This is a genomic window from Vogesella sp. EB, assembly GCF_001037925.1.
Classification (GTDB): Bacteria; Pseudomonadota; Gammaproteobacteria; order Burkholderiales; family Chromobacteriaceae; genus Vogesella; species Vogesella indigofera.
Window position 1 is genome coordinate 1 of sequence record NZ_LFDT01000017.1, and the last position, 55,770, is coordinate 55,770.

The 55,770-nt window shown below is 62.9% G+C and carries 53 protein-coding genes and 3 tRNA genes (1 of these 56 only partly in view); 36 read left to right on the top strand and 20 right to left on the bottom strand.

The features are described 5' to 3' along the window. A partial coding sequence (locus tag ACG97_RS10855) for a type I secretion C-terminal target domain-containing protein (RefSeq protein WP_047967387.1) occupies positions 1-2,696 on the top strand: 2,696 nt, incomplete at its 5' end. Between the two features lie 459 nt (positions 2,697-3,155). On the opposite strand, the gene ACG97_RS10860 is transcribed toward ACG97_RS10855, so the two are convergent. The 4 genes from ACG97_RS10860 to ACG97_RS10875 form a co-directional block, all read right to left on the bottom strand. Continuing rightward, positions 3,156-4,823 (bottom strand): L-lactate permease, encoded by a 1,668-nt coding sequence (locus tag ACG97_RS10860; protein WP_047967388.1) that lies wholly within the window; start codon positions 4,821-4,823, stop codon positions 3,156-3,158. Between the two features lie 243 nt (positions 4,824-5,066). After that, positions 5,067-5,789 carry a UDP-2,3-diacylglucosamine diphosphatase gene (locus tag ACG97_RS10865; RefSeq protein ID WP_047967389.1) on the bottom strand — a complete coding sequence of 241 codons (723 nt, stop codon included), beginning with the start codon at positions 5,787-5,789 and terminating at the stop codon, positions 5,067-5,069. Between the two features lie 58 nt (positions 5,790-5,847). After that, on the bottom strand, positions 5,848-6,348 hold the full coding sequence (locus ACG97_RS10870; protein ID WP_047967390.1) for a peptidylprolyl isomerase: 501 nt from the start codon (positions 6,346-6,348) through the stop codon (positions 5,848-5,850). An 18-nt stretch (positions 6,349-6,366) separates the two neighbouring features. Next, positions 6,367-6,930, bottom strand: a complete 564-nt coding sequence (locus ACG97_RS10875; protein ID WP_047967444.1) for a peptidylprolyl isomerase — start codon at positions 6,928-6,930, stop codon at positions 6,367-6,369. A 168-nt stretch (positions 6,931-7,098) separates the two neighbouring features. Here ACG97_RS10875 and ACG97_RS10880 point away from each other — a divergent pair, with 168 nt between their 5' ends. The 5 genes from ACG97_RS10880 (at position 7,099) to ACG97_RS10900 (ending at position 13,066) form a co-directional block, all read left to right on the top strand. Continuing rightward, complete coding sequence (locus tag ACG97_RS10880; protein WP_053068143.1) at positions 7,099-7,797, top strand: LPP20 family lipoprotein; 699 nt, start codon at positions 7,099-7,101, stop codon at positions 7,795-7,797. A gap of 8 nt (positions 7,798-7,805) precedes the next feature. Continuing rightward, positions 7,806-9,092, top strand: coding sequence for a flagellar assembly protein T N-terminal domain-containing protein (locus tag ACG97_RS10885; RefSeq protein ID WP_047967446.1), 1,287 nt, complete (start codon positions 7,806-7,808; stop codon positions 9,090-9,092). A gap of 167 nt (positions 9,093-9,259) precedes the next feature. Next, the gene (locus ACG97_RS10890) at positions 9,260-10,285 is read left to right on the top strand and encodes an extracellular solute-binding protein (RefSeq protein ID WP_202902753.1); all 1,026 of its coding nucleotides are present in this window, start codon (positions 9,260-9,262) and stop codon (positions 10,283-10,285) included. A gap of 127 nt (positions 10,286-10,412) precedes the next feature. After that, positions 10,413-12,023: an iron ABC transporter permease gene (locus ACG97_RS10895; protein ID WP_047967392.1), complete on the top strand. Its 1,611-nt coding sequence runs from the start codon at positions 10,413-10,415 to the stop codon at positions 12,021-12,023. Continuing rightward, a complete protein-coding gene (locus ACG97_RS10900) occupies positions 12,023-13,066 on the top strand; it encodes an ABC transporter ATP-binding protein (RefSeq protein ID WP_047967393.1) in 1,044 nt (347 codons plus the stop codon). Before ACG97_RS10895 ends, ACG97_RS10900 begins: the two co-directional genes overlap by 1 nt. A gap of 64 nt (positions 13,067-13,130) precedes the next feature. Here the strand turns inward: ACG97_RS10900 and ACG97_RS10905 are convergent, their stop codons facing one another. Beyond that, positions 13,131-13,985: a serine hydrolase gene (locus ACG97_RS10905; RefSeq protein ID WP_047967394.1), complete on the bottom strand. Its 855-nt coding sequence runs from the start codon at positions 13,983-13,985 to the stop codon at positions 13,131-13,133. Between the two features lie 150 nt (positions 13,986-14,135). On the opposite strand from ACG97_RS10905, the gene uvrB reads away from it, so the two are divergent. From uvrB to ACG97_RS11005, 20 genes are all read left to right on the top strand, one after another. Next, positions 14,136-16,148, top strand: a complete 2,013-nt coding sequence (gene uvrB / locus ACG97_RS10910) for an excinuclease ABC subunit UvrB (protein WP_047967395.1) — start codon at positions 14,136-14,138, stop codon at positions 16,146-16,148. A 2-nt stretch (positions 16,149-16,150) separates the two neighbouring features. Then, a complete protein-coding gene (locus ACG97_RS10915; RefSeq protein WP_047967396.1) occupies positions 16,151-16,639 on the top strand; it encodes a low molecular weight protein-tyrosine-phosphatase in 489 nt (162 codons plus the stop codon). Positions 16,640-16,688: 49 nt separating this feature from the next. Beyond that, a complete protein-coding gene (locus tag ACG97_RS10920; RefSeq protein ID WP_238377319.1) occupies positions 16,689-17,378 on the top strand; it encodes a chemotaxis protein CheB in 690 nt (229 codons plus the stop codon). A gap of 51 nt (positions 17,379-17,429) precedes the next feature. Beyond that, a complete protein-coding gene (locus ACG97_RS10925) occupies positions 17,430-18,758 on the top strand; it encodes a sigma-54 dependent transcriptional regulator (RefSeq protein ID WP_047967398.1) in 1,329 nt (442 codons plus the stop codon). A gap of 29 nt (positions 18,759-18,787) precedes the next feature. Next, positions 18,788-19,108, top strand: a complete 321-nt coding sequence (gene fliE / locus ACG97_RS10930; protein ID WP_047967399.1) for a flagellar hook-basal body complex protein FliE — start codon at positions 18,788-18,790, stop codon at positions 19,106-19,108. Between the two features lie 60 nt (positions 19,109-19,168). After that, the gene (gene fliF / locus ACG97_RS10935; protein ID WP_047967400.1) at positions 19,169-20,887 is read left to right on the top strand and encodes a flagellar basal-body MS-ring/collar protein FliF; all 1,719 of its coding nucleotides are present in this window, start codon (positions 19,169-19,171) and stop codon (positions 20,885-20,887) included. After that, entirely contained in the window at positions 20,880-21,878 is a 999-nt protein-coding gene (gene fliG / locus ACG97_RS10940; protein ID WP_047967401.1) for a flagellar motor switch protein FliG, read from the top strand. The genes fliF and fliG overlap by 8 nt, the downstream gene beginning before the upstream one ends. After that, on the top strand, positions 21,868-22,659 hold the full coding sequence (locus ACG97_RS10945; RefSeq protein WP_082133738.1) for a FliH/SctL family protein: 792 nt from the start codon (positions 21,868-21,870) through the stop codon (positions 22,657-22,659). Before fliG ends, ACG97_RS10945 begins: the two co-directional genes overlap by 11 nt. After that, positions 22,643-24,037: a flagellar protein export ATPase FliI gene (gene fliI / locus ACG97_RS10950; protein WP_053068145.1), complete on the top strand. Its 1,395-nt coding sequence runs from the start codon at positions 22,643-22,645 to the stop codon at positions 24,035-24,037. Before ACG97_RS10945 ends, fliI begins: the two co-directional genes overlap by 17 nt. A gap of 9 nt (positions 24,038-24,046) precedes the next feature. Then, positions 24,047-24,484, top strand: coding sequence for a flagellar export protein FliJ (gene fliJ / locus ACG97_RS10955; RefSeq protein ID WP_047967403.1), 438 nt, complete (start codon positions 24,047-24,049; stop codon positions 24,482-24,484). Between the two features lie 65 nt (positions 24,485-24,549). After that, a complete protein-coding gene (locus ACG97_RS10960; protein ID WP_082133739.1) occupies positions 24,550-25,668 on the top strand; it encodes a flagellar hook-length control protein FliK in 1,119 nt (372 codons plus the stop codon). A 153-nt stretch (positions 25,669-25,821) separates the two neighbouring features. Beyond that, complete coding sequence (gene fliL, locus ACG97_RS10965; RefSeq protein ID WP_047967405.1) at positions 25,822-26,355, top strand: flagellar basal body-associated protein FliL; 534 nt, start codon at positions 25,822-25,824, stop codon at positions 26,353-26,355. Positions 26,356-26,357: 2 nt separating this feature from the next. Beyond that, positions 26,358-27,371 (top strand): flagellar motor switch protein FliM, encoded by a 1,014-nt coding sequence (fliM, locus tag ACG97_RS10970; protein WP_047967406.1) that lies wholly within the window; start codon positions 26,358-26,360, stop codon positions 27,369-27,371. Beyond that, positions 27,364-27,810, top strand: a complete 447-nt coding sequence (gene fliN / locus ACG97_RS10975; protein WP_047967407.1) for a flagellar motor switch protein FliN — start codon at positions 27,364-27,366, stop codon at positions 27,808-27,810. Before fliM ends, fliN begins: the two co-directional genes overlap by 8 nt. Further along, positions 27,807-28,247, top strand: a complete 441-nt coding sequence (fliO, locus tag ACG97_RS10980) for a flagellar biosynthetic protein FliO (protein WP_047967408.1) — start codon at positions 27,807-27,809, stop codon at positions 28,245-28,247. Before fliN ends, fliO begins: the two co-directional genes overlap by 4 nt. Continuing rightward, positions 28,244-28,987, top strand: coding sequence for a flagellar type III secretion system pore protein FliP (gene fliP, locus ACG97_RS10985; protein ID WP_047967409.1), 744 nt, complete (start codon positions 28,244-28,246; stop codon positions 28,985-28,987). Before fliO ends, fliP begins: the two co-directional genes overlap by 4 nt. A gap of 3 nt (positions 28,988-28,990) precedes the next feature. Continuing rightward, positions 28,991-29,260, top strand: coding sequence for a flagellar biosynthesis protein FliQ (gene fliQ / locus ACG97_RS10990; RefSeq protein ID WP_047967410.1), 270 nt, complete (start codon positions 28,991-28,993; stop codon positions 29,258-29,260). Between the two features lies 1 nt (position 29,261). Beyond that, complete coding sequence (fliR, locus tag ACG97_RS10995) at positions 29,262-30,038, top strand: flagellar biosynthetic protein FliR (RefSeq protein ID WP_047967411.1); 777 nt, start codon at positions 29,262-29,264, stop codon at positions 30,036-30,038. 92 nt (positions 30,039-30,130) lie between these two features. Beyond that, positions 30,131-30,856, top strand: coding sequence for a YebC/PmpR family DNA-binding transcriptional regulator (locus ACG97_RS11000; RefSeq protein WP_047967412.1), 726 nt, complete (start codon positions 30,131-30,133; stop codon positions 30,854-30,856). A gap of 30 nt (positions 30,857-30,886) precedes the next feature. Next, complete coding sequence (locus ACG97_RS11005; protein ID WP_156168016.1) at positions 30,887-31,636, top strand: ABC transporter substrate-binding protein; 750 nt, start codon at positions 30,887-30,889, stop codon at positions 31,634-31,636. A 62-nt stretch (positions 31,637-31,698) separates the two neighbouring features. On the opposite strand, the gene ACG97_RS11010 is transcribed toward ACG97_RS11005, so the two are convergent. From ACG97_RS11010 to arfB, 3 genes are all read right to left on the bottom strand, one after another. Beyond that, complete coding sequence (locus ACG97_RS11010) at positions 31,699-32,613, bottom strand: glutaminase (RefSeq protein WP_047967414.1); 915 nt, start codon at positions 32,611-32,613, stop codon at positions 31,699-31,701. A 134-nt stretch (positions 32,614-32,747) separates the two neighbouring features. Then, on the bottom strand, positions 32,748-33,404 hold the full coding sequence (locus ACG97_RS11015; protein WP_047967415.1) for an HD domain-containing protein: 657 nt from the start codon (positions 33,402-33,404) through the stop codon (positions 32,748-32,750). A 138-nt stretch (positions 33,405-33,542) separates the two neighbouring features. After that, complete coding sequence (gene arfB, locus ACG97_RS11020) at positions 33,543-33,944, bottom strand: alternative ribosome rescue aminoacyl-tRNA hydrolase ArfB (RefSeq protein WP_047967416.1); 402 nt, start codon at positions 33,942-33,944, stop codon at positions 33,543-33,545. A gap of 202 nt (positions 33,945-34,146) precedes the next feature. Here arfB and ACG97_RS11025 point away from each other — a divergent pair, with 202 nt between their 5' ends. The 3 genes from ACG97_RS11025 to ACG97_RS11035 all read left to right on the top strand — a co-directional run bounded on the left by ACG97_RS11025 (position 34,147) and on the right by ACG97_RS11035 (position 36,089). Then, positions 34,147-34,851, top strand: a complete 705-nt coding sequence (locus tag ACG97_RS11025; protein WP_047967417.1) for a GAF domain-containing protein — start codon at positions 34,147-34,149, stop codon at positions 34,849-34,851. A gap of 31 nt (positions 34,852-34,882) precedes the next feature. Next, complete coding sequence (gene ribA / locus ACG97_RS11030) at positions 34,883-35,515, top strand: GTP cyclohydrolase II (RefSeq protein WP_202902754.1); 633 nt, start codon at positions 34,883-34,885, stop codon at positions 35,513-35,515. Between the two features lie 64 nt (positions 35,516-35,579). Further along, complete coding sequence (locus ACG97_RS11035) at positions 35,580-36,089, top strand: hypothetical protein (RefSeq protein ID WP_156168017.1); 510 nt, start codon at positions 35,580-35,582, stop codon at positions 36,087-36,089. Positions 36,090-36,157: 68 nt separating this feature from the next. On the opposite strand, the gene ACG97_RS11040 is transcribed toward ACG97_RS11035, so the two are convergent. The 4 genes from ACG97_RS11040 to ACG97_RS11055 form a co-directional block, all read right to left on the bottom strand. Next, positions 36,158-36,233, bottom strand: a tRNA-Ala gene (locus ACG97_RS11040). 7 nt (positions 36,234-36,240) lie between these two features. Next, positions 36,241-36,316, bottom strand: a tRNA-Glu gene (locus ACG97_RS11045). A gap of 6 nt (positions 36,317-36,322) precedes the next feature. Further along, positions 36,323-36,398 (bottom strand) — tRNA-Ala (locus tag ACG97_RS11050). Between the two features lie 67 nt (positions 36,399-36,465). Beyond that, positions 36,466-37,344: a L,D-transpeptidase gene (locus ACG97_RS11055; RefSeq protein WP_082133741.1), complete on the bottom strand. Its 879-nt coding sequence runs from the start codon at positions 37,342-37,344 to the stop codon at positions 36,466-36,468. Between the two features lie 150 nt (positions 37,345-37,494). On the opposite strand from ACG97_RS11055, the gene rlmD reads away from it, so the two are divergent. Beyond that, complete coding sequence (gene rlmD, locus ACG97_RS11060; RefSeq protein WP_047967419.1) at positions 37,495-39,033, top strand: 23S rRNA (uracil(1939)-C(5))-methyltransferase RlmD; 1,539 nt, start codon at positions 37,495-37,497, stop codon at positions 39,031-39,033. A gap of 143 nt (positions 39,034-39,176) precedes the next feature. On the opposite strand, the gene dsbD is transcribed toward rlmD, so the two are convergent. Then, positions 39,177-40,931, bottom strand: coding sequence for a protein-disulfide reductase DsbD (gene dsbD, locus ACG97_RS11065; RefSeq protein WP_047967420.1), 1,755 nt, complete (start codon positions 40,929-40,931; stop codon positions 39,177-39,179). Positions 40,932-41,059: 128 nt separating this feature from the next. Here dsbD and ACG97_RS11070 point away from each other — a divergent pair, with 128 nt between their 5' ends. Further along, positions 41,060-41,845 carry an alpha/beta fold hydrolase gene (locus ACG97_RS11070; RefSeq protein ID WP_047967421.1) on the top strand — a complete coding sequence of 262 codons (786 nt, stop codon included), beginning with the start codon at positions 41,060-41,062 and terminating at the stop codon, positions 41,843-41,845. 1 nt (position 41,846) lies between these two features. On the opposite strand, the gene mnmC is transcribed toward ACG97_RS11070, so the two are convergent. The 4 genes from mnmC to ACG97_RS11090 all read right to left on the bottom strand — a co-directional run bounded on the left by mnmC (position 41,847) and on the right by ACG97_RS11090 (position 48,076). Beyond that, positions 41,847-43,835: a bifunctional tRNA (5-methylaminomethyl-2-thiouridine)(34)-methyltransferase MnmD/FAD-dependent 5-carboxymethylaminomethyl-2-thiouridine(34) oxidoreductase MnmC gene (mnmC, locus tag ACG97_RS11075; protein WP_047967422.1), complete on the bottom strand. Its 1,989-nt coding sequence runs from the start codon at positions 43,833-43,835 to the stop codon at positions 41,847-41,849. 206 nt (positions 43,836-44,041) lie between these two features. Continuing rightward, positions 44,042-46,012, bottom strand: coding sequence for an acetate--CoA ligase (acs, locus tag ACG97_RS11080; protein WP_047967423.1), 1,971 nt, complete (start codon positions 46,010-46,012; stop codon positions 44,042-44,044). A gap of 79 nt (positions 46,013-46,091) precedes the next feature. Continuing rightward, positions 46,092-47,771, bottom strand: coding sequence for a cation acetate symporter (locus ACG97_RS11085; RefSeq protein WP_047967424.1), 1,680 nt, complete (start codon positions 47,769-47,771; stop codon positions 46,092-46,094). After that, positions 47,768-48,076 (bottom strand): DUF485 domain-containing protein, encoded by a 309-nt coding sequence (locus ACG97_RS11090; protein ID WP_047967425.1) that lies wholly within the window; start codon positions 48,074-48,076, stop codon positions 47,768-47,770. The genes ACG97_RS11085 and ACG97_RS11090 overlap by 4 nt, the downstream gene beginning before the upstream one ends. A 318-nt stretch (positions 48,077-48,394) precedes the next feature. Between ACG97_RS11090 and ACG97_RS11095 the strand changes: the two genes are divergently transcribed. Together ACG97_RS11095 and ACG97_RS11100 are read left to right on the top strand one after the other, a co-directional pair. After that, positions 48,395-49,291 (top strand): LysR family transcriptional regulator, encoded by an 897-nt coding sequence (locus tag ACG97_RS11095; protein WP_047967426.1) that lies wholly within the window; start codon positions 48,395-48,397, stop codon positions 49,289-49,291. A gap of 29 nt (positions 49,292-49,320) precedes the next feature. Then, the gene (locus ACG97_RS11100) at positions 49,321-49,797 is read left to right on the top strand and encodes a hypothetical protein (RefSeq protein WP_047967427.1); all 477 of its coding nucleotides are present in this window, start codon (positions 49,321-49,323) and stop codon (positions 49,795-49,797) included. Positions 49,798-50,051: 254 nt separating this feature from the next. Here ACG97_RS11100 and ACG97_RS11105 read toward each other — a convergent pair whose 3' ends face one another. Then, positions 50,052-50,885, bottom strand: a complete 834-nt coding sequence (locus tag ACG97_RS11105) for a DMT family transporter (RefSeq protein WP_047967428.1) — start codon at positions 50,883-50,885, stop codon at positions 50,052-50,054. A 93-nt stretch (positions 50,886-50,978) separates the two neighbouring features. Here ACG97_RS11105 and ACG97_RS11110 point away from each other — a divergent pair, with 93 nt between their 5' ends. The 3 genes from ACG97_RS11110 to ACG97_RS11120 all read left to right on the top strand — a co-directional run bounded on the left by ACG97_RS11110 (position 50,979) and on the right by ACG97_RS11120 (position 54,216). Then, complete coding sequence (locus tag ACG97_RS11110) at positions 50,979-51,986, top strand: folate-binding protein YgfZ (protein WP_047967429.1); 1,008 nt, start codon at positions 50,979-50,981, stop codon at positions 51,984-51,986. 92 nt (positions 51,987-52,078) lie between these two features. Next, positions 52,079-52,396 (top strand): H-NS family nucleoid-associated regulatory protein, encoded by a 318-nt coding sequence (locus tag ACG97_RS11115; RefSeq protein ID WP_047967430.1) that lies wholly within the window; start codon positions 52,079-52,081, stop codon positions 52,394-52,396. 143 nt (positions 52,397-52,539) lie between these two features. After that, a complete protein-coding gene (locus tag ACG97_RS11120; RefSeq protein WP_047967431.1) occupies positions 52,540-54,216 on the top strand; it encodes a hypothetical protein in 1,677 nt (558 codons plus the stop codon). 67 nt (positions 54,217-54,283) lie between these two features. Here ACG97_RS11120 and ACG97_RS11125 read toward each other — a convergent pair whose 3' ends face one another. Continuing rightward, the gene (locus ACG97_RS11125) at positions 54,284-55,411 is read right to left on the bottom strand and encodes a M14-type cytosolic carboxypeptidase (RefSeq protein ID WP_047967432.1); all 1,128 of its coding nucleotides are present in this window, start codon (positions 55,409-55,411) and stop codon (positions 54,284-54,286) included. Positions 55,412-55,565: 154 nt separating this feature from the next. Further along, positions 55,566-55,770, bottom strand: the 3' portion of a protein-coding gene (locus ACG97_RS11130; RefSeq protein ID WP_047967433.1) for a phasin family protein. 350 nt of this gene lie beyond the right edge of the window; 205 of the gene's 555 nt are visible here — the last part of the coding sequence; its start codon lies beyond the right edge, outside the window — the gene reads right to left on this strand; its stop codon occupies positions 55,566-55,568.

A 55,770-nucleotide genomic window follows, 5' to 3' on the forward strand; every position in this document is an offset into this window, starting at 1 on the left:
ACGATAAAGGTGTGGCAGGCATCGACAGCAACACTACGCTGGAAGATACGGCGGTGAGTGGCAATGTGCTGGACAACGACCGTGATATTGATAGCAACCTGACAGTGGCTGGCTTCTCCGTGGACATCAATGGTGATGGCACTACAGAAAGTTTCACTGCTGGCCAGACGGCAACGATCAACGGTGTCGGGACGCTGACCTTGGGTAGCGATGGCGGCTACACCTTCGCACCGGCCGGCAACTGGAGTGGTACCGTTCCAGCGGTGACTTACACCACGAATACCGGTACCAGCGCTACCTTGAATATTGATGTAACACCGGTGGCAGACAAACCGGCACTGACGATCAACAATTATCAGACCGTGGCTTCAATGAACTTTGAAGATGTGGCACTGCCTTCCCAAGGTTATTCCGAGACGATCCAGATCAACACGATTTCGGGTACCAGCACGGTGGGCACTTGGAGCACCTGGAACGGCAGTGGTTATGTCGAGGTAGGCAAGGAAGGCATCTACCAGGGCGGTAGCTCCAGTAACAAAGTCATGGAGATTGAAGCCGCCACCGGCGACAAGACCCTGTATGCGGATATCCAGGTTGAAGCTGGCCGCTTCTACGAGCTGGATTTCGATGTTGCGGCACGTAATGGCCATATTGCCAGTTCCGGCATGTCGGTATCGCTGGTCAAGCTGGATGCCTCCGGTAACCCGGTTACCGGTTCGTCTGTCGTGCTGTACACCTTCTCGCCGACGGACAGCAGCTGGCACAACGTGACCGAGAACTGGACGGCAGAAGCATCCGGGACTTACCGTTTGATCTTCACGTCTACGGACTCAGGTAACAGCTACGGCGCCCTGCTGGACAACATCACTTTCTCGGCGGTTGAGAACAAGGGCTACGAGAACAGTTTCTTCAGCCTGGGGGATATCAATACCGCGCTGACCGATACCGATGGTTCCGAAGAACTGGCTGTCGAGATTTCCGGTCTGCCGGTTGGGGCGGTGTTGAAGGATGGCGCTGGTCATGAGCTGACGGTTGGTGCCAACGGCAAGCTGGATGTGACAGGCTGGAGTCTGACCACCCTGCAGATTCAGGTGGACCAGCCTGGCAACTACACCCTGACGGTGACTTCGACTTCCAGCGAAGTGGTTAATGGCAGCGTGGTGGATAGCGACAGCAGCCAAGCCAACTTTACTATCACCGTACTGGATGTAGCCAACTTCACCGATGCCAACGAGGTGGTGACCATGGCGGAGGATGGCGTGCTGAGCGGTTCGGTGCTGACCGGTACCAGCAGCATCGAAGGCGCCGTAACGGTAAGCAGCTTCTCCATCGGCGGCAGCAGCTACACCGCGGGTCAGACTGCCACGGTTGCCAATATCGGTGCGCTGAAGGTCAATGCCGATGGCAGTTATGTCTTCACGCCGGTGAAAGACTTCAACGGCCCGGTGCCGACCGTGAATTACGTCGTGACCGATGGCAAGACCACCGATGCGTCCACGCTGAATATTTCGGTGACCGCGGTGGAAGATACTCCGGTGTCGTATAGCAGCGGCAACAGTGGTGCCTACTGGCTGATGAACTACACGTCGAATGCTAACGAATTCGACATGAAGGTGAAGAACGGCACGATGACGTTGGCGGTGGGCGAATCGCTGCACTGGGACATCCTGGTGACCGACAGTGACCAGAATGCCACGCTGACGCTGATCAACAAGAGCCTGCCAAGCGGTGCGACGCTATCGTATGAGCGCTTGTATGCCGAGAACGGCGAGGTGATGTTGCGGGTTTACCTCACCGTGACTGGCAACTCGGCGATTACCCTGTCCCAAGACAATCAGTTCACGATTGACGTGAATGGCGCCAGCGGCAAGGCCCTGCTGATCAACTCGGACGAGTATGTTGGCGTACACCCCAACAACGAGTATGACTACAGCACACAGTTCGATAATGGCAATGCATCACAGTGGGACGACACTGACTGGCTGAGCAGCAACGTTAGAGGTGGTGAGCTCGCTACCTCGAGCTCAAGCCAGACCGGCCAGACTGTCAGCTACGGCAACGGCGAAGATATCGCCTACGGTACCATCGGTGGCGATACCCTGAGTGGCGGTGCCGACAATGACTTCATCGATGGCCGGGCTGGCAACGATACTCTGTATGGTGATGCAGGTAACGATGTGGTGCTGGGTGGTCATGGCAACGACACGCTTTACGGTGATACCGGTAACGACTACCTGGATGGTGGCCGCGGTAGTGACGCGCTGTATGGCGGTAGCGGCAACGATGTGCTGAAAGGCGGCACAGACAGCGATACATTGGTTGGTGGTGCTGGTAATGACACGCTGACCGGTGGCACAGGTATCGACACCTTCAAGTGGGCGCTGGGTGATGCGGGTGCCGTGGGCTCGGCTGCGAGGGATAGCATCACTGACTTCAAGGCCGGCGTCGGTGGTGACGTGCTGGATCTGAAAGACCTGCTGCAGGGTGAGAACAGCAGTAACCTGAGCAATTACCTGCATTTCGACAAGGATGCCGCCGGTAACGCCGTTGTGCAGATCAGTTCCAGCGGTAATGTTGTGGGTGGCTTCGATCAGGCCATCACGCTGGAAGGCGTGAAACTGTCTGACCTTGGGGCTGGCGATGCGAATATCATCAACAACCTGCTGGCCAATGGCAATCTGAAGGTGGATCTGTAAGCAGCGCAGGCTGTCAGTGCAAAAGGGCCGGGTTTCCGGCCCTTTTTTTGTTGCCGTGAGATCGGTAAACAGTCATGGCATGGCGGGGGCAGTATGGCGTAACGTGATCGCTTGTGTTTACTGGCCTGATACAGAAGGTTGCAGGGGGAAGTCCTGCTCGCGCGCCTAAGCTCGAGAAAAAAGCCAATCCGAACACGGATTGGCTTTTGTGCGATGGTTTTCCTGAAACAAGGCGCCTGGCAGACTACGCTTGTCGGGTGCGCGCGGAGGTGGTGTTTTGCTATAACAGACACCCATGACGACAACCAGCCTCATCGCCTGAGGAGTCCCCAAATATGAAAAGCTGCTTGGGACCGTAGTTCTTTAGGGCTGTCAGGCGTGTGTCACATCCGTGTCGATCGGTATGCTGGGCCCGGGCATAGCTTGGGCCCAGCATGCGTTTTGTTGTCACCACGACGCTTACGGGTGGATGACCAGGGCCGTGAATGGCGGCAGGTAGGCCATGGCCGAGACGACCAGGCCGACCAGGCAGGCCAGTGCCAGCGAGTGGAAGAACACGAAGCGCAGGATCACGCCTTCCTTGCCGTAGTACTGGGTGGCGGTGGAGGCGACCACGATGGACTGCGCGTCGATCATCTTGCCCATCACGCCGCCGGAGGAGTTGGCCGCCGTCATTAGGATCGGCGACAGGCCCAGCTGCTGCGCCGAGGCTTTTTGCAGGCCGCCAAACAGCACGTTGGCCGCCGTGTCGGAGCCGGTCAGCGCCACGCCCAGCCAGCCGAGCAGGGTGCCGAAGAACGGGTAGAACACGCCGGTATGCGAGAACGCGAGGCCGAGGGTGATGTCGACGCCGGAGAAGCGGGTGACATAGCCCAGTGCCAGCATCGCCACGATGGTGGTGAGCGAGTAGCGCAGCGACCAGAAGGTCTCCTTGTACACCTTCAGCATTTCGGACGGACGGTAGCCCATGATCAGCGCCGAGATCAGCGCGGCGACCAGGATGCCGGTGCCGGTGGTGGACAGCAGGTTGAACTTGTAGATGGCGGCTTCCAGGTGCGGCTCGGTCACCACGGGCGGCATCTTGTAGATCAGGTTGTGCAGGCCCGGCCACTGGATTTCCAGCGTGAAGATGCTGTCCAGCAGCTTCTTGATGGTGGGCGAGCCGAAGGCGAATACCGCCACCGACAGGATCAGCCACGGCAGCCAGGCGCGGATCACTTCGCCAGTGCTGTAGCCGTGATGCTTGTCGGCGATGATGGCCTTGGCGCCGTTGGCGGCTTCACCACCCATGGTGCCGGCGGTGGAGGTGTAGATTTCTTTCGGTTTCCATACTTTCAGGAAGCCGACCAAGGCGGCGATGGAACACACCGAGGCGATCACCGCCACCAGTTCCGGCCCCATGGTGTTGGACACGATCAGCTGCGGAATGGCAAACGACAGGCCAGCCACCAGTACCGCCGGCCAGATGCGCATGGTGTTGCGCCAGCCGCAGAACGCGATCAGCAGCCAGAACGGCACGATGATGGCGAAGAGGGTCATCTGACGGCCCACCATCGACGAAATCTGCAGCACGTCCAGGCCGGTGACCTTGGCCAGGGTGGTGATCGGGGTGCCCAGCGCGCCGTAGGCCACCGGCGCGGTATTGGCGATCAGCGACAGGCCGGAGGCGGCTAGCGGCGAGAAGCCGAGGCCGATCAGCATGGCGCCGGTGACGGCCACCGGGGTGCCGAAGCCGCCGGCACCTTCAAAGAAAGCGCCAAAGCAGAACGCGATCAGCAATAGCTGCAGACGGCGGTCGGTGGTGATGCCGGAAATCGATTCGCGCAGGATGGCGAACTGGCCTTTGCGCTCGGTGAGCTGGTACAGGAAGATCACGTTGAGGATGATCCAGCCGATCGGCAGCAGACCATTGGCGGCGCCCAGCAGCGTGGCGCTGGCGGCCAGTTCGGCCGGCATGCCGAACACGCCGATGGCGACCAGCAGCGAGGTCGCCAGGCCCAGCAGCGCGGCCTTGTGCGCCTTGACGTGGAACAGGCCCAGTGCGCCCAGCAGGACGATGACCGGGATGCTGGCGGCCAGCGTGGATAGCCACGGGCTGCCGAGCGGGTCGTAAACGTGTGACCACATGATGTAACTCTCCTTATTGTGATGCGCGATCTCGGTGCTGCTGCCTGACGGCAGGCGGTTGCGCGAGGCGTTATGTGCCGTGCGCGAACTTTAGCGACAGACGGTGGTCGGCGTCATTTGGGGCTTGCCCTTGCGGGTAAACCCTGGGTAATCAAGGCAAGTTGCTGAAAACAAACAAGAAGACGAAAAAATGGCCGCAACGCCGGACAGGCGTTGCGGCCAACCTTGTGGCAGGCAGGGGGCTTACGGCAGCGGGTGGGCGGAGACGCCGCTGTCGTCCAGGCACAGGTAACCGGCGTGGCCGTCGTGCCAGTCCTGGATCACCCAGCGTGTACGCTCGCCGTCGGCCAGCGCATGGTGGTGTACGGCCGGACGGTGGGTGTGACCGTGAATCAGCGTGCAGCCAGGGTTGGCCGCAAGCAGGGCGACAACGGCGTCTTCGGTCACGTCGCTGATTTCGCTCGGCCCGTCCTGCTGCTTGCGCGATTCGCTCTGCTCGCGGATGTGGCGGGCGATGGCGTGGCGTTCCGCCAGCGGCTTCTGCAAAAAGGCTTGCTGCCAGGCCGGCTGCCGCACCATGGCGCGGAACTGCTGGTAGGCGCTGTCGTCGCCGCACAGTGCGTCACCGTGGCTGAGCAGGTAGCGGCGGCCGCAGGCCTGCAGCGGGTGTGGATCGGGCAGCAGCGTGGCGCCGCTGGCGGCGGCAAAGCCGGCACCGAGCAGAAAGTCGCGGTTGCCGTGCATCACGAACAGCGGTGTGTGGCGGCTGAAGTCGCGCATCGCCGCGACCATGCTGCGGGCGAAGGTGTCATCGTCGTCGTCGCCGACCCAGTACTCGAACAGGTCGCCGAGGATGTACAGCGCGTCGATGTGGCCGGCCCACTGCCGCAGCGTGCGCCGGAACAGCTCGCCCAGCCACGGTGCGTCGGCGTGCAGGTGCAGATCGGAGATCAGGTGAATGGCCATCGTGCGGCACCATGAATAAGGGCCGCACGCAGCGGCCCCGGGTCTTGCGTGAACGGGATCAGGCGGCAGCCACGATCTCGGCTTTTTCGACGATGACCGGCTCGACCGGTACGTCCTGGTGACCACCGGTGCGGCCGGTTTTCACGCCCTTGATACGGTCAACCACGTCCTGGCCGGCAACCACCTGGCCGAACACGGCGTAGCCCCAGCCCTGCATGGTTTCGCTGCGGAAATCGAGGAAGTCGTTGTCCGACACGTTGATGAAGAACTGGGCGCTGGCGGAGTGCGGATCCGGCGTGCGTGCCATGGCCACGGTGTAAGTCTTGTTGGACAGACCGTTGTTGGCTTCGTTCTCGATGGTGTCGCGGGTGTCCTTCTGCTTCATGTCGGCAGTGAAACCGCCGCCCTGGATCATGAAACCGTTGATCACGCGGTGGAAGATGGTGCCGTCGTAGTGGCCGTCCAGCACGTACTGCTCAAAGTTGGCGACGGTTTTCGGTGCCTTGTCGGCAAACAGTTCCAGCGTGATGTCGCCGAAGTTGGTAGTCAGTTTGATCATGATGGGAGTCCTTGGGGATCAGGGTTTGTAAGTGGCTTTCTGGATGACGATGGGCTCCATCGGCACATCCTGCATGCCGCCAATGTAGCCGGTGCGCGACTTGGCAATGCGGTTGACGACGTCCATGCCGGCGGTCACCTTGCCAAACACGGTGTAGCCCCAGCCTGGCGGCGTCTTGCTGCGGAAATCCAGAAAATCGTTGTTGACCAGGTTGATGAAGAACTGCGAGGTCGCCGAGTGCGGGTCGTTGGTGCGTGCCATGGCGATGCTGCCGATCACGTTCTTCAGGCCGTTGTCGGCCTCGTTGGCGATCGGCGCGCGTGTCGGTTTTTGTGACAGCGCACCGCCGTCGATGGTAAAACCGCCACCCTGGATCATGAAGCCGTCAATCACGCGGTGGAACACGGTGTTGTCGTAATGGCCGGCCTTGACGTAGCGGGTGAAATTGTCGACGGTCTTGGGCGCGCTTTGTGGCGCCAGCTCGACGGTGATCAGCCCCTTGTTGGTCTGCAGCTCCACTTTGGGCGCGGCGGTCGCCAGCAAGGGCAGCAACAGCAAGGCGAGGGCGGCAATCTTCTTCATGGCCATGGTTTCCGGAGAGTCGAGGCGCGCAGTTTACCATGAGGCCGGCGGCGATGTGCCAGCCGGCGCGGGCGGCGGCGCGTCCGTCGGCGGTTAAAGATTGGGCGGCAACGGCCGATAAAGCGATGAAGCAATAACACGACATGTAATCAGTAGGCGGAGAACGCAATGAAAAAAACGGTTTTGGCAACAAGTCTGCTGGCACTGGTGTCGGTAACAGCCTGCGCCTCGTCCGCGGCGCCGGTGGCGCAGGAAGCGGCCGGCGAAGGCTGGATGGTGGTTGCCGATGCGCCTGCCGTGGCGGGAAGCCATGAGCAGCCGGGGATCTCCCGGCAGCCGGTGATGACCCAGGGCGGCGTGATGATGGGCGGCGGCTATGTCGGCCCCTTGTCCGAGCCGGCAGCCAAGGAAGTGGAAAAGTACAACGCACTGCGCATCCGCGTGGTCGGCTACGGCGCGCCGCCGGCCAACCGCAGCCTGTCGCCGGTGCAGCGCCGCCTGCTGGCGATGCGTGCCTCGCAGCTGGATGCCTATCGCGCGATGGCGGAACAGGTGCAGGGCTTCAAGCTGTCCGGCAGCAGTACCGTCGGCAACATGATTGCGGCCAACGATAGCTACCGCGTGTTCGTCGATGCCTACCTGCGCGGCGTGCGACTGCTGTCCACCGAGTTCAAGGCCGACGGCAGCAGCGAGACCATCGGCGAAGTGGTATTGGACGAAGGCTTCTTCAAGGCTTATCGTAGCGCGCTGGTGACCACCGGCAACGTGGCGACCGCGGCACGGGTGCTGCCTGCCGCCGACGGCAGCAAGCTGGGATGTACCGACAGCGGTTGTGTCTATGGTGGCGACTACTATGTTTCGCAATGACGGCGCAGATGAAGACTAAACCATTCTGGTACGCCGCCCTGTGGGCGGCGTTTTTGTTGGCAGGACCGGCGACGGCCGAGGTATATCGTGCAGAAGGCATGGCCTCGCTGGAGTCCGGCCTTGTCGCGGCGCGGCAGCAGGCGATCGAGGACGCGGTGCGGCAGATGGCGATGACCCACGCCGGCACGCTGCAGGCCACGTCGCGGCTCGATAACGGCGAACTGACCGAATCGAGCATGACCGGGCCGCTGACGCTGCCCGGCACGCCGCGCGTGCTGCAGGAAAGCCAACGTGACGGGCTGCTGTTCGTCACGGTGGAAGTCGATACCGCCGAGCCGGTGTCCGCCGCGGAAGCGGCCGGTGCGTCTGCCAGCCAGGCTTGCGCCCGTCCTGCGACACCGGCGGGACGTTTCCTGACCCGGCGGCTGGTCAGCACCTATTTCGAGGTAGCACAACCGCAGGATGCCGGCGACCTCGGCAATCTGGCGACCTGGTTGCCGTCCGAACTGTCACGACGGCTGAATGCGCTGCGCGACGTGCGTGCGCTGGATGCCGGCAACGTGTCGCTGTTCCCCGGCGGCAAGGTGCAGGAGCCGTGGCAGGCCAGCGATGCCGTGCGCGACATCGGCCGCCGCGAGGAGGTGCAGTTCGTGCTCGCCGGACGGGTGCTGGACACCGGCGTCACCCGCAAGGAGCCGCGGCTGGGCGCGTTTGGTGGCGCCAGCGGCAGCGAGGCCGGGCTGTATTACACTGGGCCGCTGGCCGGCCTGTTCGGCGCCTCGGCACGGGTGGTGCCGGTGGAGCGCCGCTTCGCCGTTGAATACTGGCTGTACGACGCGTTGACCGGCGGCGTGCTGGCCACTGCCACAGTGGCAACGACTGCGCGCGGCGCGGTGCACGACAGCTCGCTGCGTATCTTCGATCTGAGCCGCTTCCAGCAAAACGACTATGGACGCAGCGTGGCGACACTGCTGGATGGCGTTGCCGGCAAGCTGGCGAATACCATGCACTGCCTGCCGTTCGCGGCGCGGGTGGTGCGGGTGGACGGCGACCGCGTCTACCTGGGCGCCGGCACGCTGGACGGACTGGCCAGTGCCGACCGCCTCATCGTCTACAAGCAGCAGCCACAGACCGAGATCCGTCGCGGCGACGGCGTGGTGCTGGGGCTGCCGGAGCGGGTGATCGGCGATGTCGAGCTGCTGCAGGTGCAGCCGCGGCTGGCGGTGGCGATGCTGCGCAATGCCCGCGGCAAGGTGGATGTCGGCGACTGGGTGCGCTTTCCGGTACGGCGCTGAGGTTATTTGAATGTTGGCAAGGTTGGCCGCAAGCGTCGTTTTGCGGCCAACCTTTGCTTTAGGTGATGGCGCTTTCACGCGCGGCCGGGGCTGATGCAGATCAGTTTTGTTGCAAATTGCTGTTGATAACGATTCTTGTCTTTATTACAATCGCTGCCATTGATGCTATGCCTGACAACGGGCTTTTAAGGAGTGTGACTGTGAACAAAAAGGTATTGCTTGCCTCGCTGCTGGCTGTCTTCGCAGGATCCGCTGCTGCGGAAGAAATCGTGGTGTACAGCTCCCGTGCCGAACAGCTGATCAAGCCGCTGTTTGACGCGTACAGCAAGGAAACCGGTGTTGCCATCAAGGTCATTTCCGACAAGGAAGGCCCGCTGATGGAGCGCCTGAAGGCAGAAGGCAGCAACTCCCCGGCCGACATCTTCCTGACTGTGGACGCCGGCAACCTGTGGAAGGCCGAAGACATGGGCCTGTTCCAGCCGATCAAGTCGGCCGTGCTGAACGGCAACATCCCGGCCAACCTGCGCGATCCGGACAACAACTGGTACGGCCTGTCGGTCCGCGCCCGTACCATTTTCTACAACAAGAACACCGTCAAACCGGCGCAGCTGGCTTCCTACGAAGACCTGGCCAGCCCGAAGTGGAAGGGCAAGCTGTGCCTGCGTAGCTCGAAGAACGTCTACAACCAGTCGCTGGTTGCCACCATGATCGCCGATATCGGCCCGGTGGCCACCGAGCGCATGGTCAAGGGCTGGGTCAACAACCTGGCGACCGCACCGTTCGGCAACGACAACGCGGTGCTGGAGGCGATTGCCGCCGGCCAGTGTGATGTCGGCATGGCCAACACCTACTACTACGGCCGTATCGTCGCCAAGAACCCGGCCTTCCCGGTCAGCCCATTCTGGGCCAACCAGGCTGGCAAGGGCACCCACGTCAACGTGTCCGGCGCCGGTATCGTGCGCTACGCCAAGAACGTGAAGGGCGCGGTGAAACTGCTGGAGTGGCTGTCGTCCGACAAGGCACAGAACATGTTCGCCGACGTCAACTTCGAGTATCCGGCCAACCCGAAAGTGAAGGCCGATGCGCTGGTGGCGTCGTGGGGCAACTTCAAGCACAACCTGATCAACGTCAAAGTGGCCGGCTCGAAACAGGCCGAAGCTGTGATGCTGATGGACCGCGTCGGCTACAAGTAATCCCGCAGTGGTTTCAACCCGAGGGCGCCGTGGCGCCCTTTTTCGTTTGCGAGGCCCGTGAATGTCGTTTGAGCCGCAAGGGCTAAAGGCGGATAATCCGCCTTTTGATTTTCGCCTTCATTTTTCTATGCCATCCGTTTTCCGACGCTGGCGCTGGCCGCTTGTCGCCTTGTTGATCAGCCTGCTGACGCTGATCCCTCTTTCCGTGATCGTGTTGTCGTCGCTGACGCCGGACCCGGTGATCTGGCAGCACCTGCTCGACTACGCGTTGCCGGAGCTGCTGAACAACACGCTGTGGCTGGTGCTGGGCGTGGCCACCGGCGTGCTGTTGCTGGGCGTGCCGCTGGCCTGGCTGGTGGCGGTGTACGATTTTCCGGGACGCAAGCACTTCAACTGGGCGCTGATGCTGCCGCTGGCGATGCCGGCCTACGTGATGGCGTTCACCCAGGTCGGGCTGTTCGATTTTCCCGGCCCGGTGCAGACCCTGCTGCGCGCGCATTTCGACAATACGCGCTGGTTTCCGCCGATCCGCTCCACCGGCGGCCTGGTGCTGGTGATGAGCCTGGCGTTCTATCCCTATGTCTACCTGCTGGCGCGGAATGCCTTCTCCACCATGGGCCGCCGCGCGCTGGAGGTGGGGCAGACGCTGGGCCTGTCGCGCAGTGCCGGCTTCTGGCATATCGCGCTGCCGATGGCGCGACCGTGGATCATGGGCGGCCTGATCCTGGCGCTGATGGAAACGCTGGCCGATTTCGGCACCGTGTCGATCTTCAACTTCGATGCCTTCACTACCGCCATCTACAAGGCGTGGTTCTCGCTATTCTCGCTGGATACCGCCAAGCAGCTGGCGTCGCTGCTGGTGGCGCTGATCTTCGTGATGGTGGTGCTGGAGCAGTATGCGCGCGGCCGTCGCGCCTATGTGCAGGCCGGTCGCGCCGCACCGCTGCCGCGCTTGCGGCTGGCCGGCGCGCGTGCCTGGCTGGCCAGCGGCTACGCGCTGCTGGTGCTGGTCTTGGCCTTCGTGCTGCCGTTCGGCCAGCTGCTGGTCTGGTCGTGGGGCGCGCTGGAGCAGGAGTGGAACGAGGCGCTGTTCGGCTATGCGCTGCGCTCGGTGACGCTGTCGATGATGGCGGCGCTGATGATCGTCTGCGTCGCCTTGCTGCTGTCCTATGCCCGCCGCCGTGACGGTGGTGCGCTGGTGCGGCTGCTGGCGCGGGTGGCGACGCTGGGCTATGCGGTCCCGGGTACCGTGCTGGCGGTCGGCATCTTCGTGCCGATTGCCTGGCTGGACAATGTGCTGATCGGGCATTTCTTTGCCGGCCAGGATGTCACCGCGGTGCTGAAGGGCACGCTGGCGGTGATGCTGCTGGCCTACGTGTCGCGCTTTCTCGCCGTCGGTTACTCGGCGGTGGACGCGGCGATGAACCGCATCACGCGCAGCCAGGAAGAAGCGGCGCGCAACCTCGGCTATTCCGGCTTTGCGCTGCTGCGCCATGTGCACCTGCCGTTGCTGCAGGGCGGCCTGCTGACCGGGGTGCTGATGGTGTTTGTCGATGTGATGAAAGAGATGCCGATCACGATGATGACGCGCCCGTTCGGCTGGGACACGCTGGCGGTCAGGATTTACGGTTTGACGTCGGAAGGGGTGTTTGACCAGGCGGCGTTGCCGGCAGTGGTGCTGGTGCTGGTCGGTCTGATTCCCACCTTGCTGCTGTCACGTCAAAAGGATGTTGCTTGATGGATGCTTTGCTTCAGTTGAATGCGGTCAGCCAGGCCTACGCCGGCAAGCCGGTGATCGATAACATGTCGTTCCAGCTGGCGGAGGGCGAGATTGCCTGCCTGCTGGGCAGCTCCGGCTGCGGCAAGACCACGGTGCTGCGCTGCATTGCCGGCTTCGAGCCGCTGCGCGGTGGCGACATCCGGCTCAACGGCGAGCGTATCGCCGCTCCCGGCTACAACAAGCCGGCGCATCTGCGCGCGGTAGGGATGGTGTTCCAGGATTACGCGCTGTTCCCGCACCTGGACGTGGCGGCCAACGTTGGCTTCGGCCTGCGCGGTCTTGGCGACGGCGAGCGCAAGGCGCGCATCGGGCTGATGCTGGAAGTGGTCGGCCTGTCGGCGCTGGCCGGCGCCTATCCGCACGAGCTGTCCGGCGGCCAGCAGCAGCGGGTGGCGCTGGCGCGCGCACTGGCGCCGCGGCCGCGGCTGCTGTTGCTGGACGAGCCTTTTTCCAATCTCGACGTCGACCTGCGCCAGCGCCTGTCGCACGAGGTGCGCGGCATCCTGAAAGAGCAGGGCATGACCGCGATCATGGTTACCCACGACCAGCAGGAGGCGTTCGCCATGGCCGACAAGGTCGGCGTGATGCACCACGGCCACCTGCAACAGTGGGCATCGCCGTACCAGCTGTACCACGAGCCGGCCAGCCGCTATGTCGCCGATTTCATCGGTCAGGGCGCGTTCGTGCCGGCGGTGATCAGCGGGCCACAGTGCGTGACGCTGGAAGTGGGCGAGTATTGCAGCCTGACGCCGCTGGCCTATCAGGTCGGCGCGCAGGTGGACGTGCTGCTGCGTCCGGACGACGTGGTGCACGACGACCACAGCGAGCTGACCGCCGTCGTCAAGGGCAAGGTGTTCATGGGCTCCGAGTTCATGTACACGCTGCAGTTGCCGTCCGGCCAGCAGGTGCTGGCGCAGGTGCCCAGCCATCACAACCACGCCATCGGCGAGGCGATCGGCATCCGCCTGGAGCTGGATCACCTGATTGCCTTTGCGCGCTGAGCGGCCATGAAAAAACCCGGTGCCAGGCACCGGGTTTTTTGCTTGCGGCCAACCTTGGCGCGGTTCAGCCCGCCAGCCAGGTGTGCGGAATGGACTCCAGCCAGGTCTTGATCGAGCGGGCGTCCCGTACCCGCGCTGCCGAGCTGTTGGCGGCCAGCAGCACGAATACCAGCTTCTGGCTGCCGACTTCGGCTTCCATCACCAGGCAGCCGCCGGCTTCGTTGATAAAGCCGGTCTTGGACAGTTCGATCGCCCACTGGCCTTCACGCACCAGCGCATTGCTGTTCTTGTAGTGCAGCGTGCGGGTGGCGGTCGGCTGTGCCGTGTACTCGGTCATGGTGGTGAACTGGCGGATCAGCGGATACTGGTTGGCGGCCTTGACCAGGCGTACCAGATCCATCGCCGTGGCGCTGTTGCGCACGTCCAGCCCGGTCGAATCGTAGAAGCTGGCGTTCTGCATGCCGATGGCGCGCGCCTTCTGGTTCATGCGCTCGATGAACGCCGGGCGGCCGCCGGGGTAGTAGCGCGACAGTACCGCCGCGGCACGGTTTTCCGACGACATCAGCGCCAGCAGCAGCATCTCGCGGCGGGTCAGCGTGGAGCCGACGGACAGGCGCGAGCCGGTGTTCTTCAGGCGGTCGAGTTCCTCGTCGCTGATGGTCATCGGGCTGTCCAGCGGCAAGCCGGCGTCCAGGACCACCATCGCGGTCATCAGCTTGGTGATGGAGGCGATCGGCAGCTTTTGCCTGGCATTCTTTTCGAATACCATCTGCCCGGTGCGGCCGTCGACGATGGCGACCGAGTGCGAGCTTAATTGCGGCTGGGCGGCTTCCGACGGATGATAGCTTGTCGGCTGGGCGGCCATAATGGCGCCGCTGCTAAGCGCCAGCACGCAAGCAACAAATAAATTCTTTAGCATCTTTTTGTGGCTCCGATGCGTGGTGAGTTACGTGATAAAACAGATTTTATTTTAAATCGCCAGAATGGATTTGTCCGGATTGATTTTCTATTTATGCCATGAAAAACAATTGGACCAGCTATCCCTGGCGTGACGAATGGGTGAATGTCGATGAATATTGTTTTTCCGGAGAGTCCGTTCCATTTGCACCAGCCGTTTCCGCCGGCCGGTGACCAGCCGACGGCGATTGCCTCGCTGGTGGAGGGGCTGGATGACGGCCTGTCATTCCAGACCTTGCTGGGGGTGACGGGTTCCGGCAAGACCTTCACCATGGCCAATGTCATCGCCCGCACCGGCCGTCCGGCCATCATCATGGCGCACAACAAAACGTTGGCCGCACAGCTGTACGCGGAAATGCGCGAGTTCTTTCCGGAGAATGCGGTCGAGTATTTCGTGTCCTACTACGATTACTACCAGCCGGAAGCCTATGTGCCGAGCCGGGACCTGTTCATCGAAAAGGATTCCAGCATCAACGAGCACATCGAGCAGATGCGGCTGTCGGCGACCAAGTCCATTCTCGAGCGGCCGGACTGCATCATCGTCGCCACCGTGTCGGCGATCTACGGTATCGGCGATCCGGCCGAATACCACCAGATGATCCTGCACCTGAAGGAGGGCGAGACCATCGCGCAGCGCGACATCATCGCGCGGCTGGTGACCATGCAGTACGACCGTGCCGACGTCGATTTCTCCCGCGGCGGCTTCCGCGTGCGTGGCGACGTGATCGACATCTTCCCGGCGGAAAGTGCCGAGCTGGCGGTGCGCGTCAGCATGTTCGACGACGAGATCGAGACGCTGACCCTGTTCGATCCGCTGACCGGCGCCACCAAGCAGCGCGTTGGCCGCTTTACCGTCTATCCCGGCAGCCACTACGTGACGCCGCGCGACACAGTGCTGCGCGCCTGCGAGCAGATCAAGCTGGAGCTGCGCCAGCGCATCGAGTGGTACCAGAAGGAAGGCAAGCTGGTGGAGGCGCAGCGCATCGAGCAGCGCACCCGCTTCGACCTGGAAATGTTGTACGAGATGGGCTTCTGCAAGGGCATCGAGAACTACTCGCGCCATTTTTCCGGCCGTGCGCCGGGCGATGCGCCGCCGACGCTGATCGATTACCTGCCGAAGAACGCGCTGATGTTCATCGACGAGAGCCACGTCACGGTGTCGCAGGTCGGCGCGATGTACAAGGGCGATGCCGCGCGCAAGCAGAACCTGGTCGAGTACGGCTTCCGCCTGCCGTCGGCGGCGGACAACCGGCCGCTGAAATTCCACGAGTTCGAACGCCTGCTGCCGCAGACCATCTTCGTTTCCGCCACCCCGGCGGACTACGAGACCACGTATGCCGGCCAGGTGGTGGAACAGGTGGTGCGGCCAACCGGGCTGGTGGATCCGGAGATCGAGATCCGGCCGGTGGCGACGCAGGTCGATGATTTGCTGTCGGAAATCCGCCTGCGCATGGAGCGCAACGAGCGGGTGCTGGTGACCACGCTGACCAAGCGCATGGCGGAGCAGCTGGCCGACTACTACACCGAGCACGGGCTGAAGGTACGCTACCTGCACTCCGATATCGACACCGTGGAGCGGGTGGAAATCATCCGCGACCTGCGCCTGGGCATGTTCGACGTGCTGATCGGCATCAACCTGCTGCGCGAGGGGCTGGATATTCCGGAGGTATCGCTGGTGGCGATTCTGGATGCCGACAAGGAGGGGTTTTTGCGCAGTGAGCGCAGCCTGATTCAAACCATCGGCCGTGCCGCGCGTAATTTGCAGGGTCGCGCCATTCTTTATGCTGATAAAATCACCAATAGCATGAAACGGGCCATTGATGAAACCGAGCGCCGCCGAAATAAACAATTGGCATTTAATGAAGCCAACGGTATTGTGCCGCAGGGCATCAACAAAAAAGTACGTGATCTGATCGACGGCGTTTACGGTGATAATGCCGGTATCGCGAAGCGCAAGAGCGCGTTGTCGACGGTGGTGCTCGATGAAAAAGCCCTGGCCAAGGAAATCAAGCGCATCGAAAAGGAAATGCTGGAAGCGGCACGCAATCTCGAATTCGAAAAAGCCGCCAACCTGCGTGACCAATTGAAAGTGTTAAAAGAACAAGCCTGGATCAATCCGCTGTAATCATGACAAACACAGTCTTGCCGTCTGCCCGCTTTCGGGTGCTGTTCGTGTGTACCGGCAACATCTGCCGCTCGCCGACCGCGCACGCCATCTTTGCGCGTGACGTTGGCCGCGCCGGTCTGGCGGCGCAGATCGATGTCGATTCCGCCGGCACCTCGGCCTGGCACGCCGGAGAAGCGGCGGACCCGCGCACGGTGGCGGCCGCGCTGCGCCACGGCGTCGACATGAGCGCGTTGCGGGCACGGCCGTTCCGGCCGCAAGACTGGCAGCAGTTTGATCTGATCCTGGTTGCCGGTTACGATCATTTGGCACAATTGCGGCGGCAGATGCCGGCGAACTGGCCGGGAGAGTTGGCGCTGATGCTGGCGGATGCCGAAGTGCCGGATCCCTACTATGGTGGGGAGGCCGGTTTTGAAGCGGTGTTTGCCTTGCTGGAGCAGGCGTCGCGCCACTGGCTGGACAAGGCCAGGGCGCAGTTGCCTGCAATATAACAAAACCTGACGCGGCGCCCGGGCGCCGCCGAAAGGGGGAGACATGGTCATGCCGCGTAAAGAAGGGCTGGATTTCAAGCCGCTGGAAGTCGCGCCCAGTCACACTGCCGACGCCATCCTGCCGCGCCAGCCTGGCCGGCTGGCACTAGGGCGCCAGACGGTCATCGCCATCGGTTCATCCACCGGTGGCACCGAAGCGCTACGGGTATTGCTGACCGCGCTGCCGGAGCGGATGCCACCGATCATCATCACCCAGCACATGCCGGAAATGTTCACCAAGTCCTTTGCCGCGCGCCTGGATTCGCTGTGCAAGCTGCGGGTCAAGGAGGCCGAAGATGGCGAGCGCTTGCAGCCGGGCGTGGTCTATATCGCGCCGGGCCATTCCCATCTGCTGATCAAGCCGGCCAGCACCATCGGTTACGCCATCAGCCTGCACCAGGGGCCGCCGGTCAACCGCCACAAGCCGTCGGTGGACGTGATGTTCCGCGCTGCGGCCAACGTCATCGGGCGCAATGCCATCGGCGTGATCCTGACCGGCATGGGGCGCGATGGCGCCTCCGGCATGGGCGAGCTGAAAGAGGCGGGCGCCCATAATATCGCGCAGGACGAGGCGTCCTGCGTGGTGTTCGGCATGCCGAAGGAGGCCATTGCCCTCGGCGTCGCCCATGAAGTGTTGCCACTCAATAATATTGCCGCGCGCCTGATCGCGCTGTGCAGCCAGCGCCAGCATCAGGACTAAGCTGTTGTCCGGCGACTGACCCTGTCCTGTCATGAATTACATCGGTTACCCATGAAATATTTGCCTGTCCTGGTTGTGGAAGATGATGCCGACCTGCGCGAAGCGCTGGTCGATACCCTGGTGCTGTCCGGTTACGCGGTGCTGGAGGCGGCGGACGGCCAGTCGGCCTTGCAGGTGTTGCGCGACAACGCGGTCGGGCTGGTGGTGTCGGACGCCCAGATGCAGCCGATGGACGGCTATACCCTGTTCCAGCAGGTCAAGGCCACCTATCCGGCCTTGCCCTTCGTGCTGATGACCGCCCATGGCGTGATCGAGCGCGCGATCGACCTGCTGCGCGCCGGCGCCAGCCACTATCTGCTGAAACCGTTTGAACCGCAGCAGCTGATTGCCGAAGTGGAGAAATACCTGCTGCCGGAGCCGGAAGGCGACGCGGAACTGCTGGCCTATTCCGCACCGATGAAACGGCTGCTGGCCATCGCGCGGCAGGTGGCGCCCAGCGACGCCAGCGTGCTGATCAGCGGCCCCAGCGGTGCCGGCAAAGAGGTGCTGGCGCGCTTCATCCACCGCCACTCGCGGCGCAGTGCGGCGCCGTTTGTCGCCGTCAACTGCGCGGCGATTCCCGACAACCTGCTGGAGTCGACCCTGTTCGGCCACGAGAAAGGCGCCTTCACCGGTGCGGCCAACGTGCTACCCGGCAAGTTCGAACAGGCGCAGGGCGGTACCATCCTGCTCGACGAAATCACCGAAATGCCGCTGTCCCTGCAGGCCAAGCTGTTACGCGTGCTGCAGGAGCGGGAGGTGGAGCGGGTCGGCGGCACGCGCACCATCAAGCTGGACATCCGTGTGCTGGCCACCAGCAACCGTGAGGTGCAGGAAGAAGTCGCGGCCGGCCGCTTCCGCGAGGACCTGTTTTTCCGCCTCAACGTGTTTCCGCTGGCGGTACCGGCGCTGGGCGAGCGTACCGAGGATATTTTGCCGCTGGCGCGAAAATTGCTGGATAAGCACGCTAATGCCGTTTCCAAGTCGCGTCTGACCCTGGGCAAGGACGCGGAGCGTGAATTGACGGCCTATAGTTGGGAAGGTAACATCCGCGAGCTGGATAATGTGATGCAGCGGGCGGCAATTCTTGCCGCCGGGCCGGAAGTTTCTGCCGTTGATCTGATGCTGTCGCCATCGGCGATGGTGTTGCCGGTGACAGTGGACCGCGCCGTCGAAGAGTCCGATCTGGGCATGAAGGCGGTGGAAAAGCGTCACATTCTTGATGCGCTGCAGGCGTGCGGTGGCGTCAAAAAACTGGCTGCAGAGCGCCTTGGCATTAGCGAAAGGACGTTGCGCTACAAGTTGCAGCGTTATCGTGAAGAAGACGCCGGTCCGGCTTGACGCCGCCGGTCTCACTGCAAGAGGTTACTATGTCCACGCAGGGTATCAATCAGCTATTGGGTGAACTGCGCGCCATGTCGTCGCTGGCCGCGGGTCAGGCGCCTGCGGTAGACAAGACCGCTCCCGAAGTCGATTTTTCTGATGTACTCAAGAGCACGCTGGAGCAGGTCAACCAGGTGCAGAACACTTCGCTCGAGCTGCAAAAGCAGTTTGAACTGGGTGAGGAAGGCGTTAACATCCAGGACGTCATGGTGTCGATGCAAAAAGCAAGTCTGAGCTTCCAGACCATGGTTCAGGCCCGCAACAAGCTGGTTTCGGCCTATCAGGAAATCATGAATACGCAAGTGTAGCGCCGTCTGTTTCGAGTTTCGGGCCTGCGGCGGTAAGATCAATAATGAAATAACCACTGTATGGCTGAATTGGTCGATAATACTGCGCCTGCCTGGAAGGGGCGTGCCAACGAAGTGTTGACACGTTTCAATGCCCTTCCCAATAACAAGAAAATCCTGTTCTTCACTGCCATCGCCGCAGTGTTGTCCATCGCGCTTGCCTTGCTGGTATTCAATCGCGAACCTTCCTACAAAGTACTGTTTACCGGTCTGGCCGATAGTGACGGTGGCCAGGTCACCGCCGCGCTGCAGCAGATGAACGTGCCGTACCAGATTGGTGATGGTGGCGTGATCTCGGTGCCGAGCGAGCGCGTCTACGACACTCGGCTGAAGCTGGCGACGCAAGGTCTGCCCAAGGCCGGCGGTGTCGGTTTCGAACTGATGGACAAGCAGAAGTTCGGTATCAGCCAGTTTGCCGAGCAGGTCAATTACCAGCGCTCGATCGAGGGTGAACTGGCCCGCACCATCGAGGCGGTTGCCGTGGTCGATAGTGCGCGCGTGCATCTGGCGATGCCGAAACAGACGGTATTCGTGCGTGACCAGCAGCAGCCGACGGCATCGGTGATGCTGACCCTGCGTCCGGGACGGATTCTGGATGGTGGGCAGATTGCCGGCATCATGCACCTGGTGTCCAGCTCGGTGCCCAACCTGCCGCTGCGCAATGTGTCGATCGTCGATCAGGACGGCAATCTGTTGTCCACGGTGCCGGACCAGAACAACGGCTCGCTTGATCGCCGGCAGCTGGATTATGTGCGCCAGATCGAGGCCGACTACACCAAGCGTGTCGAAACCATTCTCGAACCGATTTTCGGCAAGGGCAATGCCCGTGCCCAGGTGACGGCCAACGTGGATTTTTCCGAGTCGGAGCAGACCTCGGAGAGCTTCCGCCCCAATTCAACACCCAATCCCTCCGCGACCCGCAGCCAGCAGATCAGCGAAACACTGGGGCGCGACGCCAACCTGCCGTCCGGCGTGCCCGGGGCACTGACCAATCAGCCACCGTCGCCGGCGTCGGCGCCGCTGACGCTGCCGCCGGGCGCCGCGCCCGGTACTGCCACCTTGTCGGGCTTGCCGATGGGCACCGCCTCCGGTTCGTTGAGCCGCGAAATCACCACCAACTACGAAGTCGACAAGACCATCCAGCACACAAAGTCGCAGAAGGGCGTCATCAAGCGCCTGACCGCGGCGGTGGTGGTGAACTACAAGATGGTGCCCGACAACCAGGGGGTGTTGAAGGCGACGCCGCTGACGGAAAAGGAATTCGGCCAGATCAATAATCTGGTCAAGGAGGCGGTCGGCTTCAATGCCGAGCGCGGCGATTCGGTGAACGTGGTCAACGCCAGCTTTGCCGATGCGGTACCGGTGCTGACGGTGCAGGACAAGGTGCTGGATTTTGCCAGCAACAATGCCTCCGATTTGCTGAAGTACGGTCTGTTGCTGCTGGCCATCCTCTATCTGCTGTTCGGGGTGGTACGGCCGATCATGCGCGACGTGGTGAATCCGCCACCGCCGCCGCCGGTGGATGACCTTGAGGCTGCGGCCAGTAGTGGCCGCCTGCTGGCGGTCGCCGGAGAAGAGAGTGAAGAGGGTGAGTCGGAAGAGGATAGCGACAATCCGTCACCGAAAGAGCTCCAGCGCCGCGTGTTCGAGGCTAATATGCAAAATGTTCGCGAGCTGGTGAAGTCCGACCCTCGCATGGCCGCACAGATTATCAAGGAATGGATCAGCTCTGATGAGTGACGTCGGTGTTCGCCGCAGTTCTGTACTGCTGTTCAGTCTTGGCCAGTCGGAAGCGATCGAGGTCTTCAAGTACCTTGGACCCAAGGAAGTGCAGAAGCTCAGTCTGGCCATGGCCGGGCTCAATAACCTGAGCCACGAGGAAGTGGAGAAGGTGGTGTCGCAATTCCAGGAGGAGTGCGCGGCCCGCGCCAACTTCGGTGCGACCGACGAGTACCTGCGCAACGTGCTGGTGGAAGCGCTGGGTCCAGACAAGGCGGCCAACCTGCTGGACAAGATCCTGCAGGGCAACGACCACAGCGGCATCGAAAGCCTGAAGTGGATGGACCCGTCCTCCGCCGCCGACCTGATCCGCAACGAACACCCGCAAATCATCGCCACCATCATGGTGCACCTGGACCCGGACCTGTCCAGCGCCATCCTGGCTTACTTCCCGGAGCGGGTGCGCAACGAAGTGCTGATCCGTACCGCGACGCTGGAAGGCGTGCAGCCGCAGGCATTGCGCGAGCTGAACGACGTGCTGACGCAGCTGCTGTCCGGCGCCGATCGCGTCAAGAAGAGCGCGGCCGGTGGTGTCGGCATGACGGCCGAAATCCTCAACTTCCTCGGCTCCAACGTCGAAGCCTCGGCGCTGTCCTATATCCGCGAGTACGATCCGGAGTTGGCGCAGCGCATTCAGGACAAGATGTTCGTGTTCGAGAACATTCTGGAAATCGACGACCGCTCGATCCAGACCATCCTGCGCGAAGTGCAGTCCAATTCGCTGGTGGTGGCGCTGAAAGGCACCAGCCAGGAGCTGAAAGACAAGATTTTCCGCAATATGTCGTCGCGCGCCGCCGAGATGTTGCGGGATGACCTGGAGTCGAAAGGCCCGGTCAAGTTGTCCGAGGTCGAGGCCGAGCAGAAGGAAATCCTCAAGATCGTGCGCAAGCTGGCCGACGAAGGCCAGATCGTGATTGCAAGCAAAGGTGGAGACGAAGGCCTTGTCGAATAACAACGTCATCCCTGCCGAATCGCTGGGGCAGTGGCGCAGCTGGACCATGGGTGAGCTGGGTAGCGCTGCCGCGGTGCCGGAGACGGCGCCGCCCGAGCTGGCGGCGCCAGCGCCACAGCCGGAGGAGCCCCCTGTCGAGGGGGCTTCGCTCATTATGGCGGAGGATGGGCAGGATACGGCGTCGCTCGATGCCGTGGCTGCTGCCGCCTACCCGACCGCGGCCGAGCTGGAGGCGATTCATCAGGAGGCGTGGCAGACCGGCTACGACGCCGGCTTGCAGGCTGGCATGCAGGCCGGGGAGGAGCGTGGTCGTGCCGAAGGTGCCGAGCGGGCGCTGCTCGAGGCGCAGCAGCAGTTCCAGCAGTACTGGCAGCCGCTGTCCACGTTGCAGCAGTCGTTCGAGCAGGAGTTGTCGCTGCTGGGCGCGCAGCTGTCGCAGGAGGTGTTGGCGCTGGCCGTCAGCTTTGCCGAGAAGATGATCGGCGAAGTGGTGCGGCATGACCCCGCGGTGCTGCGCTCGCTGCTGACCGAGGCGCTGGATTCGCTGGCCGACAGCGTGGTGCAGGTGAAAGTGCAGGCGCACCCGGACGAGCTGGCAACCTTGCAGGCGTTCCTGGGGGAGCAGTATCCGCAGTGGCGCATGCAGTGGCAGGCCGATGCCACCCTCACGCGCGGCGGCTGCCGCATTGAAACACCGTCCGCGTCCATCGACCTGACGCTGGAAAGCCGCCTGCAGCTGTTACGCAAGGGGCTGGGGCTGACGGATGAGCATGCTGATTGAGCGGCAGCGCGACTTCTTGCGCCGTTGCGAACAGGCGCTGCGCCCGCTGCCGGCGTGGCAGGCGGAAGGGCGCCTGACGCGAGTAACCGGGCTGGTGATGGAGGCGGTCGGCCTGCGCTTGCCGGTCGGTAGTGCCTGCCAGATCGTGGTGTCGGCTGATTATCAGGCCGAGGCGGAAGTGGTCGGCTTTGCCGGTGACCGCCTGTACCTGATGCCGCTCAGCAATGTGCATGGTCTGCAGCCGGGGCTGGCCGTGTGTGCGGTGCCGGAGATCCGGCCGCCGCTGTATGAGGAGCCGGCCGATAGTAGCGGCACCGTGCGCATGCTGGGGCGCAAGGTGCCGGTGGGCATGTCGCTGCTGGGGCGGGTGGTGGATTCGCTGGGCCGGCCGCTGGACGGTGGTGCCGAGCCGATGGCCGAGGCGCTGTACCCGCTGTACAGCCAGCCGCTGAACCCGCTGCGCCGCTCGCCGGTGCGCGATGTGCTGGATGTCGGCGTGCGCGCGATCAACGGTCTGCTGACGGTGGGGCGCGGCCAACGTTTGGGCCTGTTCGCCGGCTCCGGTGTCGGCAAATCGGTGCTGCTGGGCATGATGGCGCGCTTTACCCGTGCCGATGTGGTGGTGGTCGGCCTGATCGGCGAGCGGGGGCGCGAGGTGAAGGATTTCATCGAGCACATCCTCGGTGCGGAAGGTCTGGCGCGCTCGGTGGTGGTGGCGGCACCGGCGGACTCGCCGCCGCTGATGCGCCTGCATGGCGCCGCCTACGCGACCGCGCTGGCCGAGTACTACCGCGACCAGGGTCTCGACGTGTTGCTGCTGATGGACTCGGTGACCCGTTACGCGATGGCGCAGCGCGAAATCGCCCTCGCCATCGGCGAGCCGCCGGTCAGCAAGGGCTATCCGCCGTCGGTGTTCGCCAAGCTGCCGCAGCTGATCGAGCGGGCCGGCAATGCCGAGGCCGGCGCCGGCTCCATCACCGCGTTCTATACCGTGCTGTCCGAGGGTGACGACCAGCAGGATCCGGTGGCCGATTCGGCGCGAGCCATTCTCGATGGCCACTTCGTGCTGACCCGCGAGCTGGCCGAGTCCGGTCACTATCCGGCGATCGATATCGAGCAGTCCATTTCGCGGGTGATGGTCGACGTCACCACCCCGCATCACGTCAATCTGGCGCGCCGCTTCAAGCAGCTGTTTTCGCGTTACCAGCGCAGTCGCGACCTGATCAACGTCGGCGCCTATGTGCCCGGCTCCGATCCGCTGCTGGACGAGGCGATGCGCCGTCACTTGCAGTTGGTCGGCTTCCTGACCCAGCCGATGAACGAATACCACGACTTTGCCTCCTGCCTGACGCAGCTTGAGCAAGTGCTGACCGCCTAAGGCTAGGTCATGAGCAAATTCGACCTGTTGATTCGGCTGGCACAAGACAAGCTGGACGAGGCTGCCAAACGCATGAAGCAGGCGCAGCAGGCGCAAACGCAGGCGGAGGCGACGCTGCGGCAGGTGGATGCCTTTCTGGCCGACTACCAGCAGCGGGTGCTGCACATGGCGCAGCGTGGCCTCGGTGTCGGGCAATGGCGGGACGCGCGCCTGTTCCTGCTCAAGCTGGAAGAGGCGCGGCAACAGCAGCAGCACGAGCTGGATCGTTGCGTGCAGCGTTTCCTGCTGGAGAAGCAGGCTTGGCTTGGCCTGCGCAAGCAGCTGAAGTCCTACCAGGTGCTGCAGGAGCGCGAGGCAGAGCGTCTGAGCGTGCGACAGCGCAAGGCCGAGCAGAAGCAGATGGACGAATTTGCCGCCCGCATCAGCTCCCAGGACAAGGCTGAGTAGCACGCACTGCTGCTTGGCACAATTCATGCTTTTGTCGGGGTGATGACAATAAGGAGCATGTCTAAATGGCCATTACCGTCCAGTCCGTTTTAAACCTGAGCGACAGCTCGGCCACCCCGAGCCAAAGCTATGTCAGCACGCCGGACTCCCCTTTTGCCATGTTCTTTGCCAACCAGTTGCAGGCGTTCACCCTCGGGCAGCCGGGCGTGGCGGCGGCCGGCGACAGTGCGCTGCTGGATGGCATCGGCCAGCAGCCGCGTGCTGCCGCGGTGCAAGACGCTTCCTTGCTGCTGGGCGGCCTGTTCATGCCCGGCAATGCCGCGGCCAACCCGCTGACCACCTCTGCCGGCAAGGATGCCGCGGCGCTCTCCGCCCTGTCGGATCCCGCGGCGCTCGGCGAAGCGCTGACGGCGGAGGAGTTGGCCGCACTGGCCGGTGCCAAAACCAAGGCCGCCAAAGGTGGCGAGACGACCGGCGCATTGTCGGAACTGGCAGCGCTGACTGGTGACGCCGCCGCTGACGAAGCGCCGGTACTGCCGGGGCTGCTGGCCGCTGCCAGCAGTGACAAACGGGCGCTGCGCGCGTTGAAGGATGATGGCCTGTCCGCCGCGGTGGCGGTGCGGCTGGCCATGCGCGAGGCGGAAGCGGCCGAGGCTGCTTCCGAAGTGAAAACCTTGCCGCCGGCGCTTGCCGCCGGGCGGCAGGAATTGCCGACCGACTTGTCCGCTAGCGGCGCCGGCAAGGAGCTGAAAGAAGTGCTGCTGGGCGGCACCATGGATCGCAGCAAGCAGTGGGGCGAAGCCTTTGGCCAGCAAGTGGTGAAGGCGGTTGAGCGGCAGCTGGACTCCGCACGCTTCCATGTCACCCCGGAAAAACTGGGGCCGATTGAAGTCCAGATCTCCATGAACAAGGAGCAGGCGCAAATCGTGGTGACCACCTCCAACCTGATGGCCAAGGAAATCGTCGAGAGCCATCTGCCGGCGCTGTCGCGGATGATGGAGCAGGCCGGCCTGCAGCTGGCCGATGCCCAGGTCTCCTCGCAGCAGCAGGGCCAGCAACAGCACGGCCAGCAGGCGCAGCAGCAGCGCGGCCGCGCCCAGTCCGAGGCGATGTCGCCGCTAGCTGAGCTGGAGTCCACCGCACCGGCGGCGACCGTCTCTTCCGGCCTGAGCGTGACCGCCTGATTGGCCAGCCGTGTCGCAGGCTGAAGCAAGGTTGGCCGCAAGCTGGAAACGGCTTGCTGTTTCCCCGGAAATCTACTAAATGGCTGTTCAACTCGACAAGAAATGGAGAAAATAGGGGTTAAGCATTTCTTTTAAACGAGAGCAGGTATTGTCATGGCCGAAAAAGATAAAAAAGAAGACGTTAAAGAAGCCAAGCCCGCGGCAGGAGGCAATAACAAACTACTCTTGGTTGTCATCGTGTTACTGGTGCTGGTACTGGCCGCGGTGGGCGGTCTGGCCGCCTATGTGTTCCTGAGCAACAAGTCGGCCGCCGGTGCCGATGCCAGTCATGCCACCACCGAGCATGCGCCGGAAAAGAAAGAGAAAAAAGAAGGCCCGCCGGTGTTCGAGAAGCTGGAACCGTTTGTCGTCAATCTGAGCGGTGGCTCGTCGATGCTGCAAATCGAGCTGCAGGCCGAGTTGTACGACGAAGCCGCCAAAAACAATATGAAAGCCTATCTGCCGAAAATCCGCAGTGCCCTGATCCTGTTGCTGTCGGCCAAGACCGAAGAGGAACTGCAGTCGGCGGACGGCAAGATCAAGCTGAAGGCGCAGATCAAGAAAATCATCAATGAGTCGATGGATGCCGGTGAAGAAGAACCGGTTGAAAACGTGCTCTTCACATCCTTCATCATTCAGTTGCAGTAATCATGGCTGATGAAATCCTGTCCCAGGAAGAGGTCGACGCGCTATTACGCGGCGTGACCGGGGAAGAGGACAACGACGGCGCGGACAGCGACAACGGTGGCGTACGGGCCTATGACATCGGCCGCCAGGAGCGCATTGTCCGCGGCCGGATGCCGACGCTCGAGATTATCAACGAGCGTTTCGCGCGTAATCTGCGTATCGGTTTTTTCAACTTCCTGCGCCGCAATGCCGAGATCTCGGTCGGGCCGGTGCGGGTGCTGAAGTACAGCGAGTTCATCCGTAACCTGGTGGTGCCGACCAACCTCAACCTGGTGCACGTCAAACCGTTGCGCGGCACCGGGCTGCTGATTTTCGACCCGGACCTGGTGTTCCTGGTGGTCGACAACCTGTTTGGCAGCGATGGCCGCTTCCACGTGCGGGTGGAAGGCCGCGACTTTACCCCGACCGAACAGCGCATCATCCGCAAGATGCTGGAAGTGGTGTTTGCCGAGTACCAGAAGGCGTGGGAGCCGGTGTACCCGATCGAGTTTGTCTATCTGCGCTCGGAGATGAATACCCAGTTTGCCAACATTGCCACCCCGACCGAGGTGGTGGTGGCGGCGACCTTCCATATCGAGCTGGGTGCCGGTGGCGGCGACTTCCACGTCTGTCTGCCGTACTCGATGATCGAGCCGCTGCGCGATCTGCTGGCCAGCAGCATGCAGGCTGACCGTACCGAGGTCGACAACCGCTGGGTCAACCTGATGCAGTACCAGGTGCAGGCCGCCGAGGTGGAACTGGTCGCCACCCTGGCGCAGACCAAGGTGACACTGGGCGACATCCTCAATCTCAAGGTCGGTGACGTGGTGATGGTGGACGTGGCGGAGAAGGTGGTGGCTGACGTGTCGGGCATCCCGGTGCTGGAGTGCAGCTACGGCACGGTCTCCGGCAATTACGCATTGAAAGTGGAAACGATACTGTCTGGGGCGCAGGAGCTGTTTGAGCCGCCACCGAGTGGAGAGCAAGAAGATGAGTGACGAGCAGGGCTTTGATCCGGATTCGGTTGCCGGAGCAGTTGACGAAGAAGTGTCCATGGACGACTGGGCAGCGGCGATGGCCGAACAGGAAGTGGCGGACACCGCCGCCGCCGAGGTAAAACCGGCGACCAACCTGTTCCAGGACCTGTCCGGCAGCAGCCAGAGCCAGGCGGTGCCGCAGAATCTGGACATGATTCTGGATATCCCGGTACAGCTGACCGTCGAGCTAGGGCGTACCAAGATCGCGATCCGCAACCTGCTGCAGCTGGCACAGGGCTCGGTGGTGGAGCTGGATGGCCTGGCCGGCGAGCCGATGGACGTGCTGGTCAACGGCTGCCTGATCGCGCAGGGCGAGGTGGTGGTGGTCAACGACCGTTTCGGTATCCGCCTGACTGACATCATTACGCCCGTCGAGCGTATTCGCCGACTACAGAAATGAACCGATTGCTGATTGTGTTGCTGTTGCTGCCGCTGTCGGTCAGCGCCGCCGTGCCCGCCGCCGATGCGGGCACTTCGCCGTTGTGGGGGCTGGTACAGGTGATGCTGGCGCTGGGACTGGTGCTGGCGGTGATCGTCGGTGCCGCGTGGCTGTTCCGCCGCGTCAGCATGGGCGGCATGCTCGGGCGCTGGCAGCCGGCCAAGGTGGTCAGCGGCGTGATGGTCGGCCCGCATGAGCGGGTGGTGATCGTCGAGCTGGACGGGCAGTGGCTGGTGCTTGGCGTGACGGCGAAACAGGTCAACCTGCTGACCAGCATGGCCAGGCCGGAAGGCGCCGCCAATGCCGCCACCGTGCCGGCGGCCACGCCACCCTTTGCCGAATGGTTGGCCGCAGCGCTGGCCAAACACCGCCGACCCTCCTCCAACGATACGCCATGAGTACACTCCAACGATTGGGCGTGCTGGCGCTGTTGCTGCTGCCGCTGGGCAGCCAAGCTGCCGGCTTGCCGATGATGACCAGCGCGCCGGATGCGGCCGGCGGGCAAAGCTACTCGCTGAGCCTGCAGATGCTGCTGTTCATGACCTCGCTGAGCTTCATCCCGGCGATGATGCTGATGATGACCTCGTTCACGCGCATCATCATCGTGCTGTCGCTGCTGCGCCAGGCGATGGGCACCATGCAGTCGCCGCCGAACCAGGTGCTGATCGGGCTCAGCCTGTTCCTCTCCATTTTCATCATGTCGCCGACGCTGGACCAGGTGTACGCCAATGCCTGGCTGCCGCTGTCGGAGAACAAGATATCGTTCGAGCAGGCCGCCGGCGAGGCGGCCAAGCCGATGAAGGCGTTCATGCTGACGCAGACGCGGGAAAAGGATCTGGCCTTCTTCATCGAGATCTCGCGCTCGCCGGCACCGGCGACCCCGGCCGAGGTGTCGCTGAAGACGCTGATTCCGGCCTTCGTGATCAGCGAACTGAAAACCGCGTTCCAGATCGGCTTCATGATCTTCATCCCGTTTCTGATCATCGACCTGGTGGTGGCCAGCATCCTGATGGCGATGGGGATGATGATGGTGTCGCCGGTGATCATTTCCTTGCCGTTCAAGATCATGCTGTTCGTGCTGGTCGACGGCTGGACGCTGCTGCTCGGCTCGCTGGTGCAGAGCTTCGGCGGGAGGTAGACCATGACGCCAGAATCGGTCATCACCCTGATCCAGAATGCGCTGTTCATCCTGATCATCGTCGCCGCGCCGCCGCTGGCGGTGTCGCTGCTGGTCGGCCTGCTGGTCAGCATCCTGCAGGCGGCGACCCAGATCAACGAGATGACGCTGACCTTCATCCCCAAGCTGATCGCCATGTTCCTGGTGCTGGTGCTGGCCGGGCCGTGGATGCTGACCACGCTGATGGACTACACCACGCGGCTGTTCCAGAGCATTCCGCTGGCCATCGGCTGACATGTTTGCCATCAGCGATGCCCAGATCAACCTGCTGGTTGCCTACTTCGTGTGGCCGTTCTCGCGCATTCTCGGCGTGCTACTGGCCGATCCGCTGTTTGCCTCGCGCAGCATCCCGCGTCGCTTCAAGGCCGGTTTTGCGCTGCTGCTGACGCTGCTGGTGGCGCCGCTGCTGCCACCGCTGCCGACCGTGCCACTGGTGTCGGCCGCCGGTTTGCTGATCGTGCTGCAGCAGCTGATGATCGGCATCATCATCGGCTTCGTGATGCGCATCGTGATCACCGCGGTGGAGCTGGCCGGCTTCATCATGGCGACACAGATGGGTCTTGGCTTCGCGATGTTCTTCGATCCGCAGCACGCGGCGCAGGTGCCGGCGGTATCGCGGGTGCTGACCATCCTCACTACGCTGCTGTTCCTGGCCTTTGATGGCCACCACATCCTGCTCACCGCGCTGATGGACAGTTTTGACAAGATGCCGATCGGCGTCAGCGTGCCGGCACTGTCGCTGCGGCTGCTGGCGGAGTGGGGCGGTCATCTGTTCCTGTGGGGGCTGTGGCTGTCGTTGCCGGTGGTCGGCAGCCTGCTGGTGACCAACTTGGCCATCGGCGTGATGACGCGCGCGGCGCCGCAGTTCAACGTGTTTTCCTTCGGTTTTCCGCTGACGCTGATGATCGGCTTCATCGCGCTGTACCTGGTGCTGCCCTTGCTGGAGCCGGCGATCGCACAAATTTACCGTGATGGTTTCGGCTTTATCAGCAAGCTGCTGATAGCCCCCTAGCTTTTTGCTAAAATCGGCACCCTGCGTTACCCAATTCATTCTTGCGGCGTGCACACGGTACGCCGCCGACTTTTTACTCGATTGAGGCTGCTATGGCTGGTCACAGCAAATGGGCGAACATCAAGCACAAGAAAGAACGCGCTGACGCCAAGCGCGGCAAAATTTTTACCCGCCTGATCAAGGAGATCACGGTCGCGGCCAGAATGGGTGGCCCGGACCTGGATTCCAACCCGCGCCTGCGCCTGGCGGTGGACAAGGCCTGGGACGCCAACATGCCGAAGGACAACGTGCAGCGCGCGATTGACCGTGGCGCCGGCACGCTGGAAGGCGTCGACTACATCGAGTGCCGCTACGAGGGCTACGGCATCGGCGGCGCCGCGGTGATGGTGGACTGCCTGACCGACAACAAGACCCGTACCGTGGCCGACGTGCGCCATGCCTTCTCCAAGTACGGCGGCAACATGGGCACCGACGGCTGCGTGGCGTTCCAGTTCAGCCACTGCGGCTACCTGGTGTTTGCGCCGGGCGTGGACGAGGACGGCCTGATGGAGGCAGCGCTGGAAGCCGGCGCCGACGACGTGATCACCAACGACGACGGTTCGCTGGAAGTGATTACCGGCCCCTACGAGTTCAGCGCCATCAAGGCGGCGCTGGAAAAGGCCGGCTACAAGTCGGAAATGGGCGAAGTGACCATGCGGCCACAGAACGAGACCGAGCTGACCGGCGACGACGCGCTGCGCATGCAGAAGCTGCTCGACGCGCTGGAAGACCTCGACGACGTGCAGGATGTCTACACCTCCGCGGTGATGGACGAATAAGTGTCGCCGCCTGCTCTGCCGGCAAGGCCCGTGTTGTCACGGGCCTTTTTGCTGGCCGCGTTGCTGTTGCTCGCGGTGGCGGCGCGTGCGCAGTCGCTGGTGATGTACAGCAGTGCACATACCGCGCCCAAGCAGTTTGCCGACGGCGGGCGCGCTAGCGGCTACGCGGTCAACCTTGGCGTGGCGATCCTGCGCCGCGCCGGCTTCGAGCCGGAAACGCGTGCGCTGCGGTGGGCGCGGGCGATCAAGGAAGTCGAGGCCGGTCGCGGCGTGCTGGCGCCGGTGTTTTCGCGGACGCCGGAGCGCGAACAGCTGTTCCTGTTCTCGCTGCCGGTGCTGGAGGATGCGGTAGTGCTGGTGCAGGACGCCGCGCGGCCGTTCCCGTTTGCCACGCAGCGTGACCTGATCGGCAAGCGCGTCGGCACCACCCGTGCCGCCCGCTTTGGCGCCGAGCTCAACGCGGTGCTGCCGCAGCTGCGCATCAACGAGGATGGCGAGCCGCCGCAACGGCTGGCGATGCTGCTGGCCGGCCGGCTGGACGCGGCGGTGATTGCCGGCGGCGAGCAGGCGGTGCGCTACAACGCGCAGCGCGCCGGCATCGCGCTGTCGCGCCTGCGCATCGTCGGCAATCCGCTGTTGCTGGACAGCAATCACTTTGCCATCGCCAGGGCCCATCCCGAGGCCGAGGCGATCATGGCGCGCATCAATGCCGCCATCAGCCGCATGAAGGCGGAGCGCAGCCTGCAGCGGCGGCTGGACGACTACCGCGCCCGCTACTAACGCACAAGGTTGGCCGCAAGGCTTGCGGCCAACCTTGTGTCGGCGTGGTGGTGTCTAGTGGCTCAGAACACCGACTCGCCGCTGCGGGTGGTGAAGCGGTCCAGCGCCTCCAGTCCGGCCAGCGAATTGCCGCGCGCATCCAGCCCCGGGCTCCACACCGCGATGCTCATCTTGCCGGGCAGCACCGCCAGGATGCCGCCGCCGACGCCGCTCTTGCACGGCAGGCCGACGCGGTAGGCGAATTCGCCGGCGGCATCATAGGTGCCGCAGGTCAGCATGATGGCGTTGACCTGCTTGGCCTGGCTGCGCGTCAGCCGTTGCGCGCCGCTGACCGGCGAGGCGCCGTGGTTGGCGAGGAACAGGCCGGCGCGCGCCAGCTCGGCCACATTCATGCGCAGGCTGCAGGCGCGGAAGTAGTGCGCCAGCACCTGCTCGACATTGTTGTGCAGGTTGCCGCAGCTCTTCATGAAGTGCGCCAGCGCCGCATTGCGGTGACCATGTTCCGATTCCGACGCCGCGATCACGTAGTCGAAATCCAGCGCCGGCTGCGCGCTCTCCTCGCGCAGGAAGTCGCGCAGCGCGCTGCTGGAATCGCCGAGCTGGCTCAGCGCGATGTCGGTGACCACCAGTGCGCCGGCGTTGATGAACGGGTTGCGTGGCACGCCCTGTTCGTACTCCAGCTGCACCAGCGAGTTGAACGGGTTGCCAGACGGCTCCTTGCCGACGCGCTGCCACAGCGCGTCGCCGTACACCGCCAGCACCCGCGCCAGCATGAAGGCCTTGGAGATGCTCTGGATGGAGAAGCGCTTGTCGCTGTGGCCGGTGGCGTACAGCTGGCCGTCCAGCGTCGCCACCGCCATCGCGAATTGTTGCGGGTCTTCGCCGGCCAGTGCCGGGATGTAGTCGGCGGGCGCGGCCTGCGCGAGGTAGGGGCGGACATCGGCGGCGATGTCGTCGATCAGTTGTTGGATGTTCATGGTTTGCTATCGGTCAGGTGTTGTTATCGGTACTACCCTGGCCGGCCGGGCGGTCTGTGCCGCCTCGTACTGGCCAGTCATTTCCACCGGCAGCCGCTGGCTGCCGGCCGGATCCGTTGTGGAGCGGCTGCCGTTCAGGACGGCAGCGTCTCGAGCGCCCATTCCGCGACAAACACGTCACGGAACTGGTACAGCCACTGCAGTCGCGTCTCGGCCAGCGCGCGGCCGGCGGCGGTCTGCATGGTGGCCGGCAGCGTCGCCAGCTTCACCGCGATGTGGTCCAGCGCGTAGGCGCGGTCATCCAGCGGTCGCTGCACGGCGAGCACGTCATCGCTGGCGGCCAGTGCGCTGTTCATGCGGCCGGCGGTGTAGAACAGTCGCGCCAGGCCGACGGCGCCGAGCGCGTCCAGCCGGTCGGCGTCCTGCACGATCTGCGCTTCCAGCGTCTGCGGTGCGATATTGGCGGAAAAGCTGTGTGCCTCGATGGCGTGCGCCACCGCCGGCAGCCGTGCCGCGTCGAAGCCGGCGGCGGCCAGCCTGGCGCTGGCCAGCGCCGCCGCCTGGCGCGAGGCGAGGTGGCGCTCGGGGTGGTTCTTCGGCAGGTTGACCAGGTCGTGCAGGTAGCAGGCCACCATCACCACCAGCGTGTCGGCCTGCGGGTAGCTGGCCAGCAGCTGTCGCGCCGCATGCCAGACGCGGCCGAGGTGATTCAGGTCGTGGGCGCCGTCGTCACCGGCCTGTTCGCGTGCCAGCGAGAGGCAGAAGGCTTGCCAGTGGTGCAGGTCTTGCATCGTCGATTCCTTGCAGAGGGGGCGGTATTAGAGGGCGCGGCGGTCGGGCTTGTCAATGCGCGTTGCAGCATGTGGGGCTGGTCATTGCCGCGGGCGCAAGGTTGGCCGCAACGACGGCTGGCTGCGGAGTGTGGCGGCTCAGTCGCGCACCGGGCCGCGCAGCGACTTGACCTTGCCGCGCAGGCTCTTGCTGTCCATGCGCCGCTGCCGTGCGCCGTAACTCGGCTTGCTGGCACGGCGGGCCTTCTGCTCGTGGCTGACGCTGTCGACCAGCTGCTGCAGCCGCTGCAGCGCATCCTGCCGGTTCTGCTCCTGGGTGCGGTATTGCTGCGCCTTGATGATCAGCACGCCGTCCTTGCTTAGGCGCTGGTCCTGCAGTGCCAGCAGGCGTTCCTTGATGTGCTCCGGCAGGGTCGAATCGCGGATCACGAAGCGCAGGTGGATGGCGGAGGACACTTTGTTGACGTTCTGTCCACCGGCGCCCTGCGCACGCACGGCGCTGATGTCGACCTCCTGCGGCGAAACCGGATACTTGCTCATGCGGCCAACCTGTGGCCGCGGGCAGCGCCGGCGGGCGGGCTTGCGGCAGGCGCGTGGGTGATATCGATAGCAGCAGTCATGATTTCGGCTTTGTACGGGGATTGGGCATAATGCGGCGATGGCCGCAGGGTGCGGGATGACTGGATTCTAGCGCCTTTGCGATGATTGCGTATGGAGCCGGCGGCGCCGGCGAGGAGGGTTGATGACTGATTATCTGCAGCAGGCCGGACTGGCACTGACCGCGACACAACTGTCCGCCGCACAGCAGGCGCTGGCGGTGGCGCTGACGGTGCCCACGGCAGCGGACTATCCCGACTTGTACCGTTACCCGGTACCCAAGCTGGGCGAGGGCGGCAGTTGCTCGCTGATCGACGAGCTGGAGGCCGAGCCGTGGGACATCGCGCCGCAGTTTGGCGGCGAATCGCTGCCGCTGGCGCAACAGCTGCTGGCGTTACAGGCCTTGCTGGATGCGGTGCTGGCGCAGGTGCCGGCCGACTGGCTGGGGGTGTATTGCCGGGTGCCGCGACCCGAGGCCGACGTGCTGCTGAAGCTGGCCTACCGCGGCCTGCCCAGCCGCGCCGAATTCCCGCTGACCGAGGCGTTTGCCGCCGCCAGCAACAACAGCAAGGTTGGCCGCAGCGGTCGCGGCGTGGTGATCGACGATGTGCGGCAATGGCAGAGCGAGGGCGGCGCCTATTACGAGTGCGACCCCAAGGTGCGCAGCGAGGTGTGCCTGCCGGTGTTTGACGCGGCCGGCGAGGTGATCGGCATTCTCGATGCCGAGTCGGCGCAGCCGGGGTTTTTCCACGCCGGGCACCAGGCCACGCTGGCAGCACTGGCCTGCGCGCTGTCGGCGCACTTCGTCAGCCTGCGGGCGCTGGCCAAATCGGCGGCGACGGTACTTTAAACTGCAAGCTTTTGCCCCCATTATCTTCCAGATGAATGCACAACAAGTGGAAGCCAACGTGACTCAGCCTGATTCTCCGGTGCGCGTCGATTATGTCGCAACCTGCCAGTTACCCACGCAGTGGGGTGTTTTCGACATGCACGGCTTTGAAGAAGTCGGAGGGCGCGAGCACGTGGTGCTGACGCTGGGCGAGGTGACTGACGGTGCGCCGCTGACCCGCATCCACTCCGAATGCCTGACCGGTGATGCGCTGTTTTCTTTGCGCTGTGACTGCGGTTTCCAGCTGGCGGCCGCGCTGGAAGCAATCGCCGCCGAGGGGCGGGGCGTGCTGGTGTATCTGCGCCAGGAAGGGCGCGGCATCGGCCTGATCAACAAGATCCGCGCCTACAAGCTGCAGGATGGTGGCGCCGATACCGTTGAGGCCAACGAACGGCTGGGTTTCCCCGCCGACATGCGCGACTTTCGCATCGCGCGCGAGATGCTGGCGCATCTGGGAGTGACGGCGGTGCGCATCATGACCAACAATCCGCGCAAGATCGACACCCTGCAACAGGCCGGCATTGAGGTGGCCGAGCGCGTGGCGCTGCAGGTTGGCCGCAATGCCTACAACGACCACTATCTCGACACCAAGAAAGCCAAGCTGGGTCATTTGTTCGGTCTTTGACTTCATGATCCGGCAAGCTGGCCGATAAGGTCAGTGTCGGGCATGACAGGAAAGGGCGTGTGCCATGGTCAAGGTAACGGCAGTAGGGCCGGCGTTGCCGGTGGGTGAGCAGTTGCCGCGCACCCCGGAGTTGCGCCATGCGACGGGCGCCGGGCCGGCGGTGCCGCAGGATGCCTTCCAGCTCAGTCTGCTGGCACAGCATGCACAGCAGCTGGATCCGGACGAGCATCCGGCGGCGCTGGAGCTACCGCAACTGGAGGCGGAGCTGGCGCACCTGTTGCAGTTGCTGGAAGAGCGGCTGTACAGCATGCGCGAGCGTGCCCTGCTCGGCGGCGGTCATCCTTCCTACGGCCTGCTGCAGGAGTTGCAGCAGGTAAGCCAGGTGTTGCAGCGACTGGTGCCGTTATGGCCGCAGTGTGCGCGGCCGGCGTGGCGCGCAGCGGTGGCGCCGCGACTTGCGGGGATATTCAATATCTGCCACTTCGTGTCGCGGGCGGTGACACGGGCCGGCGAGCGCAGCGAGGTGCAGCACCTGCAGCAGGCGCTGCAGCAGAGCGAGCAGGCATTGCGCTAGGATGGGCTTGATCTGAAAGTGGATCGGAAAAACAAAAAACCGGCTCGTGAGCCGGTTTTTTGTTTATTTGGTGGAGATAAGCGGGATCGAACCGCTGACCTCTTGCATGCCATGCAAGCGCTCTCCCAGCTGAGCTATACCCCCGAAATGCTGGCGTCCCCACGGGGATTCGAACCCCGGTTATCGCCGTGAAAGGGCGACGTCCTAGGCCTCTAGACGATAGGGACAAATTGTGGTGGAGATAAGCGGGATCGAACCGCTGACCTCTTGCATGCCATGCAAGCGCTCTCCCAGCTGAGCTATACCCCCACGGGACGCTGAAGAACCGGTTGATTCGTCAGCGAGGTGCGCACTATAGCCCGAGGCTTTTATGGCGTCAAGCGCTTTTCTGCTTGAGCTGCGCGTTGCGTGGCGCACGGGCGCTGTTGCTGTCCAGCTGCGGCAGTTCGGCCGGCTGCTCGTCGGTGGTTTCCGGTGGCGGGCTCAGCCAGCGTACGGTGTTGAGGGTGCCGGTGATGCGGTTGTTTTGCGTGTTGCTGCAGCTGAGGCACACCGGCTTGCCGTTGCGCTCGCGGAAGGCCTGGTCGACGCGCTTGCCGTGGATCGGGCGCTGGTTCTCCTGCTGCCAGTTGAGCAGGGTCTCCGCCAGCAGTTGCGGCACGATGTCGTCCTTCTTGTAGCTGTCGCGATAGGCGTGCAGCCACAGTTCACCGGCGCTGTCCTCGCTCAGCAGCGTGGTCTGGTAGCTGATGGTGACCGCGGCGCCGATATCTACCCAGTCGGCCAGTGCCAGCGCGTTCTCGCTGCGCAGGCGCACGCAGCCGTGGCTGCGAAAGCCGGGCACGCTGGCGGGCTGGTTGGTGCCGTGAAAGCCGAGGCCGAGCTTGGTTTCGCCAAAGCGGATGAACACGGGCCCCAGCGGATTGTCCGGCCCGGCGGCAACGGTGGTCTGCACCGGCTTGCCGGCACGCGCCATTTCTTCCTGGATCGATTTCGGGACGTGCCATACCGGGTTGCGGTAGATGCCGGTGACCGCGTAGTTGCCGGTCGGGGTGTTGGTGATCATTTTGCCGACCGCCACCGGATAACTGTTTACCAGCGTGCCGTCCTGATACAGGAAAACACGGGTTTGCGGCAGGTTGACGACCAAGTGCTGGCCGGCGCTGCTGACCAGGACATCCGGCTCCGGCGTCATGGCATGGCTGGAGACGGTGGCGGCCAGGGTGCAGGCCGCAAGCAGGGACGAAAATTTCATTCTCTGGCGATTCAGGATAAACGGATACTCCGATGTTAGCAGATACGCCGGACGGCAACATCCGCCAAATGTGGCGGTGCACCGTGCTTTTTGTGGCGCTTTCTGCGACAATTCCAGACTTTGTCTTTTGCCTTTTTACTTGCTGAAACAATGACTCAAGCGTCTGTAGTTGCCCATATCGAGTCGCTGGACCACGAAGGTCGCGGCATTGCCCGTGTCGATGGCAAGGCCATCTTCATCGATGGCGCGTTGCCATACGAAACAGTGACTTATCAAAGTTATCGCGTCAAGAAGAGTTACGAGAATGCCGACGTGGTGGATGTGCTGAAGGAAAGCTTCCTGCGCACCGATCCGTCCTGTCCGCATTTTGGCGTGTGTGGCGGCTGCTCGATGCAGCACGTCGAGTTTTCGGCGCAGGTCGCCATCAAGCAGCGCGTGCTGGAAGACGACCTGCAGCATATCGGCCGGGTCAAGGCCGAGGTGGTGATGCCGCCGATTGCCGGCGCCGCCTGGGGCTATCGCCACCGTGCCCGCCTGTCGGCGCGCTATGTCGCGAAAAAGGACGGCGTGCTGGTCGGCTTCCACGAGAAGCGTTCCAGCTTCATTGCCGACATGAGCGAGTGCCACATCCTGCCGTCGCACATCTCGGCGCTGATCGTGCCGCTGCGCGAGCTGATCGCCAGACTGTCGATCTACAACCGCATGCCGCAGGTGGAAATTGCGGTCGGTGCCGAGCTGGACGTGCTGGTGTTCCGCAATATGGACGACATCACCGAGGCCGATTTCGCCTTGCTGCAGGCGTTCTCCGACCGTCACTCCACGCCGCAGCGCACGGTACAGATCTGGCTGCAGCCGAAAGGGCCGGAGACCTGCTATCCGATCTACCCGCTGGATGCGCCGAAGCTGACCTACCGCCTGCGCGATTTCGACGTCGAGATGCCGTACTACCCGACCGAATTCACCCAGGTCAATCCGGAAATCAACAACGTGATGGTCAGCCGCGCGCTGCGGCTGCTGGATCCGCAGGCCGGCGAGCGCATTGCCGACATGTTCTGCGGCATCGGCAACTTCACGCTGCCGATCGCGCGCAGCGGTGCCATCGTGCACGGCATGGAAGGCAGCGAGGCGCTGGTGAAGCGGGCGGTGGAAAACGCCACCCACAACGGCTTGCAGCACAAGGTCAGCTACGAGATGGCCAACCTGTTCGAGGTAACCGAGGCATCGTTCGCGGCGCTGGGCAAGTTCGACAAGATGCTGGTCGACCCGCCGCGCGACGGCGCGATGCAGTTGCTGAAGGCGATCACCGAGGACACCGCACCGCAGCGCATCGTCTATGTGTCGTGCAATCCGGCCACGCTGGCGCGCGATGCCGGCGTACTGGTCAATACCAAGGGCTACACCCTGAAAACGGCGGGCATCATCAACATGTTCCCGCACACCGGCCACGTAGAGTCGGTGGCCTGGTTCGAGAAAACGGGTCCGTGCAAGACCAATGCAGAAGTCGAGGCGATGGAGGCGGCGGAAGAGGCGGTGCGCGAGGCGGCCCGTGCCGCGTCGATGGCGGCCCGCCAGGAGCGCGAGGCGCTGGCTGCCGCCGAGAAGGCGGTCGAAGTGGCGGAGAAGGTGGCCGCGAAAGAGGCCCGTCGTGCCGCCTATCTGGCCAGTGTGACCGACAAGCCGGCGCCGTAACACGCGGCACTGCGTGCAGTAGTGACAGGACAGGCCGCCGGTACGAACCGGCGGCCTGTTTTTGTGCGCGATAGCGTTATTTGGAACACGGCGCTCAGCCGTGCCACGGCCGTCGGTTGCGGCCAACATTGGCCGCAATGGCCTCAGCCGCCGCTTTGCTGGCGTTGCAGTAGCGGCAGGAATTCGTCGGCCGGACTGTAGCCGATGAGGCGTTGCTGCTCATTGCCGTGGCGGTCGAAGAAGATCATGCCCGGCGGACCGTACAGGCCGAAGCGTTGCAGCAGCGCCTGGTGCGCCGGCAGGTTGGCGGTGACGTCGGCCTTCAGCAGTACCACCTTGGCCATGGCCTGCTGTACCGCCGGGTCGCGGAAGGTGGTGTCTTCCATCTCGATGCAGGACACGCACCAGTCGGCATAGAAATCCAGCAATACCGGCTGGCCACGGGCGGCATTGAGGGCGGCATCCAGTTCGGCCACGCTGCCGATGGTGCGGAACTGCGGCTTGCTGCTGCCTGCGGTGGCGCCGAGTGCGGCCAGCGGGTAGCGGGCCGATTTGGCGCCGCTGAACACGCCGATCAGCTGCAGGGTGGCGACCAGCGCCAGCAGCAGGCCCAGCGCCTTGCCCAGCTTGAGCACTGACGACGCGTTGGTTGGCAGTGGATCAAACGCTTTCAGGAACACTGCGCTGGCCAGCGCCAGTGCCGCCCACAGCAGCATCACCACGATGGCTGGCAGGAATGGCGTCGCCAGCCAGATCGCCACCGCCAGCATCACCACGCCGAACACCGCCTTGACTGTCTTCATCCACATGCCGGCTTTGGGCAGCACGTGGCCGCCAAAGGTGCCGACGATGACCAGCGGCAGGCCCAGCCCCATCGCCATGGCGTAGAGGGCGATACCGCCCAGCCAGGCATCGCCGGTCTGGCCGATATAGCCTAGTGCCAGCGCCAGCGGCGGGCCGACGCAGGGGCCGATCAGCAGCGCCGACAGCACGCCCATGCCGAACACGGTCACGATATGGCCGCCGGACAGGCGGTTGCTGGAGGCGGCGAGACGGGTCTGCCAGCTGGACGGCAGCTGGATGGAAACGATATCGAACATGCCCAGCGCAAACACCACCATCAGCAGGCTGGCGCCGAGGATCACCGCCGGCTGCTGCAGCCACACGCTGAGCAGGCTGCCGGTCAGGCCGGCCACGATGCCGATGGCGGTGTAGCTGACCGCCAGGCCCTGGACATAGGTCAGCGCCAGCAAGAAGCCGCGACGACGGGTGAGGTGCTGGCCCTGACCGGCAATCAGCGACGACACGATGGGCAGCAGCGGGTACATGCAGGCGGTGAATGCCATGCCCAGACCGGCGGCAAAGAAGGCCGCCAGCGTGGCGGCCAGGCCTTCGCGCGGCGGCGGCGAGGGGTCGCCCTGCGCGCCGGCCGGCTGCAGCCAGGGCGACAGCGCCTTGCTGTCACCGCCGATCGCGAGGGTGTGGGTGTAGGGCGGGTAGCACAGGCCGGCATCGGCGCAGCCCTGTACCGTGGCCTTGAGGGTGAACTGCTGTGGCGCGTCCGGGCGCAGCGTCAGCAGCATCACGGTCGCCCCCGGCGGGTAGGTAGCCTGCTTGCCGAAGTAGGGGTCGTCCTTGGGCTTGCCGGCGGGCAAGGCCTGCTGCGCGATCAGCGCCGCCGGTATCGTCTCGAAACGGCTGCGGTCGCGGTACAGGTAGTAGCCGTCGGCGACGGTCACCGTCAGTCGCAGCTGTGATCCCTGGCGTTCGGCGGTGACGGCAAACGCCTGCTCCGGCGGCAGCAGGTCGTCCTGATCCAGCGCGTGGGCAAGGGGAGGCAGCAGCAGGCTCAGCCACAGCAGGCAACGGGTGAGGAAAGAGAAAATGCGCTTGTTCATGAGCTTGTGACCGCCATAACGGCGGTGCCTTGATTGGTTGTTGCGACGGTGCGGTCGTGGCTAAACGTACCGCCCATATTTTGCCAAGCAAACGCTTGATATACTATGGGGCACGAGGAGCACCTGCCATGACCCCCATCATTCATTTTGCCCACGCCAACAGCTTTCCGGCGTCGGTGTACGGCAAATTGCACCAGTCGCTGCGCGAACAGGGCTGCCACGTCGGCTACCTTGACTGCATCGGCCACGATCCGCGCTATCCGGTGACCGACTGTTGGCCGCATCTGGTCGAGGAGACCGTTGCCTATATGCGCCAGCATTATGACCGGCCGGTGGTCGGCGTCGGGCACTCGCTGGGCGGTTTCATCCTGTTCTTTGCCGCCATCCGCCACCCGGAGCTGTTCAGCAAGCTGATCATTCTCGATTCGCCGCTGATGGGGCCGCTGCGTTCGCGCGGCATCTGGCTGGCGAAAAAACTGGGCTTCATCGAGCGCGTGACGCCGGGCGGCAACACCCTGAAGCGGCGCGACAACTGGGCCAGCGTCGAATCGGTGTACGACTATTTCGCGCGCAAGCCGATGTTTGCCCGCTTCGATCCCGACTGCCTGCACGACTATGCCGCGCTGGGCACGGTGGCGACGGCCGATGGCGGCCGCCGTCTGAAATTCCGGCCGGTGATCGAAAACGCGATCTACAACACGCTGCCGCATTCGGTGCCCCGCTACAAGGGACAGCTGCGGGTGCCGACGGTGTTTGTCGCCGGCGAGGACAGCGATGTGCTGACGCCGGCCGATCTGGCCTTTATGCGCAAGCACTTCGCTGTGAACATCGTTGTGCAAAAAGGTTCGCACCTGTTTCCGCTGGAGCAGCCGCAGGCCACCGCGGCGCTGATCATGGCGCAACTGGCCGTCTGACTCAATCGCGGTGTTTCTGGCGGATCAGGTCGCGCACCAGGAAACGGCTGGGGTTGACGGCATCCATGATGCTGCTTGGCAGCGGCGCCGGCTCGTCGTTCAGCAGGCTGGCGATGATTTCGCCGGCCAGCGGCGCGGTGACCATGCCGCGCGAGCCGTGGGCGGTGCTGACATACAGCCCCCTGATCAGCGGCGCTTCGGCGGTCAGCTTCAGCGAAGCGTCGCGTGCCAGCGGCTGGTAGCAGTCGAGGAAGGCGTCGCGATCGACGACGGCGCCGACCATCGGCAGGTAGTCCGGGCTGGTACAGCGCAGCGCGGCGCGGCCGTGGCACTGTGCCGCGGTGATGCCGTCACCACCCAGTGCCTGGTACAGCTGTGGCGCCATGCCGGCCAGCATCGCCAGGTTCTCGGTGTGCTCGGCATCGTTGGCCGCCAGGTCTTCGTATTCGAACTTGAAGGTGGCGCCGAGGCAGTGCCGGCCCTGGCGTGCCGGGGCGATATAACCCTCGCCGCACAGTACGGTCTGCAACTGGCCGCTGGCGGCGGTGGCGGCCAGCTCGGTGACCTGGCCGCGGATGCGCTTCACCGGCAGGTAGTAGGTCGGGTCGAATTGCATGGTGTCGTTGGCGGTGGCGACCACGGCAATGCTGCCGATCGCCAGCGGATCGCTGCTGCCCATCGCCACCCAGCCGCCATCGGCCGGGTTTTGCGCCAGCTCGGTCACCGCTTCCCCCAGGCGCAGGGTGATGTTGGGGTGCGTCAGCAGCGTGTTGACCAGGCTGGGCGGGTTCAGCCAGCCGCCCTGCTCGAAATAGAGCCCGCCTTGGCTGACCTCGATGCCGGCGATGGCGGAGGCTTCGGCGGCATCGACGCGGCGCAGGATGTGCGGCGACAGCCCGGCGGCGGCCAGGCCTTGCTGGCGTTTCTCTTCGGCGGCGTCGCCGGCCAGCTGCAGCACGCCGCAGCGCCGCCACTGTACGCCGTCTTCCGGCAGCAGCTGGCTTAGCGTGCGCAGGGTGTAGCCGTAGCCGGACAGCACCAGCTGGGTCAGCGGGGTGAAGTGTGGCGACAGCTTGGTGTACAGCACGCCCTGCGGGTTGCCGGAGGCTTCCTGCGCCGCCAGCGGGTGGCGGTCGAGCACGGTGACCTGCCAGCCGCGGTTGGCCAGGCTGCGCGCGACGCTGGCTCCGGCGATGCCGGCGCCGATCACCACCGCGCTGCGCTCGCTGATGGTTTGTTGCGGGAGTGCATACCATGGCGCGCGCCACTCGGCGTGCGGCGGGTGCTGCAGCTGACCGCGTGTCATGTCCCGCTTCTTGCCATGGCCGGCGACTTTCTCGATGCTGAAGCCGGCGTCCTCCAGCCCGCGGCGCACGATGCCGGCGCTGGTGAAGGTGGCCAGCGTGGTGCCGCGGTGCGACAGCCGTGCCAGCTGCTGGAATAGAGCCGGCTGCCACATCTCCGGATTCTTGGCCGGGGCAAAGCCGTCGAGGAACCAGGCGTCGATGCGCGCCTCCAGCTGCGGCAGGGTCTCCAGCACGTCGCCGATCAGCAGCGTCAAAATCACGCGGCCGTCTTCCAGCACGAAACGGTGCCAGCCCGGCGCCATGGCGTCGTATTGCTGTTGCAGCGCCGCGGCCTGGGTGGCCAGCTCCGGCCACATCGCCTGTGCCTGCGTCAGGTCGGCGGCGGTGAGCGGGTGTTTCTCGGTGCTGACAAAAGACAGCCGCGCGCTGGCTGGCGCGTGCTGCAGGAAGCATTGCCAGGCGACCAGGAAGTTCAGGCCGGTGCCAAAGCCGGTCTCGCCGATGCTGAACAGCTGTTCCGGCGCCAGCGCCGCGAAACGCTGCGGCAGCTGGTTGTGCTCGATAAACACGTGACGCGTTTCATCAAGGCCGCTTTCCCGGGAAAAGTAGACGTCGCCGTAATCGGCGGAAACGGGTTGACCGGTGCTCCAGTCAAGACGGGCGGGCGGAAAAGCTTGGCTCATGATGGGGTGCTGACTTCGCGAATGGCCGGTGCGCAACCGGGCAGGGGTCTGTAAATGGCTGGGCGCTATTGTCCGGCAGCCGGACGGTCGCCGCAAGGTTGGCCGCAGGCGGATTGCGGCCAACCTTGTGTTGCCGCAAATAAAAAGAACCGCACGGTGATGCAGCACGCGTGCGGTTTACAAGGACAGCTCGGGGGAGAGGCCGCTCAGCTGGCACTCTCCTGCAATTGGCTCAGGATCTGCGGGTTTTCCAGCGTCGACACGTCCTGCGCGATTTCCTCGCCGCGGGCGATGGAGCGCAACAGGCGGCGCATGATCTTGCCGGAGCGGGTTTTCGGCAGGTTGTCGCCGAAACGAATGTCGTCCGGCTGCGCCAGCTTGCCGATCTCGTGCGCTACCCAGTTTTTCAGTTCAGCGGTCAGGCGCTTGGCTTCTTCGCCGGTCGGGCGCGGGCCTTTCAGTACCACAAAGGCGACCACCGCCTCGCCCTTGACCTCGTGTGGCTTGCCGACCACCGCGGCTTCCGCCACCAGCGGGTTGGCCACCAGTGCCGATTCGATTTCCATGGTGCCGAGGCGATGGCCGGACACGTTCAGCACATCGTCGATGCGGCCCATGATCCAGAAGTAGCCGCTTTCGTCGCGGTTGGCGGAGTCGCCGGCGAGGTAGTACTGGCCGTTGAACTCTTCCGGGAAGTAGGTGCTCTTGAAGCGCTCCGGGTCGTTCCAGATGGTGCGCACCAGCGACGGGAACGGCCGCTTGATCACCAGGAAGCCGCCCTTGCCCGGCTCTACCGGGGCGCCGGACTCGTCGACGATGTCGGCCATGATGCCGGGCAGCGGCAGGGTGCAGGAGCCGGGCTTGGTGGCGATGGCGCCGGGCAGCGGCGCGATCATCGCGGAGCCGGTTTCGGTCTGCCACCAGGTGTCGACGATCGGGCAGCGCTCGCCGCCGACCATCTCGTAGTACCACATCCACGCCTCGGGGTTGATCGGCTCACCGACGGTGCCGAGCAGGCGCAGGCTGGACAGGTCGTACTGTTTCGGCAGTTCGGCGCCGAGCTTGATCAGGGTGCGGATCGCGGTCGGTGCGGTGTAGAAGGTGGTGACCTTGTGCTGCTCGATCATGCGCCAGAAGCGGCCGGCATCGGGATAGGTCGGCACGCCTTCGAAAATGACCTGGGTGGCGCCCATGCCCAGCGGACCGTAGCAGACGTAGGAGTGGCCGGTGATCCAGCCGACATCGGCGGTGCACCAGAATACATCGCTGGGCTTGTAGTCGAAGACCCAGCGGAAACTGTTGAGGGCGCCGAGCAGGTAGCCGGCGCTGCTGTGCTGGATGCCTTTCGGACGGCCGGTGGAGCCGGAGGTGTACAGGATGAACAGCGGATCGTCGGCCTGCATCCATTCCGGTTCGCAGGATTCCGGCTGGCCGTCGATCAGCTTGTGCCACCAGATGTCGCGGCCGTCGTGCCAGGTGCTGGCGCCGTTATTGGTGCGCTGGTAGACCACGGTGGCGATCACCGTTTCGCTGCCCGGCATCGCCAGCGCTTCGTCGACCATCGCCTTCAGTGGCACGATCTTGCCACCGCGCAGGCCTTCGTTGGCGGTGACCACTACCTTGGCACCGGCATCCTGGATGCGGTCGTGTACCGCGCCGGCGGAGAAACCGCCGAATACCACCGAGTGAATGGCGCCGATGCGGGCGCAGGCCTGCATCGCGACGATGGCTTCGATCACCATCGGCATGTAGATCACCACGCGGTCGCCTTTGCTGACGCCCAGCGACTTCAGGCCGTTGGCAAACTGGCAGACGCGGCGGTGAAGCTCGGAATAGGTAACGCGGGTGACGTCACCGTCATCCGCTTCAAAAATGAGGGCAATCTTGTTGGCGTTGACGGCCAGATGGCGATCCAGACAGTTGTAGGAAACGTTGAGCACGCCATCGTCGAACCATTTGAAGAACGGTGCATTGCTGTCGTCCAGCACGCGCGAGAACGGCTTTTTCCAGCTGATCAGCTCTCGCGCCAGATCCCCCCAGAAGGACAGGTAGTGATCGTCGGCCTGTTCGCACAGCGCGTAGTAGGCGTCCGGCCCGGAAACCGTGGCCTTGCGGCGGAAGTCTTCTGCCGGGTCAAAGCTGCGGGTTTCGCGCAGGATGGAGTCAAGAGTAGACATAAAGCGTTCCTTGCAAACATGATTCGCGGACAGCAACTGGCCGCACCCGTACGGGTGCGGCCATTTTTACACGACTCGCTTAGTGTTTGGATGCACCTGCGGCACCAATACCGGTCATCGAGCGTACGAACTGTGCTTCGAACTTGGCTTTTTCTTCAACCGCCGACTTGGACTTGTCGAGTACCGAGATCAGCCAGGTGAACACGAAGGCCAGGGTGATCGAGAAGATCGCCGGGTTCTTGTACGGGAACAGTGCGGTTTCGTGCTTCAGCACGTCTACCCATACCGCCGGGCCCATCACGATCAGGCCAACTGCGGAGATCAGGCCGATGAAGCCGCCGACTACCGCGCCGCGAGTGGTCAGGCCTTTCCAGAACATGGACAGGAACAGTACCGGGAAGTTGGCGGAAGCGGCGATCGAGAAGGCCAGGCCAACCATGAAGGCGATGTTCTGCTTTTCGAACAGCAGGCCGAGCAGGATCGCGATCACGCCCAGTACCACGGTGGTGATCTTCGAGACACGGATCTCGTCGGCTTCGTTGGCTTTGCCCTTCTTGATTACGGAGGCGTACAGGTCATGCGATACCGCCGATGCACCGGACAGGGCCAGACCGGCAACCACCGCCAGGATGGTGGCGAAGGCAACTGCGGAGATGAAGCCGAGGAACAGGTCACCACCAACCGCGTTGGCCAGATGGATCGCCGCCATGTTGCTGCCGCCGATCAGCTGGGTCACTTCCTTGCCGTTCTTGACCACGGTTTCCATCATCGATGGCTGTTCCAGCAGCAGCATGATTGCGCCGAAACCGATGATGAAGGTCAGGATGTAGAAGTAGCCGATGAAGCCGGTTGCGTAGAACACCGATTTGCGGGCTTCCTTGGCGTCGGACACGGTGAAGAAGCGCATCAGGATGTGTGGCAGACCGGCGGTACCGAACATCAGTGCCAGGCCCAGCGAGATCGAGTCGATCGGATCAGCCTTGCCCGGTGCCATGATTTCGGCGCCTTTGGCGTGGATGGCGACCGCTTTCTGGAACATCATCTCAGGGCTGAAGCCAACGGTGGCCAGTACCATGAACGCCATGAAGCTGGCACCGCCAAGCAGGATGACGGCCTTGATGATCTGAACCCAGGTAGTAGCCAGCATGCCGCCGAAAGTGACGTACATCACCATCAGGATGCCAACCAGGATCACCGCGGAGGAGTAGCTCATGCCGAACAGCAGCTGGATCAGCTTGCCGGCACCAACCATCTGCGCGATCAGGTACAGCGCCACCACCACCAGGGTGCCGGTCGCGGCAAAGGTCCGTACCGGCGTCTGTTGCAGACGGTAGGAGGCCACGTCGGCAAAGGTGAACTTGCCGAGGTTGCGCAGGCGTTCAGCCACCAGGAACAGGATGACCGGCCAGCCGACCAGGAAGCCGATGGAGTAGATCAGGCCATCGTAGCCCTTGTCGAACACCATTGCCGAGATACCGAGGAAGGAGGCGGCGGACATGTAGTCACCGGCAATCGCCAGACCGTTCTGGAAACCGGTAATGCCACCACCGGCGGTGTAAAAGTCACTGGCGGAGCGGGTGCGTCGCGAGGCCCAGTAGGTAATGCCCATGGTGAACGCGACAAACAGGAAGAACATGATGATGGCGTGCCAGTTGGTCGCCTGCTTGGTGACTTCGCCTTCAAAGGCGCCGGCGGCCAGTGCCAGAGCCGGCAGGCCGGTCAGCGCGGTGGCGCAGAGGGTTTTCGTCCAGCTTTTCATTGTTTGGCATCCTCGACGATTTGTTGGTTCAGTTGGTCAAACTCGGTATTGGCCTTGCGCACATAGATGCCGGTCAGGACGAATGCCGAGATGATGATGAAAATGCCAACCGGAATGCCGACCGTAGTGGTTCCGCCCGACAGCGATGCACCAAGCACATTAGGTGCGAAGGCCAGCACCAGGATAAAACCGTAGTAGATAGCCAGCATCAGGATACTCAGCTGCCAGCCAAGGCGGGTCCGCTTGTGAACAAGCTCTTTGAATTTGGGGTTGCTTTGTACCCGTGTAAGGATATCTTCATTCATCGTTGTCTCCTCCCATTTCTCGCCGGCCGCAAGTGCGGTTAGCGTGTGCCTGCAATCTAAAAGTCGACTCGCCGATGTGGCTAATCGTTTTTTCTGATAACAGGAATTAACGTCACCGTTTTTTTCGAGAATTTTTCTTTTTTATTAGGTACTTGCGTTCGAGTATTTACTTTATTGATGGAGGATATCAGCAATCGTTATCCAGCTTTTTGTGTGCATGCCTTGTGGGTTGGTGGGGAACTTGTACAAAATGGCCAAAAACCCGCCTTTGCGATGCAAAAGTAGCGCGCCCCCAGCCGATCAGGAGAGTCGTCCAGCATGGAAATCTACCAACTGCGCACCTTTGTTACGGTGGCTCAGCAAGGCCATCTGACTCAGGCCGCCGAGCTGCTTCACTTGTCGCAGCCGGCGGTAACGGCGCAGATCAAGGCCATTGAAGAAGAAGTCGGCATGTCCTTGTTCGAGCGCACGGCAGGTGGGGTGGTGTTGACGCTGGCAGGGCAGGAGCTGCTGCCCCGCGCGCAGGACATTCTGGTGTCGGCGCGGCAGCTGCTGGATCATGCCCGCAGCCTGAAGGGGCCGCTGACCGGCAAGGTGCAGATCGGCATCGCGCTGACCCCGGACGTGCTGCGGGTCGGCCCCTGGGTAGCCGGCCTTGCCGAGCGCTTTCCCTTGCTGGAGGTGTGCCTGCACCAAGGCGTGACCGGCGACGTGCTCAATGCGGTGCGCAAGAAAGAACTGGACGCCGGTTTCTATCTCGGCAAAAACCCCTACGTCAACGTGCACACCCTGTTGTTGACGCAGCTGCGCTTGCGCATCGTGATGCCCAAGGGCTGGCTGGCACGGATCAATGCGGCCAACCCCAAGGAGCTGGGACGTCTGCCGTGGGTCGGCATTTCCCAGTTTTCCAGCCTGTCGAAGATCGTGTCCGAGCTGTGGCGGGAGCTGAACATCGCCCCGAAAAAGGTATCGGAATGCGACAACCTGTTTACCGCTTCCGAGCTGGTGCAAGCGGGTGTCGGCCTCGCCTTGCTGCGCGAGGAAGATGCGCTTCGCGCCGCCGAGCGCGGCGTGGTCGATCTGGTGCCGGAGATCGTGAAGATGGCGGAGCTGCAGTTCGTCTATCCGGCCGACCGGGCCGACGACCCGATTCTGCAGACGCTGGTAGCCGGCCTGCAGCCGGTGTGGGGTCTGAACAGCAACCTTGTTGTCTGATGTCGTCTTACCTTATCCAAGGGCATACCATGGCAACGGTTTTTCAGCAGTATCTCGATGCGGTGCAGACCAATCAGCAACGCATGTTGGCCGCACAGGCCGATTGCTGGCGCAGCTGGTGTCAGCTATCGCCGCCGACCGCTGGTGCACCGGGCCTGATCGGGCAACTGGATGCGCCGATGATGTCGAGCGCCTCGGTATTGCAAGCCTCTGCCGATGCGCAGCATGACCTGCTGCTGGTGCTGGAACGCTGGTTTGGCGAACAGCAGAAAACCTGGTTGCGGCACTCGCCGTTGCTCTCGGCGGCACCCTGTGCGCTGCCACTGGACCTCGGCTTTTCCGGCTACCTGATCGCGTCGCGTGCCAGCCGCCAGATCCAGCATTTTGCTTCCACCCGCTTTTCCTATGCCACGCTGTCCGCGGTGCGTGGTGCCCAGCACGCCTATCGCAAGTGTCGCAATAACCCTGTTGCCGCTTCGGTGTTTTATCCGCGCCCGGCAGTCTAGAATGGCGTGGCCGTGTCTGAGTCTTGCTTGCCAGGCCGTCGTTCAGTCGTTCTGCTGCGGATTTCCTTGCCCGTACATTGTTGCCTGCCGTGGTATTGCCGAGTTACATGAGCGCAGTCCGCTTGCAGCGTCGGGGCGTCATATTTAACCGCTTCCGTTTGTTGGCGTTGACCCGTGTCGGATTGTCGGCTTGTGCGCCATACGCCAAGCCGGCCCGAAGCGGATGCTGCCGCGAGCCGCGGCAGACTGGCCGGTTAGCGTCCGCGGCTGAGCGAGCCGATGGTGGCGCCGAGCAGGATCAAGGCGCCGGCAATCCAGGTAATGGTGTTCAGTTCGCCCAGCCCGCTGACCGCCAGGATCAGGGTGGAGAGCAAGGGGGTGAGATAGGACAGTGCGCCGATCTGTTTCGGGTCGCCTTCCTTCATCGCCTTGTCCCACAGGAAGAACGATGCGCCCAGCGGCCCGATCCCCATCAGCAGCAGTGCCAGCCATTCCTCGTTGTTGGGAACGATTGCCGGCTCGAACAGCCAGTGGCAGAGTGCGGCAAGCAGGCTGGAAAGCAGGCAGAAGCCGCCGACCGCCGCGTTAGGGAACGGTGGCAGCTTGCGAGTCGCCAGGCTGTAGCTGGACCAGGTGAAGGCCGCGGCGATCGCGAACAGGTAGCCGATCGGCAGGCTGTCGGCAAAGTCGAATTGACCCTTGCTGACAATCAATACCGCGCCGCAAAAACCGATCGTTGCCGCCAGGATGTGGCGGCCGGTCAATTTGCCCAACCCGAACAGCGGACTAAGCACGACAATCAGCAGTGGCCACAAATAATTCAGCAGATTGGCTTCCAGTGCCGGTGCGGTGCGAAAAGCGGTAAACAGCAGGCAGTGATAGCCGAAGATGCCGGCGACGCCAATCAGCAGGGTGCGCGGTGCCACTCGCCAGTCGCGGATGCGGTGAATGGCGAGCAGGCTGCCAATAAAAAGCGCTACGGCGGTGACCAGAAATGGCGGCAGGCGCTGGGTAAATGCCCCTAACGCGGCTAGGGAAGACCACAGTAAAATAGCGAGTAATGCTGGCAGTAAAGTGAATTTTTTCATCCGCAAATCATAACGTGGCGGGCGTGGAATGGATAGCCGGCCGACGGACATTTACGGGGCGTAATGAGGCCCGTAATTCAGAAAGGAACAGTAATGAACCAGTCGCAGGTATTGGCTTATTTGAGTCAGCATGGTGCCATGCTCGATGCCGATGGTGATGTGGTGTTGGCCAGTGGCGAGAGCCGGCAAGATTTGTCATTCGAGCAGGATGGCCATGCCGTGCTCACCCAGTTTGTTTTGTTGAAAGTACATGGCGACGATGCTGAATCGTTCCTGCAGGGGCAATTTTCTTCCGACGTAAAATTACTGGATGGCAGTGTGGCGCAATGGAGCAGTTATTCCAATGCCAAGGGCCGGATGCAGGCCAGTTTCCTGTTGTGGCGCATTGAGCAGACCTTTTTTCTGCTGCTGCGAAAAGATATTGCCGAGGCTTTTCGTCGCCGCCTTTCCATGTTTGTCCTGCGTGCCAAGGTGAAAGTCGAAGTGGTCGACAGCGTGATTGTCGGCGAATATCTGGCCGCAGCGGAAGCTGGCCGCCCGGCTTTTGAACCGGCCTTGGCGGGTACTGCCGAGCACGCGGTGGTGTCGATTGGCGAACAGATCCGTATTACCTGCCTGGGGGCGGAAGAGGCCGCCGCGCTGCCGCAGTTTGCCGGCAAGCTGCTGGCCAGTCGCCTGTTTGACGCCTTTTTTATCCGTGCCGGTATTCCCTGGGTGTCGCAGGCAACCTATGAGGCATTCGTGCCGCAAATGGCGAATCTGGACCTGATCGGTGGTATCAGTTTCCGCAAGGGATGTTATCCAGGTCAGGAAATTGTGGCGCGTACCCAGTATCTCGGCAAAGTGAAACGCCGCATGTTTGTGGTGGAAGTAAATGCCGACGAGTGTACGGCCGGCATGGATGTGCAGGTTGAGGCAACCGGTGAGCAGGCCATCGGCAAGGTGATGCTAAGCGTGCCATTGACAGCAAAAAAATATCTGGCACTGGTGGTGATGCAAATCTCGGCCTGGGCGGGGCAGCCTTATCTTGCCGGTGTGCCGCACTCGCAATTGTTGCGGCTGGAGGCGCCGTATTTAATCCCTGATTTGCAAGAGGGTTAATTCAGGATTTAATATAGTGCTTGACGCAGAGCGGCTGGTAATCTAATTTTCGGTATATTCTGGCTGGCTTTGTTTATTGAAGGGGGTTTTAAATGGATTTGAGTACACTCGATTTTGCCGAATTGCTGCAGCTGAAAAATGACGTTGATGTTGAGGTTCGCCGTCGCGAAGTGGAAGAAAAAGCCAAAGCCAAGAAACAGATTCTTGAAATTGCCAAGGCTTATGGCTTCAGTGTTGAGGATGTGCTCGGCGGCAAAGTGGCACCAACGGCCAGTGGCCGCAAACCGGTAGAAGTCAAATACCGTCATCCGAACGATGAATCGCTGACCTGGACCGGTCGCGGTCGCAAGCCGTTGTGGGTTGTCGCACTGCTGGATTCCGGTATTGATCTGGATAGCTTGCGCGTATAAATGAGCTGACGGGTTGTGGATAGCAAAACGCCGTGTGCAAACACGGCGTTTTCTTTTGCAGCGGAACATTCACGATTCATTATAGAATGCGCTGGTAATGAGAGCCTGCTTGATTGTGTGAGTGCTTAACTTCGGTTTAGGTCATGGCAAAACTGGATTTTTTTTCGTTCGGCGATAAACGCAAATCCCATCCTCTTGATGACGTCAAGTCGGTAACCGAGTGGTACGCCGCGACCCAGCGGGAGTTTGCTGCCGGTAGCCATGACCAGATCACCAAGCTGCTGTCGCAGTTCAATCAGGATATCGATAGCCCGAGCGTCGCCACGCTGGAGGCCATCATCGAGCTGGACCGGCTGGGACACATCGTGCACCAGCAGTTGTGCGCCCAGTACCTGAGCTCCAAGCTGTTGCCGGCCATCGAGCTGCAGCAGCGGGCGCAAATCCTGTCCTATGGCCGCCAGCTGGTGGCTGCCTTCCAGCGCTTCATGAGTTTCGATCCCGAGGGCGAGGAAGCGCCGCAGATCCGCCTGCTGTTGCCGCTGGTAATCGGCAAGATGCTGTTTTACCTCACCGAGAATGCGCTGTGGCATTACTACCGCCATGCCTCGCTGGACGAGGTGATGTGGAGCAACGTCAACCAGCTGTTCCGTTATGCCGAAGAACAGGCCATTGATGCGGTGCCGTTGCAGCTGTTCCCCGGCGAGGCAACCACGACCATTCATGACCTGTACCTGGCGTTCCTGATGACCTCGCTGCTGAACAGCGGCAACCTGACTTCCCGCCAGATTCATCTCGCCTATCAACTGGCACTGATGCTGTCCAACCGCATGACGTTGTCCCGCGACCTGTCCGGGGAGAGCAGTTTCATCGTCAATATCCAGCATGCGTCTCCGCCGAGTCGTGCGCACAATGTGCCGCAACTGCAGGGTATTCGCGTCTGGTCCACCACGGAGCTGGTTGATCAGCTGAATGCCTGGCTGGCGGTGTATGACGGCGGCACCACGCCACAGGCGCTGCGCGAGCGTTTCAGCCGGGGTGTTGATCCGGGCCTGCTGCGCTTCCTGGTGCGGGAGTGGGCGGTCAAGCCGTTCCGCTTCGAGCGTGCGGAGCGGGTGCCGGTGGCCAGCAAGCAGCTGGAGGTTGGCCGCCTGCTGAGCGGGGTGCACCGGCTGGTGCGCGAGTATGAGGAATTCCTGGCACAGGGTGATCGCCAGGAAAGCCCGTCGGTCAGTGTCGAAGAGGTTGCCGAAATCCGCATTTACGGTTTCCTGACCGGGCGCCGTCGTGAAAAAAACGTGGCCCAGGACGAGGTGGTCAAGATCGCCACCGGCACCGAGTTGCAGTTGTGGGATATCGAGAACCAGAGCGACAGCGGTCTGGGAGTGTCCTTGCCGGCGGCAGGCGCGGAGTGGCTGTCACTGGGGGCATTGCTGGCGACGCGAGAGGCCGGGCAGCAGGCTTGGAGCCTGAGCATCGTGCGTCGCATCAAGCGTGACGACAAGGAGCGCATGTACCTCGGTTTGCAGCTGCTGAGCTCGCGGCCGGTGGCGGCGTACACCAAGGCGGAGAACGGTCGCAATGCCGATCCGACCCTGCCGGTCGGCATGGTATGGAATCAGGGCGAGATCGCCCTGTTTGCCTCGGCGATGAAAGGCGGCGTGAAGTGCAACACGCTGCTGATTCCGCTGTTCAGCTACGCACACGGCAAGAAGCTGCAGATGTTTGCCAAGAACAAGGGCTTTCTGGTGGCGCTGGGGCGAGTGCTGGAAAAGGGCGCCGACTGGTGTCAGGTGGAGATCGAGCTGATCCGGCAGCTGTAGTCGCTGCCACCAAATAAAAAGCCACGATGCGGATCGTGGCTTTTTTATTGCGTACCGTGCTGCTGCTTCAGCGCAGGTCTTTCAGCACGCCGTAAATGGCGCTCAGGCTGGCTTCGCCAAGACGCAGGCTGCGCTGGCCATTCCAGCCGAAGTCGTCGTCCGGCAGGTTGTCGTTGTCCTTGAACGGCATTTCCAGGGTATAGGCCAGGCAGTTGAACTGGTTGCCGACCCAGGCGGTCGCCATCGCAAGGTTGGCCGCACCGGGGGCGTCCTTGTCGTAGCCGTGCTCGTCCTGGAAGTCGGGCGATGCCACACGCAGCTGTTGCTTGAATGCGGTTTCCAGTGCCGCGATGCGTTCGTTGTAGCTGGGTACGCCCTCGGTGCCGGCGACAAACACGTACGGAATCGCTTCGTCGCCATGGATGTCGAGGAACAGGTCGACGCCGGTTTCCAGCATCTTGTTGCGGACATGAAACACTTCCGGACTGGTTTCCAGACTCGGATTCAGCCATTCGCGGTTCAGGTTGGCACCGGCGGCGTTGGTGCGCAGGTTGCCGAGAATGGCGCCGTCCGGGTTCATGTTCGGCACCACGTAGAAGGTGGCTCGGTCCAGCAGTGCGCGCGAAGTCGGGTCCTGGGTGTCGAGCAGGCGGGTGAGCAGCCCTTCGACAAACCATTCCGCCATCGTTTCGCCGGGGTGCTGGCGGGCGATGACCCAGATCTTGAGGTCAGACTCGACCTCGTGGCCGATGGTCAGCAGGTTGACGTCGCGTGCCTGCACCGTCGAGCCGAGGTCGGACACCTGGCACAGGCCGGAGCTTTGCGCCATGCCGATCAGGTTCAGGTGCTGCTCGTGCGAGTACGGCTCGAAGTAGGCGTAGTAGATGCTGCCGGCCAGCGGGACGTGCTCGATCACCAGATCGTCGCCGTCCAGGTAGGTCGGCACGCGGAACCAGTTGACGCGATCATAGGATGCCACCGCCTGGTAGTCTTCCCAGCCCTTGGGGTAGGCGGTTTCCTTGATGTTGAGGAAACGCAGCTTGCACAGCTCGTAGGCGGCACCCTGCAGCCGGAAGTAAAACCATTGGGCAAAATCGGAGGCATTATCTTTGCGGATGCGAAGCTGAATGTCTTCAAAGTTATTGAGTGCGATAACCTCGATACTGCCGGCGTCGAAATTGCTGCTGATTTTCATGCTGCGGTATGTCCGTCTGTTACTGGTAGCCGGTTATTGTAACGCGTTGCGCTGCCGGCGGCACGCTTGCCGTGGCCGCGCACGGCGCCATGAAAAAACCTGCCACGGGCTAGCGGTGGCAGGTTGTGCTGGCCTTGCGGCGCAATGGCGTATTTCAGGCTGCGGACGAGCGCTTGGCGGCGGTTTTCACGGCATCCACGGTGGCGCTGTTGGCGGCCTTGACGCTGGAGTCGGCAAACTCGGCAACTTGCTGTGCGGCCTTGGTCATCGAGTTGATCGCGGCGGCGCCGGCGGCGATGCCCGATTTCAGTGCGTTGACGGCGGTTTCGGAACCGGCAGGTGCATTCTTGCTCAGCAGG

Coding starts and splice junctions, on each gene's coding strand:
- ACG97_RS10860 (WP_047967388.1), bottom strand. CDS start 4,823: ATGTGGTCACACGTTTACGACCCGCTCGGCAGCCCGTGGCTATCCACG.
- ACG97_RS10865 (WP_047967389.1), bottom strand. CDS start 5,789: ATGGCCATTCACCTGATCTCCGATCTGCACCTGCACGCCGACGCACCG.
- ACG97_RS10870 (WP_047967390.1), bottom strand. CDS start 6,348: ATGATCAAACTGACTACCAACTTCGGCGACATCACGCTGGAACTGTTT.
- ACG97_RS10875 (WP_047967444.1), bottom strand. CDS start 6,930: ATGAAGAAGATTGCCGCCCTCGCCTTGCTGTTGCTGCCCTTGCTGGCG.
- ACG97_RS10880 (WP_053068143.1), top strand. CDS start 7,099: ATGAAAAAAACGGTTTTGGCAACAAGTCTGCTGGCACTGGTGTCGGTA.
- ACG97_RS10885 (WP_047967446.1), top strand. CDS start 7,806: ATGAAGACTAAACCATTCTGGTACGCCGCCCTGTGGGCGGCGTTTTTG.
- ACG97_RS10890 (WP_202902753.1), top strand. CDS start 9,260: ATGCCTGACAACGGGCTTTTAAGGAGTGTGACTGTGAACAAAAAGGTA.
- ACG97_RS10895 (WP_047967392.1), top strand. CDS start 10,413: ATGCCATCCGTTTTCCGACGCTGGCGCTGGCCGCTTGTCGCCTTGTTG.
- ACG97_RS10900 (WP_047967393.1), top strand. CDS start 12,023: ATGGATGCTTTGCTTCAGTTGAATGCGGTCAGCCAGGCCTACGCCGGC.
- ACG97_RS10905 (WP_047967394.1), bottom strand. CDS start 13,985: ATGCTAAAGAATTTATTTGTTGCTTGCGTGCTGGCGCTTAGCAGCGGC.
- uvrB (WP_047967395.1), top strand. CDS start 14,136: ATGAATATTGTTTTTCCGGAGAGTCCGTTCCATTTGCACCAGCCGTTT.
- ACG97_RS10915 (WP_047967396.1), top strand. CDS start 16,151: ATGACAAACACAGTCTTGCCGTCTGCCCGCTTTCGGGTGCTGTTCGTG.
- ACG97_RS10920 (WP_238377319.1), top strand. CDS start 16,689: ATGCCGCGTAAAGAAGGGCTGGATTTCAAGCCGCTGGAAGTCGCGCCC.
- ACG97_RS10925 (WP_047967398.1), top strand. CDS start 17,430: ATGAAATATTTGCCTGTCCTGGTTGTGGAAGATGATGCCGACCTGCGC.
- fliE (WP_047967399.1), top strand. CDS start 18,788: ATGTCCACGCAGGGTATCAATCAGCTATTGGGTGAACTGCGCGCCATG.
- fliF (WP_047967400.1), top strand. CDS start 19,169: ATGGCTGAATTGGTCGATAATACTGCGCCTGCCTGGAAGGGGCGTGCC.
- fliG (WP_047967401.1), top strand. CDS start 20,880: ATGAGTGACGTCGGTGTTCGCCGCAGTTCTGTACTGCTGTTCAGTCTT.
- fliI (WP_053068145.1), top strand. CDS start 22,643: ATGAGCATGCTGATTGAGCGGCAGCGCGACTTCTTGCGCCGTTGCGAA.
- fliJ (WP_047967403.1), top strand. CDS start 24,047: ATGAGCAAATTCGACCTGTTGATTCGGCTGGCACAAGACAAGCTGGAC.
- ACG97_RS10960 (WP_082133739.1), top strand. CDS start 24,550: ATGGCCATTACCGTCCAGTCCGTTTTAAACCTGAGCGACAGCTCGGCC.
- fliL (WP_047967405.1), top strand. CDS start 25,822: ATGGCCGAAAAAGATAAAAAAGAAGACGTTAAAGAAGCCAAGCCCGCG.
- fliM (WP_047967406.1), top strand. CDS start 26,358: ATGGCTGATGAAATCCTGTCCCAGGAAGAGGTCGACGCGCTATTACGC.
- fliN (WP_047967407.1), top strand. CDS start 27,364: ATGAGTGACGAGCAGGGCTTTGATCCGGATTCGGTTGCCGGAGCAGTT.
- fliO (WP_047967408.1), top strand. CDS start 27,807: ATGAACCGATTGCTGATTGTGTTGCTGTTGCTGCCGCTGTCGGTCAGC.
- fliP (WP_047967409.1), top strand. CDS start 28,244: ATGAGTACACTCCAACGATTGGGCGTGCTGGCGCTGTTGCTGCTGCCG.
- fliQ (WP_047967410.1), top strand. CDS start 28,991: ATGACGCCAGAATCGGTCATCACCCTGATCCAGAATGCGCTGTTCATC.
- fliR (WP_047967411.1), top strand. CDS start 29,262: ATGTTTGCCATCAGCGATGCCCAGATCAACCTGCTGGTTGCCTACTTC.
- ACG97_RS11000 (WP_047967412.1), top strand. CDS start 30,131: ATGGCTGGTCACAGCAAATGGGCGAACATCAAGCACAAGAAAGAACGC.
- ACG97_RS11010 (WP_047967414.1), bottom strand. CDS start 32,613: ATGAACATCCAACAACTGATCGACGACATCGCCGCCGATGTCCGCCCC.
- ACG97_RS11015 (WP_047967415.1), bottom strand. CDS start 33,404: ATGCAAGACCTGCACCACTGGCAAGCCTTCTGCCTCTCGCTGGCACGC.
- arfB (WP_047967416.1), bottom strand. CDS start 33,944: ATGAGCAAGTATCCGGTTTCGCCGCAGGAGGTCGACATCAGCGCCGTG.
- ACG97_RS11025 (WP_047967417.1), top strand. CDS start 34,147: ATGACTGATTATCTGCAGCAGGCCGGACTGGCACTGACCGCGACACAA.
- ribA (WP_202902754.1), top strand. CDS start 34,883: ATGAATGCACAACAAGTGGAAGCCAACGTGACTCAGCCTGATTCTCCG.
- ACG97_RS11035 (WP_156168017.1), top strand. CDS start 35,580: ATGGTCAAGGTAACGGCAGTAGGGCCGGCGTTGCCGGTGGGTGAGCAG.
- ACG97_RS11055 (WP_082133741.1), bottom strand. CDS start 37,344: ATGAAATTTTCGTCCCTGCTTGCGGCCTGCACCCTGGCCGCCACCGTC.
- rlmD (WP_047967419.1), top strand. CDS start 37,495: ATGACTCAAGCGTCTGTAGTTGCCCATATCGAGTCGCTGGACCACGAA.
- dsbD (WP_047967420.1), bottom strand. CDS start 40,931: ATGAACAAGCGCATTTTCTCTTTCCTCACCCGTTGCCTGCTGTGGCTG.
- ACG97_RS11070 (WP_047967421.1), top strand. CDS start 41,060: ATGACCCCCATCATTCATTTTGCCCACGCCAACAGCTTTCCGGCGTCG.
- mnmC (WP_047967422.1), bottom strand. CDS start 43,835: ATGAGCCAAGCTTTTCCGCCCGCCCGTCTTGACTGGAGCACCGGTCAA.
- acs (WP_047967423.1), bottom strand. CDS start 46,012: ATGTCTACTCTTGACTCCATCCTGCGCGAAACCCGCAGCTTTGACCCG.
- ACG97_RS11085 (WP_047967424.1), bottom strand. CDS start 47,771: ATGAAAAGCTGGACGAAAACCCTCTGCGCCACCGCGCTGACCGGCCTG.
- ACG97_RS11090 (WP_047967425.1), bottom strand. CDS start 48,076: ATGAATGAAGATATCCTTACACGGGTACAAAGCAACCCCAAATTCAAA.
- ACG97_RS11095 (WP_047967426.1), top strand. CDS start 48,395: ATGGAAATCTACCAACTGCGCACCTTTGTTACGGTGGCTCAGCAAGGC.
- ACG97_RS11100 (WP_047967427.1), top strand. CDS start 49,321: ATGGCAACGGTTTTTCAGCAGTATCTCGATGCGGTGCAGACCAATCAG.
- ACG97_RS11105 (WP_047967428.1), bottom strand. CDS start 50,885: ATGAAAAAATTCACTTTACTGCCAGCATTACTCGCTATTTTACTGTGG.
- ACG97_RS11110 (WP_047967429.1), top strand. CDS start 50,979: ATGAACCAGTCGCAGGTATTGGCTTATTTGAGTCAGCATGGTGCCATG.
- ACG97_RS11115 (WP_047967430.1), top strand. CDS start 52,079: ATGGATTTGAGTACACTCGATTTTGCCGAATTGCTGCAGCTGAAAAAT.
- ACG97_RS11120 (WP_047967431.1), top strand. CDS start 52,540: ATGGCAAAACTGGATTTTTTTTCGTTCGGCGATAAACGCAAATCCCAT.
- ACG97_RS11125 (WP_047967432.1), bottom strand. CDS start 55,411: ATGAAAATCAGCAGCAATTTCGACGCCGGCAGTATCGAGGTTATCGCA.